This window comes from Bacillus sp. ILBB4 (assembly GCF_035064545.1).
GTDB lineage: Bacteria > Bacillota > Bacilli > Bacillales > Bacillaceae_H > Priestia.
Genome location: NZ_JAIQVD010000008.1, coordinates 57,672 through 115,342, shown reverse-complemented (window position 1 = coordinate 115,342; position 57,671 = coordinate 57,672). Strand labels below are relative to the sequence as shown.

General features: G+C 37.6%; 60 protein-coding genes, 2 pseudogenes and 3 riboswitches (2 of these 65 cut by a window edge). Of the genes and pseudogenes, 40 read left to right on the top strand and 22 right to left on the bottom strand.

Features of this window, described 5'->3' with window-relative positions; translation table 11 throughout:
• Together LAV82_RS25290 and LAV82_RS25285 are read left to right on the top strand one after the other, a co-directional pair.
• A protein-coding gene (locus LAV82_RS25290) for a LacI family DNA-binding transcriptional regulator (protein WP_499717171.1) crosses the window boundary here: on the top strand, positions 1-982 show its 3' portion. The gene continues 44 nt to the left of window position 1, outside the view; only the last 982 of its 1,026 coding nucleotides appear in the window; the start codon falls outside the window, past its left edge; its stop codon occupies positions 980-982.
• Positions 983-1,116: 134 nt separating this feature from the next.
• Positions 1,117-1,905 (top strand): 5-deoxy-glucuronate isomerase, encoded by a 789-nt coding sequence (locus tag LAV82_RS25285; RefSeq protein WP_499717170.1) that lies wholly within the window; start codon positions 1,117-1,119, stop codon positions 1,903-1,905.
• 255 nt (positions 1,906-2,160) lie between these two features.
• On the opposite strand, the gene LAV82_RS25280 is transcribed toward LAV82_RS25285, so the two are convergent.
• The 3 genes from LAV82_RS25280 to LAV82_RS25270 all read right to left on the bottom strand — a co-directional run bounded on the left by LAV82_RS25280 (position 2,161) and on the right by LAV82_RS25270 (position 4,387).
• The gene (locus LAV82_RS25280; protein WP_013055227.1) at positions 2,161-2,379 is read right to left on the bottom strand and encodes a hypothetical protein; all 219 of its coding nucleotides are present in this window, start codon (positions 2,377-2,379) and stop codon (positions 2,161-2,163) included.
• A 348-nt stretch (positions 2,380-2,727) separates the two neighbouring features.
• On the bottom strand, positions 2,728-3,594 hold the full coding sequence (locus LAV82_RS25275) for a YitT family protein (protein ID WP_013055229.1): 867 nt from the start codon (positions 3,592-3,594) through the stop codon (positions 2,728-2,730).
• 382 nt (positions 3,595-3,976) lie between these two features.
• Entirely contained in the window at positions 3,977-4,387 is a 411-nt protein-coding gene (locus LAV82_RS25270) for an Lrp/AsnC family transcriptional regulator (protein ID WP_013055230.1), read from the bottom strand.
• Positions 4,388-4,583: 196 nt separating this feature from the next.
• Positions 4,584-4,628, top strand: a riboswitch (PreQ1 riboswitch).
• A 9-nt stretch (positions 4,629-4,637) separates the two neighbouring features.
• Here LAV82_RS25270 and LAV82_RS25265 point away from each other — a divergent pair.
• On the top strand, positions 4,638-5,126 hold the full coding sequence (locus LAV82_RS25265; protein ID WP_029320702.1) for a QueT transporter family protein: 489 nt from the start codon (positions 4,638-4,640) through the stop codon (positions 5,124-5,126).
• Between the two features lie 436 nt (positions 5,127-5,562).
• Complete coding sequence (locus LAV82_RS25260; protein WP_499717169.1) at positions 5,563-5,901, top strand: hypothetical protein; 339 nt, start codon at positions 5,563-5,565, stop codon at positions 5,899-5,901.
• Positions 5,902-6,466: 565 nt separating this feature from the next.
• On the opposite strand, the gene LAV82_RS25255 is transcribed toward LAV82_RS25260, so the two are convergent.
• Positions 6,467-7,903: a DHA2 family efflux MFS transporter permease subunit gene (locus tag LAV82_RS25255; RefSeq protein WP_211078886.1), complete on the bottom strand. Its 1,437-nt coding sequence runs from the start codon at positions 7,901-7,903 to the stop codon at positions 6,467-6,469.
• Between the two features lie 21 nt (positions 7,904-7,924).
• Positions 7,925-8,500 carry a TetR/AcrR family transcriptional regulator gene (locus LAV82_RS25250; RefSeq protein WP_013055235.1) on the bottom strand — a complete coding sequence of 192 codons (576 nt, stop codon included), beginning with the start codon at positions 8,498-8,500 and terminating at the stop codon, positions 7,925-7,927.
• Positions 8,501-8,839: 339 nt separating this feature from the next.
• On the opposite strand from LAV82_RS25250, the gene rluF reads away from it, so the two are divergent.
• Entirely contained in the window at positions 8,840-9,547 is a 708-nt protein-coding gene (rluF, locus tag LAV82_RS25245) for a 23S rRNA pseudouridine(2604) synthase RluF (protein WP_211078930.1), read from the top strand.
• A 36-nt stretch (positions 9,548-9,583) separates the two neighbouring features.
• On the opposite strand, the gene LAV82_RS25240 is transcribed toward rluF, so the two are convergent.
• Complete coding sequence (locus tag LAV82_RS25240) at positions 9,584-10,537, bottom strand: TRM11 family SAM-dependent methyltransferase (RefSeq protein ID WP_211078887.1); 954 nt, start codon at positions 10,535-10,537, stop codon at positions 9,584-9,586.
• 260 nt (positions 10,538-10,797) lie between these two features.
• Between LAV82_RS25240 and LAV82_RS25235 the strand changes: the two genes are divergently transcribed.
• From LAV82_RS25235 to LAV82_RS25215, 5 genes are all read left to right on the top strand, one after another.
• Positions 10,798-10,956, top strand: coding sequence for a hypothetical protein (locus tag LAV82_RS25235; protein WP_013055238.1), 159 nt, complete (start codon positions 10,798-10,800; stop codon positions 10,954-10,956).
• Positions 10,957-11,110: 154 nt separating this feature from the next.
• Complete coding sequence (locus tag LAV82_RS25230) at positions 11,111-11,500, top strand: tautomerase family protein (RefSeq protein WP_013081615.1); 390 nt, start codon at positions 11,111-11,113, stop codon at positions 11,498-11,500.
• 359 nt (positions 11,501-11,859) lie between these two features.
• Entirely contained in the window at positions 11,860-12,864 is a 1,005-nt protein-coding gene (ftsZ, locus tag LAV82_RS25225; protein WP_013055240.1) for a cell division protein FtsZ, read from the top strand.
• Between the two features lie 2 nt (positions 12,865-12,866).
• Positions 12,867-13,059, top strand: a riboswitch (cobalamin riboswitch).
• Positions 13,060-13,202: 143 nt separating this feature from the next.
• Positions 13,203-14,744, top strand: coding sequence for a nickel ABC transporter substrate-binding protein (gene nikA, locus LAV82_RS25220; RefSeq protein WP_499717168.1), 1,542 nt, complete (start codon positions 13,203-13,205; stop codon positions 14,742-14,744).
• 69 nt (positions 14,745-14,813) lie between these two features.
• Entirely contained in the window at positions 14,814-15,326 is a 513-nt protein-coding gene (locus tag LAV82_RS25215) for a GNAT family N-acetyltransferase (RefSeq protein WP_499717167.1), read from the top strand.
• 536 nt (positions 15,327-15,862) lie between these two features.
• On the opposite strand, the gene LAV82_RS25210 is transcribed toward LAV82_RS25215, so the two are convergent.
• Positions 15,863-16,306: a YfmQ family protein gene (locus tag LAV82_RS25210; RefSeq protein WP_013055243.1), complete on the bottom strand. Its 444-nt coding sequence runs from the start codon at positions 16,304-16,306 to the stop codon at positions 15,863-15,865.
• A 193-nt stretch (positions 16,307-16,499) separates the two neighbouring features.
• Here LAV82_RS25210 and LAV82_RS25205 point away from each other — a divergent pair, with 193 nt between their 5' ends.
• Positions 16,500-16,637, top strand: a complete 138-nt coding sequence (locus LAV82_RS25205) for a lmo0937 family membrane protein (RefSeq protein ID WP_013055244.1) — start codon at positions 16,500-16,502, stop codon at positions 16,635-16,637.
• A gap of 32 nt (positions 16,638-16,669) precedes the next feature.
• On the opposite strand, the gene LAV82_RS25200 is transcribed toward LAV82_RS25205, so the two are convergent.
• Together LAV82_RS25200 and rarD are read right to left on the bottom strand one after the other, a co-directional pair.
• Positions 16,670-17,440 carry a TatD family hydrolase gene (locus LAV82_RS25200; RefSeq protein ID WP_499717166.1) on the bottom strand — a complete coding sequence of 257 codons (771 nt, stop codon included), beginning with the start codon at positions 17,438-17,440 and terminating at the stop codon, positions 16,670-16,672.
• A 62-nt stretch (positions 17,441-17,502) separates the two neighbouring features.
• Positions 17,503-18,415: pseudogene (gene rarD, locus LAV82_RS25195) on the bottom strand (EamA family transporter RarD).
• Positions 18,416-18,750: 335 nt separating this feature from the next.
• Between rarD and LAV82_RS25190 the strand changes: the two are divergent.
• The gene (locus LAV82_RS25190; RefSeq protein WP_013055247.1) at positions 18,751-19,146 is read left to right on the top strand and encodes an SET domain-containing protein; all 396 of its coding nucleotides are present in this window, start codon (positions 18,751-18,753) and stop codon (positions 19,144-19,146) included.
• 35 nt (positions 19,147-19,181) lie between these two features.
• Here the strand turns inward: LAV82_RS25190 and LAV82_RS25185 are convergent, their stop codons facing one another.
• The gene (locus LAV82_RS25185) at positions 19,182-20,324 is read right to left on the bottom strand and encodes an AI-2E family transporter (RefSeq protein WP_013055248.1); all 1,143 of its coding nucleotides are present in this window, start codon (positions 20,322-20,324) and stop codon (positions 19,182-19,184) included.
• 127 nt (positions 20,325-20,451) lie between these two features.
• On the opposite strand from LAV82_RS25185, the gene LAV82_RS25180 reads away from it, so the two are divergent.
• The gene (locus LAV82_RS25180; RefSeq protein ID WP_013055249.1) at positions 20,452-20,715 is read left to right on the top strand and encodes a hypothetical protein; all 264 of its coding nucleotides are present in this window, start codon (positions 20,452-20,454) and stop codon (positions 20,713-20,715) included.
• A 248-nt stretch (positions 20,716-20,963) separates the two neighbouring features.
• Here LAV82_RS25180 and LAV82_RS25175 read toward each other — a convergent pair whose 3' ends face one another.
• Complete coding sequence (locus LAV82_RS25175; protein ID WP_061859882.1) at positions 20,964-21,494, bottom strand: DL-endopeptidase inhibitor IseA; 531 nt, start codon at positions 21,492-21,494, stop codon at positions 20,964-20,966.
• A gap of 415 nt (positions 21,495-21,909) precedes the next feature.
• On the opposite strand from LAV82_RS25175, the gene LAV82_RS25170 reads away from it, so the two are divergent.
• Positions 21,910-22,902: a zinc-binding dehydrogenase gene (locus LAV82_RS25170; protein ID WP_192101056.1), complete on the top strand. Its 993-nt coding sequence runs from the start codon at positions 21,910-21,912 to the stop codon at positions 22,900-22,902.
• Positions 22,903-22,999: 97 nt separating this feature from the next.
• Here the strand turns inward: LAV82_RS25170 and LAV82_RS25165 are convergent, their stop codons facing one another.
• Positions 23,000-24,580 carry a lactate permease LctP family transporter gene (locus LAV82_RS25165; RefSeq protein ID WP_499717165.1) on the bottom strand — a complete coding sequence of 527 codons (1,581 nt, stop codon included), beginning with the start codon at positions 24,578-24,580 and terminating at the stop codon, positions 23,000-23,002.
• A gap of 62 nt (positions 24,581-24,642) precedes the next feature.
• Entirely contained in the window at positions 24,643-25,599 is a 957-nt protein-coding gene (locus LAV82_RS25160; protein WP_211078892.1) for an L-lactate dehydrogenase, read from the bottom strand.
• Between the two features lie 332 nt (positions 25,600-25,931).
• On the opposite strand from LAV82_RS25160, the gene LAV82_RS25155 reads away from it, so the two are divergent.
• The 3 genes and pseudogenes from LAV82_RS25155 to LAV82_RS25145 all read left to right on the top strand — a co-directional run bounded on the left by LAV82_RS25155 (position 25,932) and on the right by LAV82_RS25145 (position 28,966).
• The gene (locus tag LAV82_RS25155; protein ID WP_013055254.1) at positions 25,932-26,807 is read left to right on the top strand and encodes a cation diffusion facilitator family transporter; all 876 of its coding nucleotides are present in this window, start codon (positions 25,932-25,934) and stop codon (positions 26,805-26,807) included.
• Positions 26,808-26,947: 140 nt separating this feature from the next.
• A pseudogene (locus LAV82_RS25150) lies at positions 26,948-28,018 on the top strand (cache domain-containing protein); the annotation flags it as partial.
• The gene (locus LAV82_RS25145; protein WP_498819771.1) at positions 28,016-28,966 is read left to right on the top strand and encodes a methyl-accepting chemotaxis protein; all 951 of its coding nucleotides are present in this window, start codon (positions 28,016-28,018) and stop codon (positions 28,964-28,966) included. The pseudogene LAV82_RS25150 and the gene LAV82_RS25145, both read left to right, overlap by 3 nt.
• Positions 28,967-29,261: 295 nt before the next feature.
• Here LAV82_RS25145 and LAV82_RS25140 read toward each other — a convergent pair whose 3' ends face one another.
• Positions 29,262-30,173, bottom strand: coding sequence for an RluA family pseudouridine synthase (locus tag LAV82_RS25140; RefSeq protein WP_211078894.1), 912 nt, complete (start codon positions 30,171-30,173; stop codon positions 29,262-29,264).
• Positions 30,174-30,328: 155 nt separating this feature from the next.
• On the opposite strand from LAV82_RS25140, the gene LAV82_RS25135 reads away from it, so the two are divergent.
• From LAV82_RS25135 to LAV82_RS25095, 9 genes are all read left to right on the top strand, one after another.
• Complete coding sequence (locus LAV82_RS25135) at positions 30,329-30,721, top strand: DUF5365 family protein (RefSeq protein ID WP_211078895.1); 393 nt, start codon at positions 30,329-30,331, stop codon at positions 30,719-30,721.
• Positions 30,722-31,125: 404 nt separating this feature from the next.
• Positions 31,126-31,920 (top strand): SurA N-terminal domain-containing protein, encoded by a 795-nt coding sequence (locus LAV82_RS25130; RefSeq protein ID WP_025752999.1) that lies wholly within the window; start codon positions 31,126-31,128, stop codon positions 31,918-31,920.
• Between the two features lie 189 nt (positions 31,921-32,109).
• Entirely contained in the window at positions 32,110-32,880 is a 771-nt protein-coding gene (locus LAV82_RS25125; RefSeq protein ID WP_499717164.1) for a L,D-transpeptidase, read from the top strand.
• Between the two features lie 123 nt (positions 32,881-33,003).
• A complete protein-coding gene (locus LAV82_RS25120) occupies positions 33,004-34,542 on the top strand; it encodes a carbon-nitrogen hydrolase family protein (protein ID WP_013055260.1) in 1,539 nt (512 codons plus the stop codon).
• Positions 34,543-34,655: 113 nt separating this feature from the next.
• Entirely contained in the window at positions 34,656-35,210 is a 555-nt protein-coding gene (locus tag LAV82_RS25115) for a glycerol-3-phosphate responsive antiterminator (protein WP_013055261.1), read from the top strand.
• A 178-nt stretch (positions 35,211-35,388) separates the two neighbouring features.
• A complete protein-coding gene (locus LAV82_RS25110; RefSeq protein ID WP_499717163.1) occupies positions 35,389-36,216 on the top strand; it encodes an MIP/aquaporin family protein in 828 nt (275 codons plus the stop codon).
• A gap of 67 nt (positions 36,217-36,283) precedes the next feature.
• On the top strand, positions 36,284-37,774 hold the full coding sequence (gene glpK, locus LAV82_RS25105; RefSeq protein WP_057274975.1) for a glycerol kinase GlpK: 1,491 nt from the start codon (positions 36,284-36,286) through the stop codon (positions 37,772-37,774).
• A gap of 187 nt (positions 37,775-37,961) precedes the next feature.
• Positions 37,962-39,641 carry a glycerol-3-phosphate dehydrogenase/oxidase gene (locus LAV82_RS25100; RefSeq protein WP_013055264.1) on the top strand — a complete coding sequence of 560 codons (1,680 nt, stop codon included), beginning with the start codon at positions 37,962-37,964 and terminating at the stop codon, positions 39,639-39,641.
• A 165-nt stretch (positions 39,642-39,806) separates the two neighbouring features.
• Positions 39,807-41,561 (top strand): phospho-sugar mutase, encoded by a 1,755-nt coding sequence (locus LAV82_RS25095; protein ID WP_211078898.1) that lies wholly within the window; start codon positions 39,807-39,809, stop codon positions 41,559-41,561.
• Positions 41,562-41,595: 34 nt separating this feature from the next.
• Here the strand turns inward: LAV82_RS25095 and LAV82_RS25090 are convergent, their stop codons facing one another.
• Both LAV82_RS25090 and LAV82_RS25085 read right to left on the bottom strand, forming a co-directional pair.
• Positions 41,596-42,204 (bottom strand): biotin transporter BioY, encoded by a 609-nt coding sequence (locus LAV82_RS25090; protein ID WP_013055266.1) that lies wholly within the window; start codon positions 42,202-42,204, stop codon positions 41,596-41,598.
• 210 nt (positions 42,205-42,414) lie between these two features.
• Positions 42,415-42,666, bottom strand: coding sequence for a YhdB family protein (locus LAV82_RS25085; RefSeq protein WP_013055267.1), 252 nt, complete (start codon positions 42,664-42,666; stop codon positions 42,415-42,417).
• 321 nt (positions 42,667-42,987) lie between these two features.
• On the opposite strand from LAV82_RS25085, the gene LAV82_RS25080 reads away from it, so the two are divergent.
• The 3 genes from LAV82_RS25080 (at position 42,988) to LAV82_RS25070 (ending at position 45,348) form a co-directional block, all read left to right on the top strand.
• Positions 42,988-44,397 (top strand): SpoVR family protein, encoded by a 1,410-nt coding sequence (locus tag LAV82_RS25080; RefSeq protein ID WP_013055269.1) that lies wholly within the window; start codon positions 42,988-42,990, stop codon positions 44,395-44,397.
• 123 nt (positions 44,398-44,520) lie between these two features.
• Positions 44,521-44,850, top strand: coding sequence for an antibiotic biosynthesis monooxygenase family protein (locus LAV82_RS25075; RefSeq protein WP_211078899.1), 330 nt, complete (start codon positions 44,521-44,523; stop codon positions 44,848-44,850).
• A gap of 66 nt (positions 44,851-44,916) precedes the next feature.
• A complete protein-coding gene (locus LAV82_RS25070; protein ID WP_013055271.1) occupies positions 44,917-45,348 on the top strand; it encodes an Rrf2 family transcriptional regulator in 432 nt (143 codons plus the stop codon).
• A 52-nt stretch (positions 45,349-45,400) separates the two neighbouring features.
• On the opposite strand, the gene LAV82_RS25065 is transcribed toward LAV82_RS25070, so the two are convergent.
• The gene (locus LAV82_RS25065; RefSeq protein WP_013055272.1) at positions 45,401-46,396 is read right to left on the bottom strand and encodes an NADPH:quinone oxidoreductase family protein; all 996 of its coding nucleotides are present in this window, start codon (positions 46,394-46,396) and stop codon (positions 45,401-45,403) included.
• A gap of 183 nt (positions 46,397-46,579) precedes the next feature.
• Here LAV82_RS25065 and LAV82_RS25060 point away from each other — a divergent pair, with 183 nt between their 5' ends.
• Positions 46,580-47,524 carry a nucleoside hydrolase gene (locus tag LAV82_RS25060; protein WP_064471288.1) on the top strand — a complete coding sequence of 315 codons (945 nt, stop codon included), beginning with the start codon at positions 46,580-46,582 and terminating at the stop codon, positions 47,522-47,524.
• Between the two features lie 34 nt (positions 47,525-47,558).
• Here LAV82_RS25060 and LAV82_RS25055 read toward each other — a convergent pair whose 3' ends face one another.
• The 3 genes from LAV82_RS25055 to LAV82_RS25045 are packed head-to-tail and all read right to left on the bottom strand — an operon-like array spanning position 47,559 to position 49,833.
• On the bottom strand, positions 47,559-48,293 hold the full coding sequence (locus LAV82_RS25055; RefSeq protein ID WP_013055274.1) for an amino acid ABC transporter ATP-binding protein: 735 nt from the start codon (positions 48,291-48,293) through the stop codon (positions 47,559-47,561).
• Between the two features lie 30 nt (positions 48,294-48,323).
• Complete coding sequence (locus LAV82_RS25050; RefSeq protein ID WP_013055275.1) at positions 48,324-49,028, bottom strand: amino acid ABC transporter permease; 705 nt, start codon at positions 49,026-49,028, stop codon at positions 48,324-48,326.
• Entirely contained in the window at positions 49,012-49,833 is an 822-nt protein-coding gene (locus LAV82_RS25045) for an amino acid ABC transporter substrate-binding protein (RefSeq protein ID WP_057240592.1), read from the bottom strand. The genes LAV82_RS25050 and LAV82_RS25045 overlap by 17 nt, the downstream gene beginning before the upstream one ends.
• Positions 49,834-50,174: 341 nt before the next feature.
• On the opposite strand from LAV82_RS25045, the gene LAV82_RS25040 reads away from it, so the two are divergent.
• The 9 genes from LAV82_RS25040 (at position 50,175) to thiD (ending at position 56,169) form a co-directional block, all read left to right on the top strand.
• Positions 50,175-50,573, top strand: coding sequence for a fluoride efflux transporter FluC (locus tag LAV82_RS25040; RefSeq protein WP_211078900.1), 399 nt, complete (start codon positions 50,175-50,177; stop codon positions 50,571-50,573).
• Positions 50,574-50,963, top strand: a complete 390-nt coding sequence (gene crcB / locus LAV82_RS25035) for a fluoride efflux transporter CrcB (RefSeq protein ID WP_013055278.1) — start codon at positions 50,574-50,576, stop codon at positions 50,961-50,963.
• 47 nt (positions 50,964-51,010) lie between these two features.
• Positions 51,011-51,226, top strand: a complete 216-nt coding sequence (locus LAV82_RS25030) for a hypothetical protein (RefSeq protein WP_013055279.1) — start codon at positions 51,011-51,013, stop codon at positions 51,224-51,226.
• Between the two features lie 163 nt (positions 51,227-51,389).
• Positions 51,390-51,491: riboswitch (TPP riboswitch) on the top strand.
• Between the two features lie 122 nt (positions 51,492-51,613).
• The gene (locus LAV82_RS25025; protein ID WP_499717162.1) at positions 51,614-52,237 is read left to right on the top strand and encodes a thiamine phosphate synthase; all 624 of its coding nucleotides are present in this window, start codon (positions 51,614-51,616) and stop codon (positions 52,235-52,237) included.
• Positions 52,221-53,348: a glycine oxidase ThiO gene (thiO, locus tag LAV82_RS25020; protein ID WP_211078901.1), complete on the top strand. Its 1,128-nt coding sequence runs from the start codon at positions 52,221-52,223 to the stop codon at positions 53,346-53,348. Before LAV82_RS25025 ends, thiO begins: the two co-directional genes overlap by 17 nt.
• Positions 53,345-53,548, top strand: coding sequence for a sulfur carrier protein ThiS (gene thiS / locus LAV82_RS25015; RefSeq protein ID WP_013055282.1), 204 nt, complete (start codon positions 53,345-53,347; stop codon positions 53,546-53,548). Before thiO ends, thiS begins: the two co-directional genes overlap by 4 nt.
• Positions 53,545-54,321 (top strand): thiazole synthase, encoded by a 777-nt coding sequence (locus LAV82_RS25010; RefSeq protein WP_282189805.1) that lies wholly within the window; start codon positions 53,545-53,547, stop codon positions 54,319-54,321. Before thiS ends, LAV82_RS25010 begins: the two co-directional genes overlap by 4 nt.
• Positions 54,318-55,337: a thiazole biosynthesis adenylyltransferase ThiF gene (locus tag LAV82_RS25005; protein ID WP_013055284.1), complete on the top strand. Its 1,020-nt coding sequence runs from the start codon at positions 54,318-54,320 to the stop codon at positions 55,335-55,337. Before LAV82_RS25010 ends, LAV82_RS25005 begins: the two co-directional genes overlap by 4 nt.
• Before the next feature lie 22 nt (positions 55,338-55,359).
• On the top strand, positions 55,360-56,169 hold the full coding sequence (gene thiD, locus LAV82_RS25000) for a bifunctional hydroxymethylpyrimidine kinase/phosphomethylpyrimidine kinase (protein ID WP_013055285.1): 810 nt from the start codon (positions 55,360-55,362) through the stop codon (positions 56,167-56,169).
• A gap of 31 nt (positions 56,170-56,200) precedes the next feature.
• Here the strand turns inward: thiD and gpmA are convergent, their stop codons facing one another.
• Positions 56,201-56,926: a 2,3-diphosphoglycerate-dependent phosphoglycerate mutase gene (gene gpmA / locus LAV82_RS24995; protein WP_211078902.1), complete on the bottom strand. Its 726-nt coding sequence runs from the start codon at positions 56,924-56,926 to the stop codon at positions 56,201-56,203.
• A 181-nt stretch (positions 56,927-57,107) separates the two neighbouring features.
• On the opposite strand from gpmA, the gene LAV82_RS24990 reads away from it, so the two are divergent.
• Positions 57,108-57,305, top strand: a complete 198-nt coding sequence (locus LAV82_RS24990) for a hypothetical protein (RefSeq protein ID WP_029320754.1) — start codon at positions 57,108-57,110, stop codon at positions 57,303-57,305.
• A 38-nt stretch (positions 57,306-57,343) separates the two neighbouring features.
• On the opposite strand, the gene LAV82_RS24985 is transcribed toward LAV82_RS24990, so the two are convergent.
• Positions 57,344-57,671: the 3' portion of an NAD(P)-dependent oxidoreductase gene (locus LAV82_RS24985; RefSeq protein WP_211078903.1), read on the bottom strand. The gene runs 293 nt beyond the window's last position; 328 of the gene's 621 nt are visible here — the last part of the coding sequence; its start codon lies beyond the right edge, outside the window; it ends in the stop codon at positions 57,344-57,346.

Here is a 57,671-nt window from a genome sequence, read left to right as displayed (position 1 = left end):
AATTTCTACCGTATCAAAAGTCATCAATCAAACCGGTCATATTAGTGAAAGAACAAGACAAAAAGTAATTGAGGTTATGGCGCAGTTGAATTACCATCCAAGCGTCGTAGCATCTGCTTTAACAGGAAAACCCACTAAAACGATTGGGCTTCTCGTACCTGACATCTCCAACCCTTTTTTTGCCGATTTGGCAAGAAGCATAGAAGACCGAAGTCATGAGCGAGGTTTCCATGTTGTAATGTGCAATACCGATAACGATGCGGAAAAAGAGAAAAAATATCTATCGCTGTTAATACGTCAGAGAATCGACGGTTTAATTGTAGCTTCTGCTTTTCGCAATGCTAATCTTTTAAAAAATATGCTTAAGCAAGATATACCGATTAGCGTTATTGCTTCAGAAATTCCTCACATATCCGTTAATACAGTGACAGTGGATGACTACAAAGGGAGCTATTTAGCGACTGATTATTTGTTGTCTTTGCATCATAAAAAAATTGCGGTTATTACAGAAAATGCAAAAAGTAATCACGCCCGTTTAGATGCTTTTCGAGAAGTTATGCAAGAAAATGGAATCATCGTGCCCCCTCAGCACGTTATTACGACCGAAGCAAGTATTCAAAAAGGATATGAAAGTGCTAAGCAAATTTTTTCAATGAAGGAGAAAGTGACGGCTATTTTTGCTTGTAACGATTTACTGGCTATCGGCGTTATGCAAGCCGCAAAGGAACTCAAAATTGATGTGCCGCAAGACTTATCAGTGATTGGCTTTGATAATACGGTTCTTTCTACTACCATCACGCCCATGTTGACAACGGTAGCACAGCCGACAAAAGAAATGGCTGTAAACGTAGTGGATTTGCTGGTTAGAGAAATGAAATATCCAGCGATGCATAAAGAACATTTGCTTCTTGAGCCAAAATTGATTGTTCGGAAATCAACAGCTCCGTTACGAAGGGAAGCCACAGCATCTACAAATAATTGAACACAATCAAGAATATTGCCGTTAATAAAAAATCCTCATAGTCACATATTCAAAAGAATTTAGAGAGTCTATGAAGAAAAAATGAGTAATTAGTAAATTCTTATTGCGCTACTACATAAAGGAGGAATTTAAGCATGTTAGGTAAATTAGGTGAATTAAATAAAGGATACAACGTACTTACAGAAATGACCGGTCAGTACAAAGATATGCTGATGGATATTGGGATTTATAAAATGGCCCAAGGAAAAGAGGAAACTTTACTAGACAGTAGCAGTGAAACGGCTATTCTTTTACTAGAAGGAAAGGTAAAGCTAGAGTGGGAAGGCCATTCGAAAGAAATTCAGCGCCAGTCCCTATTTGAAGAAGAGCCGTGGTGTTTGCACGTTTCAAAAAATGTGGAGGTTAAAATTACCGGGTTTGCCGATAGTGAAGTGCTAATTCAAAAAACGGATAATGAAAAAGAGTTTTCATCAAAATTATATACGCCTGAAGATTGTCAAAACACAGTGGCTGGTGAAGGAGTATGGGAAGGTACTGCTCAGCGCGTAATTCGAACAATTTTTGACTACAATAACGCTCCTTACTCTAACCTTGTTATTGGAGAAGTTATTTCTTATCCAGGAAGATGGTCGAGTTATCCGCCTCATCATCATGACCAGCCCGAAGTGTATTACTATCGTTTTGACAAGCCCCAAGGATTTGGCTGCGCAATGGTTGGAGAAGATGCGTACCGTGTAGTTGATAATAGTTTTATTACAATTCCTGGTGAATTGGATCATCCTCAAGCAACGGCTCCTGGCTATGCGATGTACTTCTGCTGGATGATTCGCCATCTCGACAATAATCCGTGGACAGACCGTATTATGGAAGAAGAGCATAAGTGGTTATTAGAGCCGGATGCAAAAATTTGGCCTGAAAAATAAAGAAAGATCTTTATACGAAATGGGTTTCAAATGTTGAAAAACCTCGAATAAAAAATAATTATGCGTAAAATAATAGTTTATTTTTGTAAAATATGTTTTTATATGTTAAAATGTAGCTTGTATTAATATTCAGGCGATGATATCGCTCTTTGCTGCAGATTCCTTTTTAGGAATCTCTTTTTTTTGGAAACTGAAGCAAAAGATACAGACGATTCGTATATAAATTAAAAGGAAAAGGAGATAAGCGTAAGCCGCTTATCTCCTTTTCTTTTTAGCGTTATCTAACGCTAAGTTCTTTTTCACTACTTTTTCTAAAGCAACTTCCACGTGAACATTTTTTTCATCGATGTCATTCACAAGCACGACGGTTCCTTTTCGTCCTTTAATCTTTAAATCATCACCCGTAGAAGGAATGTTTTCCCTCAGCTGGCTTAATAGAAGCTTTCTGTTTTCAAAAAAGTGGACAGCCACCATTTTATCTCACCTAATTTCATATGATATGTGTGATACAAAGATGTGTATATGAAATCCTTCCTATACATTATGTCGTCAGGGGTGGTTTTAGAACACATTGAATAGACAATTGTTGCATTGATATATGAAATAAATAGGAGGGCATAGTTATAAATCTCCTATCCTTGGACATACTTATACTACTAATCTAAAAAGGATGTGGATGAAAATGAAGGTGGCTATAGGATTAAGTGTATTTACGGTCGTTACAGGAGCAATTGCGTTAGGGTCGGTTTACTTTTTAGCAGGTATCTTTTCGTTTTTCTTAACGGTTTTTTCATAAAAAAATCCACCAAGAGGTGGATTTTTTTATTTAGCAGCGGCTTTTGTTTCATGAGGCGAATTGCCGATAAATCCAAATTTTCCGCCGACAACTTCTTTTACTTCGTGGATGACAATAAAAGAATTCGGGTCAATCTGCTGGATTTTCTTTTTAATTTTTAATAACTCGTTCTTTTTAATAACAACGTAAATAATACGTTTATCTTTGTTGGCGTAGTAGCCATATCCGTAAAAGATGGTAGCTGCATTTCCAAATTCACTGGTGATGACTTGTGCTATGTCTTTGTATTGATCAGACATAATCGTCATTGCTTTTTTGTTGTGGAAACCTTCAATAACGACATCTACGATTTTGGCACAAAGATAGACGAATATAAAAGTATAGAGTGTGTTGTTGACGCCAATAGCAAAAACCGATGCTAAAATAATGACGCTGTCCATATAGAACATGCTTTTAGAAATATTATAGCCTTTTGTATAGTTTAATAAATAAGCTAAAAGAGTTGTTCCACCGGTAGATCCATCTGCGATAAAAATGAGAGCAAGTCCTGTTCCCATTAGTAAAGCCCCGAATACAATTCCTAAAATCATGTCGTGAACGTGAAAAGGAATATAGCTGACTAGACCGAGGAAAACGGACGTCATGACGGCTCCTAGAATCGTATAAAGAATCGTTTTTTTGGTTAGAAATTTATAGGCTAAGGCAATAAATATAAGGTTTACAAGAAATGTGCTGATACTTGTAGGGATATGAAATAAATAATATAAAACAAGAGCAATACCAACTGTACTGCCGTCACCTAATTTATTTGGAATGACGAAAAAATCAATGGATGCAGCAACTAAAAGTGCTCCAACAATAATTAAGATGATATCTTTATAGATTGTTTTCAATATACAAACCTCCTTGATTATTAGGATATTTTCACGTGGAATCTTGTTTTTACTAGTGTTTCACAAATAATGAAATAAAAAACGTCTTAGAAATTGTCTAGTTATAAAACTGATCAACTTCTAAGACGAAGAATTACGATACGTGTATAGGTCTTGATCCTGCTTTTCTATGCTTCGATGTCACCGATTATATAAACCTCTGACCGCTATGTCAACGCTGTGAGAGATGTTCAACTTTTCAAAAAATAGAAGGCGGTTTCCTACATAAAAAAAGAATCCTTTGCGATGGCGCAAAGGATTTTCAAATTTATTGGAATAGGGGGAATACGTTATTAGGATTACCATTTTCATAAATTAATATACCTTTATTTTTTAAAAAAATTTATTTGTTAATGACGATTGAAAGTTTGTAATTCACATGCTGATTTAGCTCTGTCAAAAAATCATTTAGTTCTTCATTTGAATGAAATTTGCATTCTAATAAGTAGCAGCCATCGCCGCTGATTTTAAAGTTGTTGATAACGTACTCCTGCTGACTTTCTAAAAATGTAAGGTAGGGGTGATGATGAATGCTCTGCGTATAGATATTTAAAAATGCATGGATGATGTAGCCGAGTTTTCGTTCATCAATGTTAATTGTATAGTCTTTGATAATGCCTTCATCTTCTAACTTTAATACTCTAGCAGAAGCGGCTTGTCCGGTTAAATGCACTTTTTCTCCTAATTCTTTCATCTTTATACGTCCATTTTTTGATAGCTCTTCTAGTATGCGCTTATCTGTATTGTCTAACATCGCTACAAATCCTTTCGTATTTCAAATCAAAAGGGCTAACTACTTGATGTCACCTATGTATACTGATACGTCTTTTATTTTATACTAAAGAAAAGTAAGAAAAAAGAGCAGTCAATATGCAAGATATAGAAACCGGCAGTAGTTTGTAAACAGCTAGATTGACGAAAGCTTAAGCTTGCTGTATGATTCTTTGAGTGTTTACGTGGTTCGTAACCATCCCACGTTAAAAAACTAAGGAGAGAATAGTAAGATGAATATAAGAACACTTTGCGTCAACGGTCTTTTAGCTGCTATGTATATTGCTGTCAGCATGTTAATTCAGCCGTTTGGCTTCACCAATATCCAATTTCGTATATCGGAAATGTTCAATCACTTAATTGTGTTTAATAAAAAGTACGTGTACGGCATTGTGCTAGGAGTATTTCTGACGAATTTGTTTTTTTCACCAATGGTCGCTTATGATCTGGTGTTTGGGGTAGGACAATCCGTGCTATCATTACTCATTACCATTTTTTCTATGCGCTACATTAAAAATATGTGGGCTCGTATGCTTGTTAATACACTTGTATTTACGTTCACGATGTTTATTATTGCGTTTGAACTGCACTTAGCATTTGATTTACCATTTTTCTTTACATGGTTAACAACGGCTGTTGGTGAGTTCATTGTTATGCTTGTAGGAGCACCAATTATGGCGGCAATTAATAAACGTGTACAATTTAACAAGCTAGTTGAATAAAAAAGATGCGGCTGTGATAAATCTCACAGCCGCATCTTTTTTTCTTTGTTATTCTATAGGTGTAGTGATAAACCCCTTATTTATTGAAGAGCTTTTCACGCATGGACAAATTACCCATATCTAGCATGTAAAAAGAGCAGATCGCGTTTGCGTTCTGCTCTTTTTGCTTAAGACAATAGGAAGTATCCGGTTAGATTATTTTGAAACAAGGAGTGACAAATCTCACAGCGCATTCTTTTTTCTTTTGTTACGATATACATATAGTTGGCAAACTCCTTATCGAAAAGTTTTTCGCACAACAACACATTACCTATGCGTAGCAATTAAAAAAGCAGACCGATGACGGTTTGCTTTTTTAATTGTATTTTTACCATTAAATAACTTTTTTGAGTTATGATTGTAAAATAACCTTTGTTACTAGAGAGGGGATTGTTTTTTGAATAGAAAGTTAGGAATTCTTGTTTTATTAGCGTTAGTCATCTTATTTGCCGGGTGTTCAAAAGAAGAAGACAACGTTCCTTTAAGAGAACTAGAAAAGATAAGTATTAACGTAATCAAAGAACAAAAAATGAAGCAAGGGATTTCATATGAAATGGAATTAGTAAACAAGAGCGATTTGACCATCAAACAAAATAATGTATTTTTATCGTATCCTTTAAAAATGAAAAACGGTTATTCTGATAATAAATTTAAGGTGTTAGCAGAAGGAAATAAATTAAATATCAAGCCAAAACGGCATTTCTTCCTTATAAAGGAACTAATAAAGCAGCGTTAGCTATTGATGAGCCTGACGTAAAGTGCATAGGGTATTGGAATAAGCTTGATGACTACCATCAATTTTCTTTTGGAGGATCCTTGAAGCAAGAATAATATATAACTATTTGTTAAATGGTGGAACTGAGCGTAAGGGATTGATAAAGGTGGTGAATGAACAGTGAGTGTAGACACCGATAGATTGATTAGCTTTTTTATTTTATGGGGAACACCCGCTGTTTTTAGTATAGTAGATTACTTTAAACTGAGTAAAACTGAAAAAAAGAAGCTATAAGAGACTTAACATCTGTAAAATCTATTGTAACAACAGGATTTATATTGACCGGAGGAGTTATGGCGAGTTTAGGCAAGCTGCAAGCTGTTATCTCTGCTGCCTCTGCACGTTATAGGTACTTTTATTTTAGTCATTGGTGGTGTCGTGGGCGCTATTGAAGCATGGAAGATAGAAAGAAAAGTATTGTTATCCTTGTTTTAATAGTATCTATGATTGCTCTTACATTTATAATATAAATTCTGCATGTAACAAAAGCTGCTCAAATTGTGAGCAGCTCTTATCAGTTTCTTACTTATTGTGTTTCAAGCTGCTGGTCTTTTTTCTTTAACGTAAGAGCGAGCAGGAACGAAACGACGGCGAAAGCGATGGCTACATAATAGACGGTATGAACCCCGCTTGTCATACTTTTTATTTGTAACAGCGTTTTATTCGTTTCATTTGATTGTTGAATAAAGTGCTGAGAAGCCATGGTCATAATACTTGTATACAAAGCGGGTCCAATCGCGCCTGAAACTTGGTTAATCGTATTTGAAATAGCTGAACCGTGAGCATGAAGCGGTTTTGGTACTTGATTTAAAGCAAGCGTCATCACGGGCCCGATGCTTAAACCTACGCCAATTGTAAAGGCTGCGTATAAGATGGCTGCAGTCGTCGTGCTTGTTCCGCTTGAAATAGTAGTGAACAAACTTAAGATAATTGTTAAAAGGACTAAGCCCGTTAAAAGCAGCGGTTTAAATCCAATTTTGTCAAACAAACGTCCTCCCACCATAGCTGTTAGAGCCAGCGTTACGCCGCCTGGAAGCATAAGAAACCCTGTTTGCAAAGGAGACAGTCCCGCAGCCGTTTGGAAATATAGCGGCAAAATTAACATCATTGAAAACTGAATCATCATAATAAGAAACATTAAGAAAATCGATCTTGAAAACACAGACGATCTAAAAGGCTTCATATTAATCATAGGAGAATTCAGCTTGCTTTGCTGTCTGACAAATAAAGCAAGAGCTATGACGCCAATTATGAGCGTAAGCCATACGATAGGATTACTCCATCCCGTCTCTTCACCAGCTGCGCTAAATCCATAAACAACTCCTCCAAACCCAATTGTAGAAAGAATCACAGATGGGATATGAATTGTTGGTTTAGATGTTTCAGAAACGTTACTGAGCTTGAAAAGAGCAAATAGGAAAATAAGCGCCGCTGCAATTAAAAGACCTAGAAATATAATTCGCCACGAATAATATTGAATAATTAATCCTGAAAGAACCGGTCCTATTGCCGGTGCAAATAAAATAGCTACGCTAAAAATCCCCATTACGGTGCCGCGTTTGCTAACAGGCACGAGTGTTAACATTGTGCTCATCACAAGAGGTAAAATAATGCCTGTCCCTAATGCTTGAATCATACGGCCCACAAAAAGCAGAGAAAACCATGGAGTGATAAATCCAATGAAGGACCCAATTAAGTAAAAGCTCATAGCCGTCACAAACAGCTGTCTTAATGTGAATCGTTGAATTAAGAAAGCAGACACCGGAACAGAGATGCCGATTACAAGCATATATCCGGTAGTTAACCACTGAGCTGAGCTCGTTCTAATGTGAAAATCTGAAATGATACTTGGCAAGGCCACGTTCATTACCGTTTCACTAATTAAGCATAAAAAATTTCCTAGAATCAAAATGAAAAGGATAAGCTTACTTTGTGTACTCATTTTTTCTTCTGTTTGTGTCATAAGTGACCTCCTTTTACTAAATTAATTTTTGTTTGCAAACAGCTTACCAATTTGGTCAGCTGCAATTTGCATAGGGACTGTACTATTTTTAGTTAATGAAAGAGTATAAGCACCTTCAATCCAAGACTGTATAGCTGAACCTAGCTGTCTTGCTTCCTCCTGTTCATAACCTGAACAAACTAACTTATCTGCATAAACTTGCTCCCACTCGTTATACACGTCTTCACAGGCCATACGAAGCGTTTCGTTTGATGACCATACTTCACTCGACATAGCAGCGAGAGAGATATCCGCTTCATTTTCCACTTGTTCAAACATTCGATCAGCCATCATTTTTATATGATATTGAATAGCTGCCGCGGCATCTTCATGAGAAGCGAGGGATTTTTCGATATAAGCTTTGACTCTTTCTCCCGTTTTTTGAATAGCTTCTTTTGCTAACTGTTGTTTTCCATCCGGAAAATAATAATAAATAGATCCTCTCGGAGCGCTGCTTTCTTTTGTAATTTGACTTAGACTGGTGGCGTGATAGCCTTTTTTGCGAAAAAGTTTAGCAGCTGCGCTTAAAATTTTTTCTTTTGAATTGGTTGGTTCCATGAAAACAGCTCCCTGATATAATTACTAATTGATCGGTCAGTATAATGGTAGCAACTCTATACTGATCAGTCAATCCAGACGTCTAGGTCTTGTATATAAGTGAAGATTGATGCAAGCTTCACAGGTGTAAGCATTGATTGAAATGTTAAGAATAAGGTTACAAAGTATTTTGGAGCTATACTTCTATTACTGTTAAAAAAATATGATTAAGTAATGAAATTAAAAGCAGACGAGAAGCGTATAGCATGTTACGATAGGGACGGTATAGAAATTGGCATATTTCTGTTTCTAATAGAAGAGACAAATTTTAAAATTTTTAAATGTAAGGTTGTGATTCACCTGAGACTGAATAAATTTATTAGCGAATCTGGAAAGGCGTCAAGACGCGGGGCAGATAAGTTAATTAGTGAAGGAAGAGTAACCGTTAATGGAAAGATTGCAAAAGTCGGAGATCAAGTTAAGCCTGGCGATGATATTCGAGTAAGCGGCCAACAGCTTCGGATTGCTCGAAATAATGTATATATTGCGCTTAATAAACCAGTCGGCATTACAAGTACGAGTGAAAAAAAAGTAAAGGGAAACATCATTGATTTAGTCAATCACCCTTTGCGTATTCACCACGTTGGACGGCTTGATAAGGATTCAGACGGCTTAATTTTACTTACAAATGACGGCGATATTATTAATGAAATTTTACGTGCAGAAAACAAGCATGAAAAAGAATATATTGTTGCAGTAGATAAGCCAATTACACCAGAGTTTATCAAAAACATGTCTGAGGGAGTAAAAATTTTAGGCACAAAAACGCTTCCTTGTGAAGTGACACAGCTGTCTAAGTATGAGTTTCAAATTATTTTAACACAGGGTTTAAATCGTCAAATTCGCCGTATGTGTGAAGTGCTCGGATATGAAGTATACCGCCTTCAGCGCACGCGTATTATGAATATCCATTTAAACAACTTACCTGTTGGGCAATGGAGAGATTTAACGAAAAAAGAGCGTACGCAGCTATTCAAAGAATTAGACTATGAACCTAAAGAGTGGTAAATAAAAAGACACCAGCCTGTTAGACTGGTGTCTTTTTTATTCGCATACAACTACTTGTCTAGAAAATACGCTTTTGCGCGCTACGCAGCGATCTGAAATAGAAAAGCCAGCTTCATGAATCATATGGTCAATCGTATCTACTGTAATCACGACTACTTTATCCGCAAAGCGGCGAGCGTGTTTTAAAATAGAAAGCTGATCTTCAGGCGTCGCGTGGGTGTAGAGATTGTAAGGCATGTCGATGATAGCTACATCATAGTGAGTTGTAACATCTGAAATCGGTCCAGTTTTGACATCACCGCTTAAGCCGAAATGCGCAATATTTTCACGAGATCCGTCGGTCACAAGTGGATTGATATCGCGTCCTACAATATCAATGCCCATTGAAAGGGCTTCTACAAGGACTGTACCGATACCGCAGCATGGATCAATCGCTTTGATTCCTTCAGGATTTGGAACGGCAATGTTAGCTACAGCTCTTGCAAGGCGGGTACTGAGTGCCGTAGAGTATTCACGCGGTTTCTTCAAATGATGCAGCCATACAGCTTCACTTTTTTGATATTTTCCAAAATACCAGCGTCCTTCAAATGGAACAATGCCAAACAAATGGTCAGGGTTATGCAAGTCTGCTTCTGCTACAAAATGCCAACCCACATCACGTTCAACAGCACGCTGACCTTTATAACTTATTTTTTGATCTTTTTCCAAGTCATTAATTTTCATAAAAATGAGTTTGAATGTTTGATCTCCAAGGTCAATATCTTCTACTTGTTTGCAAATATCCGCAAGGTCATCTGCTTCATACATAATATCTAATCGCTCTTTGATAAAAGGGCTTCTGCTTGGATCAAGTTTAACGGCACTTTTTATGATAGGTTTCTCAGTTTCAATTTCAAAAAGAGAGCGTCTCTCTAATTGACATAGTGAGAGTTCCTCTTCGCTGCATGCGTATGTGTAGATATACTGAGGCAGCTGCGTATGGTTATTCAATATCGTATCATCCTTTATCGTATCTAATTATCCTTCTTCTCAAACAATAGCGAGAAAAGAAGAGAAAAGCAACGAATTTAAATATATTTGGCCGTGAATACTAAATTGAAGCGCTACATAGTCCACTTATTTGACAAAACATGCTAAAATAACTGGTGGTAACCTGCATGTGATGCTTTTTATACAAAAGAACTGGATCAAGGTTTCTCAAAAATCATTTACACACTGCTGACATTTTGATGAATAGGAGAGGCTACGTGATGTCTAAAAGTGATCATGAAAAGCAACAGATGAGTCGGGCTGATATGAAAAAACAAGCCAAAACATCCTCGCAAAACCTTGTGATGAACGTACTCATTGCCATTGTATCTGTATGTATTTTAGCTCTTATTATAAATGTTTTTGTACTAATGAAATGAGCCGTTATGCTGCTCATTTCTTTTTATTAGATTCAGCTTTTATTGAAGCGTTTGAGGTCAGCACATTGTGAATAGCATATCTTTTTTTTACAAATGATAGTTGTGATATGATAAAGCAATAATACATTAGGCAAAAAGCTGGAGGTTACTTAGTATGCCATTACTTAGATTTGATGTAATAGAAGGAAGAGACGAAAAAGAGTTAAAAGCATTACTAGACGCTACTCACCGAGCGATGCTAGAAGCCTTTGGCGTCCCAGAACGCGATCGTTATCAAATTGTACATCAGCATCCTGCTCATGAAATGATTATTGAAGATACAGGTCTTGGCTTTGAGAGAAGCAAGGATTTGGTTATTATAAGTGTGACGAGCAAACAGCGAACAGAAGAGCAAAAACAAGCTCTTTACAAATTAATTGTAAAAGAGCTGGGAGAAAGCTGCGGTATTCAGCCAAACGACATTATGATTTCAATTGTTGAGAACGGTAATGCTGACTGGAGCTTTGGCATGGGAGAAGCTCAATTCTTAACTGGGAAATTATAAAACGGTTTATTATTTAGAGAAGCCCTTATTTCTAAGGGCTTTTTCTCATTTTGTCTATAAAAATATTATTCTCTTAGTCACATCTTACTCAAAATTAAATACAGACATCTGTCAAATGAATGATACAATAAGCTTATATGCCGTTTTGAGTGGGAAAACCAAAAAAGAGTTCGGCGTACTAACTTCAGAACAACAATAATTTTACATAAAGATGTAAAGATTTAAAGGTTAAAAGAGAAATGTATAAAATCTGTAAAACAAAAGAACAGTTACGCGTTAAATATAGTAGTAAAAGGTTCTTCACGTGTTTTTTCGGATAATAAGAGAAAGTAATTTTGATCATTGAGGAGGAACTTAGAATGTTTGGATTTGATGCAGATGTATCGCCATTAGTGCGAATTAAAGTAATTGGAGTCGGCGGTGGAGGAAATAACACCGTTAACCGTATGATTGAACATGGTGTACAAGGGGTAGAATTTATCGCCGTTAATACGGATGCTCAGGCGCTTAACTTATCTAAAGCAGATGTGAAAATGCAGATTGGTGCGGCCTTAACGCGAGGATTAGGTGCAGGAGCTAATCCGGAAGTAGGAAGAGAAGCAGCCGAAGAAAGCAGAGAACAAATTCAAGAAGTACTGCAAGGCGCAGATATGGTATTCGTAACAGCTGGCATGGGCGGAGGAACTGGTACTGGAGCAGCTCCGGTTATTGCCCAAATTGCCCGTGAACTAAATGCTTTAACAATTGGAGTAGTCACTCGCCCGTTCAAGTTTGAAGGAAATAAACGTACGAAGCAAGCAGTAGGCGGTATTACTGCGATGAATGAATCGGTAGATACCCTTATTGTGATTCCAAATGACCGCTTGCTTGAAATTGTCGATAAAAAGACGCCTATGCTTGAAGCATTCCGTGAAGCAGATAATGTTCTTCGCCAAGGTATTCAAGGTATTTCAGATTTAATCGCTGTTCCGGGGCTGATTAACCTTGACTTTGCTGATGTAAAAACCATCATGTCTAATCAAGGATTTGCGCTTATGGGTATCGGACGAGCTTCCGGATCAGACCGGGCAATCGAAGCAGCCAAAAAAGCGATTTCTAGTCCGCTGCTAGATGCATCGATTGATGGAGCAAGAGGCGTGCTGTTGAACATTACGAGCGGCAGTAGCTTGAGTCTTTACGAAGTACAGGAAGCAGCAGATATTGTCACGTCTGCTTCTGATCAGGACTTAAATATGATTTTTGGATCTGTGATTAATGAAGACTTAAAGGACGAAATGATGGTAACCGTTATTGCCACTGGATTTGATGATGAAGATGTTTCACCATCAGCTTCTACTTCTAGAGTTTCAAGAGCACGCTACTAAATTAAATAACAAGCTTTTATGGTGGCAATTGTTTTTTTTCAATTGCCTTAAAAGGGAATCCGGTGCAAATCCGGAGCGGTCCCGCCACTGTAACAAGGAGCCTTATGTCAAAAAGCCACTGTCTATTTAGAGACGGGAAGGCGGTATAAGGCAATGACTTGAAGCCAGGAGACCTGCCATAAATCTCAGCACACAATAACCTACGAGGATAGGGAGGTGTTTTGGCAGAATCAAAAATAAGATAAACAAGGGATACGTTTATCTGAATTTGTTGTGAAGACAAGCACTTCTTTTTAGAAGTGCTTTTTTGTGTATTAAAATAGAAGGTGGAAAAATCAATGATAAATAATAAAAAACTCGTGTCTATGATATTTCTTGTGTTACTTTGCCTCACTGCTTGCGCTCCTAATGAAGAGAGCATAAGTATAAAAGAAAGAAAGAAAACAGATAAAAGTGTGACGTTTTTATTTAATTTTACATCTGCAACGCTTGATCCTCATACGGATGATAATTATACAGCAGTTCGTGCGGGAGTAGGGGAGACGCTTGTTAAAATCAGCGACGATTTAAAAATAAAGCCTTGGCTTGCTGAAAAGTGGGAAACGAAAGATAACGGCCTTACATGGACATTTATGATAAGAAAGAACATCACGTTTCAAAATGGAAAAGCGCTGGATGCAAATGCCGTTAAGTCTTCTCTTCAAAGAACGATAGATCAAAGTTATGCGATGAAAAACGCTTTAAATATTAAAGAAATGAAAGCGAACGGTCACATGCTGACAATTACGTTAAAAGAACCGATCCCTAAATTCCCTTCTGAATTAATGCATCCAAATACAGCTATTATAGACGTTGATGCTTCTAATATAACTAAGAAGCCCATTGGTACGGGTCCATTTCGCGTCTTGTCTTTTGATCAAGGAAATCAAGTGAAATTAGGAAGATATGAACATTATTGGGATGGGAAAGTGAAATTAAAAAAAGCGATTTTTGCATTTAACGAAGATGCTAATGCGCGAGTTGCTGCTCTTCAGTCCGGGACAGCCGATATTATTTATCGCCCGCCTTTAGAAAGCTTGAGCACTTTACAAACAGATCCGTCTTTTAAGGTAAGTGGAGTACCTAGTGTACGTACCCATTTATTGCTTTATAATCAAACCAATGACGCATTAAAAGACGAAAATGTAAGAAAAGCTATCGATGCTTTATTGAACCGAAAAGAAATTGTCAGTAGCATAATGAACAATCAAGCGACAGCGGCTCGAGGTCCATTTTTACCCCAATTTCCTTTTGCTGATAGTACTGCTAATGAGCAAAGAGGTATGACATCTGCTAAAAAATATTTAGAGAAAGCAGGCTATCAACTCAAAAATGACAAAGCAATCAAAAATGGAAAGCCACTATCGCTCTCTCTTGTCACATACAGCTCTCTGCCAGAACTGCCTTTAATTGCTCAGCTTATACAGTCTAATGCGAAAGAGTTAGGAATTACTATTAAGATTCACCTAGTTGAAGATAGCGATGAATATATAATGGCAAAAGATGATTGGGATTTAGCATTGTACAGCCTTATCACAGCACCTAGAGGGGATGCCAGCTATTATTTAAGTACGAACTATTTGCCGGGCGGTGGTTTAAATGCCAGTCGGATTAATGACGATAAGCTAACAAAAATGATTCAGCAGTTAAATTCAACAGTAGATGACGCAAAACGAGATCAATTAGCCAAACAAGCAACCGCTTTGATTAATAGAAAAATGCTGACGTCATCGATTGTATATCCAAACATTGTTGTTGCTTACAATCAAAAAGTGAAAAACTGGACAACAAATCCAAGCGAGTATTATATGCTGACTCAGCATTTAGATGTAACCCCATAGTCAATATTGAGGCATAGAGAGGGAAAAGAGAAAGTATAAAATGACAGATAAAAGGACGTGACAATAAACGTGCAAGAAGTACAAATGTATCAAATTAAAGAAGTAACAGAAAAGGATGCTGAAGTGATTCAGTTTGTCATGAATATGCGAAATGAGCTGTTTCCTATGCTGGAAAAAAATCAGCTTCCTGTGGATTTGCTTCATTTTAATGAACATTATGTTCAAGCGAAAGGCGCTGCTTTTTTTGCAGCTGTTACAGAAAGTCAACAAGTAATTGGAACCATAGGTTTATACGCTTACGATGGAAGATTTCATGCATTAAAAAAGCGATATGAACATAAAACTGCAGCTGAGATTGTAAAATGCTATGTCGATCCAGCGTACCGGCGTCTAGGCATTGGACAGCAGCTGTTAAAAGCAGTTGAACAATTTGCCCAAAGTCATTTTTATGACACGCTGTATCTGCATACTCATCCTTTTTTACCGGGGGCTATCCCATTTTGGACTTCACAAGGTTTTATCGAAAGGCTCGCTGAACAGGAAGAGCCATGGAATACGCTGCATATGGACAGAAAAATATAACCAGTTGTAATGTAACGATATTATACAGTAATTACCATAGAATCTAGATAAGAGCTCATGCTATAATGAACGTACTTACATTTATAGCCTGTAGGGCAAGTCCTTACAGAAAAGAACCACGTTTCGAATTGGCTGAAACGTGGTTTTTTCTATGAAAAAAAATAACAAAATATTTTTAAAAATATATATGAAATCGCTTTCAAAAAAATGAAATATATTATATAATTACTAGTGTTGTGTTGTACTTTGTTAGTGTTAAATCAATATCCTACATGTGTGAGCCGATTGCCTTATGGTAGTCGGCTTCCTTTTTTATGGTAGGACTCTAAAGGGAAATAGCATTTGTTAAAATGCTGTAATTGTCATGACAATAGTTGTCCCAAAGGCCCACTTGAAAAGAAACTTTTGATGCTCGCCGAAATCTACTTCAACCAATTAATTTATATTATAGCATTAGAATTAATGTTAAAGTTTGGAATTTTTAAATAAGATAGCTTCAACCTAAAACTAAAAAAGCCGCCTTATAGGCGACTGGTTTAAGCTAGGTCAGCTGTTATGGACTGCTTTTGAAGGTGATCAGACAGCAGGCTGTAAGCAATAATTTTCTTTTTATACTGTTTTACGACATCGACATGATCATCATAACTGTATACGCATAATCGAACATCTTTTTTTCCTTTTTTCGTATCGATAACCAGTGGAGTTTCACTGTCTTCTAGGTGTTTATAATAGTCCTTATTTCCTTCATGGACATAATATTGTTTTAAAAATGTTGCTTTATTAAAATAATCAATCACTTGCATTTTGTCTTTGCCTTCTAAATGTTTCCCATCAACTGTGACAGTAACGTTTTGATCATCAAGTGTTGGGTGTAATTGAAATTTAGTCATAAGCCATTTGACCACTGGAGTTGGAAGACACGTTACTAATATTTTGAGTGCACTTACAAGAATGATGGAAAGTAATACAATCCACGTCATAGTTAATCATCTCCGCTATAGTTTAAATGAAATAAGATTACATACTTATTTTACCACAGAGAACATGAGTACTTTTTGTACATTATGTGAACCTTCCTTAGTGAAAAGATGTATATGAAATGCGTTTATTTATGCACATTTAGGGAAATATAGAATTATAACAAATACTACATATAAAAAAGGAGAAAAAATTATGTTGTGGACGATTATTGGACTTTTATTTATTTTTTGGTTATTAGGATTAGTTTTTCATATTGGCGGCGGCATCATTCACATTCTTCTTGTCATTGCAGTGATTGTGCTAATCGTAAAACTTGTGAAACGAATTTAGATATAAAAGGCCTTTCCTTAGGGAAAGGCCTTTTATGTGGAGAGATTATAAAAACAAGACGTATTTTGATATAAAAAATCATATGCTTCCGTTCCAGAAACTCCTTTGAGACGTGCTATTTCCTCAACGGACTGATGTATCATTGATGGAACCGTTGTCTGGTTTTGAAAAGGTCCTTCAAATGGCCACGGACCATCTGTTTCGACCATCAAGTAGTCAAGAGGGTATTCCATGGCAAGCGCTTGGATTTTAGGCTTATATACAATATCAGGTGTAACTGAAATATAGTAACCGTTGTTTTTCATTCGTTCAACGGTTTTTTTAGCTCCTTTGAACCAGTGGAAGTGAGCTTTAGACACGGAATGTTTTTCTAGTAAGTCACACACAATTTCAGCGTCTTCATATACAGCGTGAAGAATTAACGGTTTTCCCCACTTTTTTGAATGAATAATAAAAGCTTCAAGCAGCTCCAAATAGGGCTCTAGAGAAAGAGTATAGGTCTGATTTAAGTAATAAGGTAGACCAATCTCACCAACAGCTATCATTTCTTCATTGTTTTGATCAATCCAGGCAAACAGCTCCGCTAATTCATTTGAAGAAGGCAGTATTTGTTCAGGATGAAATCCGTAGGCGGGTTTCACACAGGAATACAATTGGCTGATTTTTTGATTAAGTTGGCAAGACTGTAATGTGGAAGATACAGAAATAAGCGCTTGTAACGAAGGATCCTTCTCTATTATGTCCTTCCAGCTTTTCGGTTCATATTGATCGAGGTGAATATGAGCGTCAATGATTTGTTTCATAAGTATCGCTCCTTTCAGCCCAATTTGTTTAGAAATAATACGTAAGAAAATGTATGGTTCTGTTAGGCTTCCATTTTATTTTTTATGTGTTTTTTATTCCCCCATTTAGTAATAGATGAAAAAGTATAAACAATAAGAGCTAACCAAATAAAACTAAAAGCAATAACATGAGCTTTTGTTAGCGATTCATGTTATAGAATTACTCCTGCTAGCAGAGATAAGGTTGGTGAAATATATTGAAGAATACCAAGCATTGATAATGATACTTTTTTAGCACTTTTTGTGAATAATAAGAGTGGTAGAGCTGTGACCATTCCACTTCCCATTAATAAAAGACTTGTTGAAAAAGAATCAAAAAACTGCAATTGTGATTGAAACGTGAGGTAGCCTATCTATGCTAATGAAATAGGGGAGATGACCATCGTTTCAAGAGTTAATCCGATTGTCGAATCAGCTTTAATCTTTTTCTTTGCCAAACCATATAATCCGAAAGTAAGAGCCAAACTAAGCGAAATCCAAGGAACAACACCATAATGAAGACTGAGTGTTAATACGCCGATCCCTGCTAGTATAAATGCAAAAATTTGAGCTCCGCTTAATTAAGACAATAACACCTAATAAAACACTTGTTAGGGGATTAATATATTGTCCAAGGCTCGCTTCTACTATTTTTCCATTAATGACAGCCCACATAAAAATGCCCCAATTTGCACTAATAAGTGCAGACGCAGTAAAAAGGGACGAGAATAAGGATGGTTTTTTCATTATTTCTTTTACAAACGTAATGTATGTACGCCATTTCTTTGTTATCAATAAAAGAATAAGCATAAAAATAAAAGACCAAAAAATGCGCTGAGCTAAAAGCTCCCCTGGTGCTACGTGGTGAACCAGCTTCCAATAAATTGGCGTAAACCCCCACATAAGATAAGAAAGGACTGCATACGTTACACCATCTTTGTCATGATTTAAGTTCATTTAAAACCTTCTTTCTAACATGAGATAAATTTGGTAGTAAGAGTGATAGATTAACATAAAAAAACAGCATAAACGATTATATCACAGAGAAAAACGATTCTTCACATGTTGAATGGCTCAAAAAAGCGCTATGCGCAAGGTCATTGCTTTTCCATGTCTAAAATAAAATCAAATTGCATGTTTCTAACAAGGTAAGTGCTTACACAAGTGTGCATGATAAGCGCTCCTTCAGCTTATATTCAAGTGGTTATGAAAAACAGTTGATTTCCCCATTAGAAACTGTCAAGCTTAAGGAAGAAAAAAATCTTAGAGGAAAGAATATATAGGTGACGAATATGATCGAAATAAAAGTGTCTGCGATAAGCGACGGAGAATTTAATAGAGGTGTATTTGCTAAGCAAGATATTAAAAAAGGAACGCTTATTCACGAAGCTCCTGTTATCGCTTATCCTAATAAAGAGCATGATTTTATTGAGAAAACAACACTAGCGGATTATGCTTTTGAATATGGAGTGAATCATACGGCTATTCTTTTGGGATACGGTATGCTGTTTAATCACTCGTATACACCCAATGCTACGTATGAAATTAATTTTGACAATCATACCTTTGATTTTTATGCATATACGGATATCCAAGCAGGAGAAGAAATTCTCATCAACTATAATGGAGATGAAGATGATCAAGAGCTCCTTTGGTTTGATCGTGAAGATGAAGAAGAACAAAAGTAAAAAGTTAAGCCCATCGAAAATCGATGGGCTTTTTATTATGCTTTTTTATCTGGATACATAGTAGAATTCAAACGGATGAATTGATAAATATGCGTAATAATAACTTTTAAAACGGCATATCCAGGGACGGCTAAAATAATACCGATGATTCCGAATAAGTTTCCGGCGGTTAGAATGACAAAAATGACTGTAATCGGGTGAATGTCTAGGCTTCTTCCCATAATTTGCGGAGATATTACTTTACCTTCAAGCAATTGAACAACTGCCCAGACAATGGCTAGTTTTACAAGCATGAAAGGAGAGGTAATAAACGCAATAATAATTGCTGGTATGATGGCGATAATAGGACCAAGGTAAGGCACAACATTGGTTACCATGGCTATAATCGCTAAAAGTAATGCATAGTCTAATCCAATAATCAGATAGCCAATGAAAAGCAGTACACCTATACAAATTGCAACGAAAATTTGCCCGCGAATATATGCGCTTAGTGCATGATTCATATCGGCTAAAATAAACTTAGCCTCAGAACGAGAACGATTTGGAAGCAGCTTCACAATGTAATTAGGAAGATTTTTTCCATCTTTCAACAAGTAAAAAAGAATAAAGGGTAAAACGGCAACCGATAATATTATTTCTGTGATGGTTCCGACAAAATTAACGATACCGCTTGAAAATCCAGAAACATATTTACTCAAGTGTTTGGAAGCATCTTTTGAAAGCTTGTCTAGGTCCGTGTTGGCCGACTGAAGACCCTGCTCGACATATCGGTTATTTGAAAGATTCGTCACCGCATGCTGAACGTCATGCGTCAGCTCTGGGATATTATCAATAAGACGGTCAACTTGATTTTTTAGAGGCGGAATAACCGATGAAATAATAATGGCTAATGCGCCGATAATCACTATGTATAAAACAAGAATGGAAATAATTCGTTTTACACCTTTTCGTTCTAAAAAGTCAACAAGCGGATTAAATAAATAAAAGCAAATTCCTGCTAAGATAATCGGCAGTGCGATTGTTTTAATAAAAATAGAGATAGGAATTAAAATAAATCCGATTTTTGATAACGAAAAAATAGTCATGCTGAGAATAAAAATAATAATTGTATATACAACAAATTTATTATTTAAGATTTTTTCTCGGAAAAAAGTTCCTTTCTGAGGTCTAGGTTCCAAGCTGTTCAACTCCTTTAAAAAATAAATGTATAGTTATCATACCCTGATTTAGACTAATTTAAGAGGGTTTTTTACAAAGAAGTGTGCATACTAGTAGAAAATCTTCTAGAAAGAAGGGGTGAAATCATTGAAAGAACACAAACCGTATGATGATTTCTCTACAGTAGAAAAAAGCCACGAGTATATAACCGCTGAAGAATTTCCAGACGGTCCTTTCGGCTCTCCTGTTAATCAAAAACTTGGGAAATCTACTTCATGGGAAGAAGGGCAGCGAACGTATAGCGCATTTAATTATGAAAACAAAAATCTTCATGAAAAAGCGCAAAGATTATTTCCAGGCGCGCATCCTGTACATGATAACCCAGAGGAACATGAACAAAATCCAAGTTAATGTCTTTATTATGCTCTGAATATATTGCCCTATCTTTTTGCTGAATTATGTTGACAATAAGCAATTTAGCCTGTAATATAAAACGTAACTTATCACTGTTTCTACAGGATTCGACAAAATTTGATTTACTTAAACTTGTGATCTCAACTTCTATTTACAGCTATTAGAGCGCTGTAAGTAGAAGTTTTATTTATGTTATCGATAAAAAAGAAAAAAGCAGGTCTGCTCAAGCAGGCCTGCTTTTTTTATTATTGAACAGCGTCAAATTTATTTACTTTCCACTGAGAATTAGATTTATAGAATGTGACAGTGCGTTTTACGCTGCCGCCATCTACAGTTGGAACTGTGAATTCATAAGAGCGAACTGTTGCTGTTTGATACACAAGCTTTGTTTTTGCTTTTGACCACTCTAACATGCTGAATCCGTCGCCGATTGGATGTGCAAGTTTGCCGTTATATGTGATATAGCTGTAATTTGTTAATCCTTTTTCTACTGCACTATTTGTAAATGTCTCAGATAAGTAGCTTGATAGCTCAGCTTTTGTATCAAATTCAGGGCAAAGATACACGTACTCAGTTCCTTTATATTCAAATGTACGTTCTGTACATGGTTTGTTTTTATAACCGTGCAGAGCACTCCAGAAATGATTGCTGGCACTAGCTGCAATTTTGACAGCATTTGCATCCGTTAGTGTTGTAGATGTTGTTTGTGCTGTAACTCCAGTGCTTAGTGTAAAGAAAATAGCGATTGATGATAAAACTAGTCCAATTTTTTTCATTTCTAACTCACTCCTAATTAATTAACCTTATTTATGTAACAATTATGTGTTTTATATTTCTTTTGTTACATTTATATTACAATAAATCTGTAACAAAAGAAAGTGTTTTGTCTTTTTTTTCTTAAATTTTTTTAGTTTTTTACTAGTTTCTAAAATAGATATAGTAAGGGAATTACCAGTTAAATGTTGATTTATCAACGTTTTCAGGCGTTTCTTTCTACTTTTTAATCTTTTTGTTACAAAAATATTATTTGTAACAAAACTGTAATAAAAGAAGCTTAATACCTTTACGATACAGAAAAATAAAGATAAAACGGTGAAAAAGTGAATGTGAAAACTGTTTTTTCCTTTTTTAGGCATATTTCTTTTGCCATTTTCAGCTTTTTAGTAGGGTAGATTAAGAGGAGGCGAAATGATGAAAGGCATTATACATAGTGAAAAAAGTGGAATAGCAGGCATGAATTACAGAGATCTTCAGGAGATGCAACCTCAAAGAGGAGAAATAAAAATAAGGTTAAAAACAGCAGGTTTAAACCGGAGAGACTTGTTCGTTATGAAAAATCGAGGTAAAGGAGATAAGCCGTTTATTCCCGGTTCAGACGGTGCAGGTATTATAGAAGAAGTGGGAGAAGGCGTAAAAGGTTTAAAAACTGGAATAGAAGTGATCATTAATCCAAGTCTGGAGTGGGATCGTGTAGAGGACATTCCGTTTACACCTAAAATTTTAGGTGGTCCATCGAATGGAACATTTGCAGAGTATGTAATCATAAAAGCGGATAATGTTGTGCAAAAGCCATCTTATCTATCTTGGAAACAGGCGGGGGTTCTTTCATTATCCGCTTTAACTGCCTATAGAGCTCTATTTACAAAAGGGCAGTTAAAAAAAGGAGAGCACCTCCTTATTCCCGGTATAGGAAGCGGAGTCGCGACCTATGGATTGTTATTCGCAAAAGCTATCGGAGCTAACGTAACAGTCACTTCTAGAAGTGATGAAAAAAGAAAGCAAGCTCTAAAGCATGGAGCGGATTATGCTTTAGATAGCGGAAGCAGTCTAAAAGAAGAAATCAACAATAGAAAAGTAGATATCATACTTGATAGTGTGGGGGCAGCTTTATTTCCGACGTATTTTGAAATATTAAAGCCAAATGGAAGAATTGTTAATTTTGGGGCGAGTTCTGGAAATGAAGTTGAATTGCCTCTAAGAACTATTTTTTATCCTCAATTCAATATACTTGGCACGTCTATGGGAAGTCAGGAAGAATTTGTGGACATGATGGATTTTATAGAGAAACATCAAATTAAACCAATCGTCGATCGATTCTATCCGCTGTCAGAGGCAGCTGCAGCTTGCGAACGATTAGATAAAGGAAAACAATTTGGCAATATAGGTTTACTTATTTCAGAATAAAAAGGTCCCCAGCGCTAACTGGGGATCTTCTTATATAATCAAACGTTTGTTTAAATGAAAGAAACAAGGTAATAACAGGATTTTTAGCAGTTTTTTATCATAACCACCAAGCTAACAAAAAGGTAACAAATCCCCCTAGTATCAAAAATCCTATGCTGTATTTGAGCGTGTATTTGAACAGTTCACTTTCTTTTCCAGCCAGTCCCACTGCTCCGGCAGCGACGGCAATTGATTGAGGAGAAAGCATTTTAGCCATCACTCCGCCGGCAGTATTGGCCGCTACAAGAATAATTGGCAAAACATTAATTTGCTGAGCTGTAGTTAGCTGCAAGTTGCCGAACAGCGCATTATTTGATACGACAGACCCCGTTAGAAATACGCCGATCCAGCCAAGAAATGGAGATAAAAATGGAAAATAAGCAGCTGATGTAGCGAGCGCTAATCCAAGTGTAGAAGACTGTCCTGAATAATTTGAAATAAAAGCAAAAGCAATGACCATCATAATAGTAATAATAGGTCTTGATAATTCTTTTACGGTTTCTAAAAGAGTGGTCCATGCCACTTTTGGCGATACGTTAAGCAAGAAAACTGAAAGGATACAAGCAATAAGAATTGCTGTACCTGTTGCTGCAAATACGTCTATTTTTAAGACAGCAGCGTAAGGCGTAGGATCTTTTACTAAAGGCGCTGCTTTAATTACGTGATTGTGTAAAAATGGGACGTTAATAAGCAGGTTCATATGTTCAAGCATCGTTTTGACAAAAGAAATGCTCCAAGCCGTAACGAGTATCGTTAATAGAATAAAAGGAGACCAAGCCTTTAAAATCTGTTTTGGTGACAGGCTGAAGCTTTTAGCTGCTGCCGGGCTTGTTCGTTTAATATAAAAAGCAAGAGCAAGCAAACTCACAATAGAAGATGTGATATTTGGAAGTTCAGGGCCGATGTATGTAACAGTTAAATACTGTGTCAGTGCATAGGAAACGGCTGTGATGCTCGTTGCTTTCCATACGTCTTTTAATCCTTTTATCCCATCCATAATAAAGACAAGTAAAAAAGGGATAAGAAAAGAAATAATCGGAAGCTGCGTGCCAAGAAAATGAGCAATTTCTTTTGGATCTATGCCAGATACTTGTCCTGCGACAATGACAGGAATCCCCATGGCGCCAAACGCTCCTGAAGCTGTATTAGCAATTAAACATAGCGCCGCTGCTTTTAACGGTTTGAACCCAAGTCCAACTAGAAGCGCTGCTGTAATGGCAATTGGAGCTCCAAATCCCGCTGCCCCTTCTAAAAAAGCATTAAAAGAAAAAGCAACAAGCAGCATTTGCAAGCGGGGGTCATCGGTTATTGAAATAATAGATTGTCTGATGGTAGTAAACTGTCCGCTTTTGACAGTTAGCTTATATAAGAACACCGCTCCGATAATAATATAGCTGATGGGCCAAAGTGCATACAGAAACCCATAGCCTGTGGCTCCTAAAACCATTGAGGCAGGCATATGATAAAAATAAATAGCAATAATCATAGAAAGAAGCACCGTAATACCGGCAGCAATGTGTCCTTTTAATTTCAAAAGAGTTAAAGCAATAAAGAAAAAGATAATGGGAATGAGTGCAATTAGTGCAGAAAGCCAAATATTATCTAAAGGATTATATACCTGAGTCCACGTCATATTCATACACCTCTACTACATATTTAAAACAAGGTAGCGGGGGAGTCCCCCGCAAAAATCTTTAGATGTTACACAAAAGCTCTGTCGCGAGTTTGCTTAAGAATGCTAGCAGAGTGCTCGAGCTGCTGCTGTTCGTGAGGAGTTAAATTCAATTCAATAATTTGACGCACGCCGTTTTTATTAATGATAGCTGGTACGCCGATATACACATCAGAAATACCGTATTGTCCTTCTAATAAAGCAGATACTGTTAAAATAGAATTTTCATCATCTAAAATAGCCTTGGTAATGCGTACAAGCCCCATTGCAATTCCGTAATAAGTCGCTCCTTTTCGATTAATAATATGGTAAGCCGCATCGCGGGTTTGTTCGAATAGATGCTGCATATCCGGTTCTTTTTCAATAGCGGCAGTATTGATAAAATGTTCGAGCTTCACACCGCCAATTTGCGCGTGGCTCCAAACAGGAAATTCTGTATCTCCATGTTCCCCCATAATATAAGCGTGGACGTTGCGAGAATCTACTTCGAAATAGTCGCTTAACAAGTAGCGGAAGCGAGCTGTGTCAAGAATCGTTCCTGAACCAATTACCCGTCCGTTTGGTAATCCTGATACTTTTTGTGTAACGTGTGCGAGAATATCAACTGGATTTGTTGCCACTAAAATGATGCCGTCAAATCCGCTGTTCATAATATCTTTTACAATGCATTCGAAAATTTTAACGTTTTTTTCAACTAGATCTAAGCGTGTTTCCCCTGGAGCTTGATTAGCGCCCGCTGTAATAACTGCTAAATCAGCGTCAGCACAGTCTTTATAATCTCCAGCCCAGATTTTCATCGGTGCGGCAAATGGCATTCCATGATTGATATCACGTGCTTCACCTTCTGCTTTTTCTTTGTTCATATCGATTAACACTAATTCATTGGCAATACCTTGATTCACCATTGAAAAAGCGTAGCTTGAGCCAACAAAACCAGTTCCGATAACGGCAACTTTTCGTGTTTTTGGTGTAAATTGTGTTTTCATTTGTATCATCCTTTGAATTTTATTTTGTGATGTTTTTCACAATGTTAGTGTAACAAGAATAAATAGCTTTAGCTGTGATAAAAATCACACCCTTTAAAAAATAGTAAACAATTTTACAGGGCGATTTAAAAAAATGTCCTTCTACATGAAGTGCCATATTTAGAAAGATCTTAAACGTTTAAAGTGTTGAGTAAAGGCAACTTGTTTTGCAGAAAGCTAAAGAGTTTAACATTCTCTATTTGTATGTTAGCAGCCAATAATGTTTCTATAGACCCACACGAAATCCATTTGTTACACTAAGTTTGCTTATTTTGAATAAAGGAGTGGAAAGGATGGAGAACTACTATGAGCAAGCCCAAAAAGGTGCTTGGGTTAGTATCTTATCATATATCTTTTTATCAGCATGTAAACTTATCATTGCGGGTGTCACCGCTTCCTCTGCATTAAAAGCCGACGGTCTTAATAATGTTACAGATATTATTGCATCAATTGCCGTCTTAGTCGGCTTAAAAATCTCTAAAAAACCTCGTGATAATGATCATCCCTATGGACATTCCAGAGCGGAACATATCTCTTCACTTATTGCTTCTTTTATCATGATGGTCATCGGACTAGAAGTATTGGTCGATGCGGGTCAGTCATTATTTATGGACAAATCTGAAGCGCCTAATTTACTGGCTGCTTGGGTAGGTCTTGGAGCGGCTGCTGTTATGGGTGGTGTCTACCGATATAATATTAAGCTTGCTAAAAAACTTGATAGTCAGTCCTTATATGCGGTTGCTAAAGATAATTTGTCCGATGCACTTGTGAGTATAGGGGCTGTTGTGGGAATTTTCGGCTCACAGTTCGGCCTGCCCTGGCTGGACGTGGTAGCTGCTTTTGCTGTGGGAATTATTATTTGTAAAACAGCCATCGAGATTTTTAAAGAAGCGGCTCATTCCTTAACAGACGGATTCGACGAAGAGAAGTTAGGGCACTACAAAGAAAGCATCGAGCTTGTAGAAGGTGTAAAAGAAGTAGAAGATGTGAAAGCGCGCAAGCTTGGTAATCAAGTCGTGATTGATGTAACTGTTAAAGTAGATCCCCATTTAAATGTTATCAAAAGCCATGAAATTGCTGATCAAATTGAACATATGATGAACGATGAGCATCAAATTAAAGATACGCTTGTTCATATTGAACCTGATGCATACGAAAAGCAAAAATAAGACCAGCACGTTCTTTCGTTATGAAAGGATGCGCTGGTTTTATTTTGCGGGAATTTGAAATAAATCACAAAACCTTCTTCAAAAATGAAAATGAAAAGCCGTTATTAGTAATATAAAGATTTTTGTAGAAGGGTGAGGGAATGAAGAGGTTAAGTGCAAAGCTCGTAGTATTTTTTAGTATTTTTATAGCTATTTTATTATTAGTTGTTTCAGGGGCTGTTTATCAATTTACCAAAACGCAAATAGAACAAGATGTAGAAGTACAGTCTCAAAGTCAAGTGAAAGAGTTAAAAGAAACGATTCATACGTACTTAGACATGTATAGTCGTTCTTTGCTGACGTATAGTGAAAACGATGTAATTGTTAATTTTGTTAAGCGGGAAGGAGATCAAACAAACCAAGAGAAAAATCCGTATTTTACATGGAACACAGTTCAAAAAGAGTTTACACAGTTTAAAGAAAAGTATCCAAACTTAGCACTTGAATACATAGGCACTAAAAATAAAGGAATGTATTCTGTTCCTAAACAAGAGTTTGGTTCAAACTATGATCCGACTTCAAGGGTATGGTACAAACAAGCAGTAGAGTCACCTGATGAGGTTATTTATACGGATCCATATGAAGATGCAGCAACAAAAAAGACGGTCGTGACAATTGCAAAGGCTATTTTAGATCCAGATACTAAAAATGTGCAGGGCGTTATAGCTACTGATTTAGACTTAGATGCATTAAAAAACATTGTAGGTAAAGCAGAAGTAAATCACGGTGGGTATGCATTTTTATTTGATCAAAATGGCACAGCGCTCGTTCATCCAACAGAAGCTGGGGAAAATTTAATGAATCAGCCATTTATGAAAAAAATGTACGAAGCAGACCGGAATAGAGATTTCATGAAGTATACCTTTCAAGGTGAAGAGAGAGTGATGGCATATGATACTCTCGAAGGGACGAATTGGAAGATAGGAAATGCCTTTATTTATAATGAAATGCTCTCAAGCGCTCATCATTTACTGACTGTTATTGTCTGGATTGCGTTAATTGGCATCTTATTATCAGTGGTGTTAACCATCTTTTTCTCAAGAATCATTACTAATCCGATTCGCCGCTTGAAAAATGAAGTAGCCAAAGTAACAGCTGGCGATTTAACGGTTCAGGTGAAGACGAAGTCAAAAGATGAAATTGGTGAGCTTACTCATTTATTTAATGATATGGTAGCCAAAATGAAAACATTGATCGGCACGGTTCAGACGTCTGTTGAGACAGTGAAAACGTCTGTTGAAGACTTGAGCGCCGTATCTGAAGAAGCAACTGCATCCAGTGAGGAAATCGGCCGGGCTATCCATGAGATTGCGAGCGGTGCCACGCAGCAAGCTTCTGATGCTGACTCTACTAATCATAAAACGATGAGTTTATCTTCGCAAATTGAAGAAGTCATTGAACAAAACGCACAGATTAATAAAATGACGATTGAAGCTGTAAGCATCAATGAAAAAGGTTTAAAACAGATGCAGCTTCTTCGCAACCAAACCACTGAATCGTCTCAAACGATTCACGCTGTTCAAGCTGTAATGGAAGAATTAACAAATAAGATGAAAAAAATTGAATCTATTATTTTCACGATTAATAGTATTTCAGATCAGACAAATTTACTTGCATTAAATGCTAGTATTGAAGCAGCTCGTGCAGGAGAACATGGCAAAGGATTTGCGGTAGTAGCTGAAGAAGTGCGAAAACTTGCTGAACAGTCCTCTCAGGCCACTGAACAAGTTCGCCATACGATTGGAGCGATTCAAGGGGAAGTCGCTGCTGCGCGTGAAGAATGCAACCGTACAGAAGAGCTTTCAAAGTCTCAAGACTTTGTGGTAGGAGATACAGAACGAGCTTTTCATGAAATTGCAACTACGATTGAACAAGTGGCAGCGGCTGTCGAACATGTGACAAGCAGCATGGACAGTATCGATGAGCATAAGGAAGACGTGGTAGCGGCAATTCAAAGCATAGCAGCTATTGCACAGCAATCAGCAGCGGGAACTGAAGAAATTACCGCTTCTACAGAAGAACAAATTAGAGCTATTTCTACTGTTTCTCAATCAGCTGAACATCTGCAAGAGATTAGTGAAGAATTAGCGAACTTGATTCGTCAGTTTAAAATTCAATAGAAAAAAAGAGGCTAGGACAAAAGTATTTTAGTTAAAGGAAAATCCGAACGGTGAATTGAGATTCTTGATAAAGAATCCAACTTGTTCGGATTTTTTTTATTGATATGGTGAACGCAGGTTTCATGTATGTTGCTGCTTCTAGCTGGTGATTGGAGGGCAAGACGAAGACTCCGGCCGCCCGCGGAAAGCGAAGTCTTGCACGGAAATCAGCAGCGGTGTCTCAAGCGATCCATATGAGCATATTTCTCCTATTTGTTTGCCTTTAGCTGGTTGTGTCTTAATCTCTCTTTTATGTTTAATAGGAAAGCAACTTGCTGTAAGGCAAAAAGACTTGCTGAGTTGGAGGTGCAACAGCTGACACGCGCTGATGTGTAAACGGATGTATAAAAGAAAGCTTAATGGCGTGTAAAGCTTGCTGCTGCTCTTTTAATCTCTTTCCTCCATAAAGCGTATCGCCAAGTAATGGATAGCCGATGTGACTCATATGAACACGAATTTGGTGAGTGCGTCCGGTTTCGAGCGAAAGTTCAATAAGCGTTTCGTTTTTTGCCGTATTGCGTTTTAACACCCGATAACGTGTTTTGGCAGCTTGTCCCGTTCTAGATACTCTTCTTCTTGTAGCATGATGACGATCGCGTCCAATGGGTTCATTGACGATTCCGTCCTCTTTTTTTATGATTCCTTGGACGAGGGCAATATAAGTCCGATTAATTTTACGTTCAGCCAGCAGCTGATCAAACACAGAGCTTGCTACAAAATGCTTCGTGAATAAGATAGCACCTGATGTATCGCTGTCCAAACGGTGAACGTGTCTAGGCTTTGTTTTGAGGCCTACTTTTTGAAAATAAGCAGCTACAGCATTTAAAAGAGTTTTTTGGTCTTGCTCTGATGAAGGATGAGTATCTAGGTTTATTGGTTTGTTTACGATTAGTACGTGCTCATCTTCAAACAAAATCTCTATATCAACATTGTAAGGTGTTATTTCATCAGGCTCTGCTTCAAAAAAAGGGAGTGACACTGTATCATCTTCCTTAAGCATATTTCTCCATGGTAAAGGTTCACCATTTATAAGCACATTTTTATTCATCCGAAACTGATGCAACGTTTTTTTAGGAATACGCCATTTCGTTTTTAAATAATCTTCAATGGTTTGACCTGCATCATTTTTTGCGATTTTATCTTCTAGCCATTGGCCGTGTATACTCATATTTAATCCCTTCCTTACATACTAGTAAATATCCTTTAATCTTTAAAAAGAACTTGTAAATAATTAGGAGGAAATAACTACCTGAAGTTCTCGTTTTATGTTTATGTTATGCTAAACAAAGAGACATAAGTTAAGAGAAAAAAGGGGGGGTAACCATGAAAATTGCCCAAGCAGCTCCGCCAGAAATGGAGAATTACATAGAAGAGTTGACTGAACAGCTTCGCTATGACTTGTTACCTCGGTATGTATCTGTAGATAAGCTTAATCCTGATGAATTATTAAATCCAGATCACTGTACAGACCATTTATATAATGGCTTACTCGATGAAGCATTGCAAGTCATAAGTAGCCTTCAGACAATAATTGCCGTGATTGAAGCGATTCAGCATCGGCCGATTGAAGAAAGCGACTGCGAGCAATTCGAAAAAAATATTGCAATTTTAAAAAAATACGGATTCTTATTTCCTGTTTCTATTGAATGTTTTGCAAAAGAAAACAATTTGATTACGTATTCGTATGAATCGTTTTATAATTCATACATAAATTGAAAAGAAAAAAGCATGATTATCCCATGCTTTTTTCTTTTTTTTTTATGAATTTCGGCTTTCAATTGGATAAAAAAAGAACTTGTGATATCGTTAAGCTCGTATAAAGTTCTTATAGAAATATGAAATCAAATACTATCGTTTTTCATATAACAAATAAATTGAAATAATACAGATGTATAACGAACTGTAAATTATGTAAATCATACTAAATAATGTTATGATTAGACAGGCCGTATAAAGAAGAGCATTTATCTTTCATAAGATTACAAAACGTTTCAATCTTATTACATATGTTTAAAATTAGCCTAAATGGTTTCTTTTTACGCCTATATCATATACAATGCCCCCTAGATGATTTTTTCGAATAGCTAATAATCGTTTGGGATTATGAAAGGAGATTAATCATGAAAAAACTGATGTATACATTGCTCATTGGGTTAATTGCTGCAGCTTTAACAGCATGCGGTTCAAACGATGATGCAAAGCAATCAAAAAGTGATGATCAGAAAACTGCACAAACTGAGAAGCAAAAAGAGGCTCAGGAAAAGCAGGAAAAGCAAGCAAAAGAAATGCAGAAGAAATTAGATAAACAAAAAGTAGATGAGAAGAAAACCGTAGCAGTTGTAAACGGTAAAAAAGTTTCTGGTGAAGAATATAATGCAGCCCTGGCTACATCACAAAATCAGTACCAACAAATGGGACAAGACCCAACATCTAAAGAAGCAGCTAAACAAGTAAAGCAGCAAACAATTGACAATTTAGTGGGTCAAACGCTGCTATTGCAAGAAGCTGAAAACAAAGGCTATAAAGCAACTGATGAAGAAGTAAATAAAAAGTTAAAAGAAACGAAAAAGCAGTTCAAAACAGATAAACAGTTTAAAGCGGCTTTAAAAGATGCAGGACTAACTCAATCACAATTAAAGTCTGAGCTGGCTGACAGCATTAAATATCAGCAGTACGTAGATAAAGACATCCAAACACCAGAAGTAACAGATAAAGAAATTCAAGATTATTACGATCAATTTGCAAAACAAAGCCAAAGTCAAGCAAGCGGCGGTAAAGAACAATCTCAAATGCCAAAGCTTGAAGACGTAAAGCCACAAATTAAGCAGCAGCTTGAACAACAAAAGAAACAAGAAGCATTGGAGAAAAAAGTTGAAGAACTTAAGAAAAATGCAAAAGTTGAAGTGAAGCTTTAAATACAAATGAAACGGCTCTTTAAAGGGCCGTTTTTTTGTTATGTACATTTATTGTTTCTTGTCAGTAAAAAGGGGTGCGTGAAAGATTTTATTGTATTTTGACTTATAAGGTAAAAAGTGTTCTGATGGTTTGCCTTTCATCCTATACTTTTCTTATATAGATATAAGAGAAATTGGGGGAGTCGATAAATGAAAAAGGTAGCTGTTTTTTTTGTTGGGCTTGTTTTTTTACTCGCGGGGATGGGTCTGACAGGCAATGCGTCTGCGGCGTCAAATCAACTTATTATTATTAACAAATCTACTAACACCCTTGTTTTTTATGATAGAGGAAAATTAGTAAGGACGTTCAAAGTTGCGACGGGGAGGCAGATGAGTTATACACCAGAGGGTACCTTTAGCATTGTGAATAAAATTAAAAACCGGCCTTATTATAAAGACAACATTCGGGGAGGGGATCCTAGGAATCCGCTAGGTGATCGCTGGCTAGGATTAAATGCGCGCGGAACATATGGAACGACGTATGCTATTCATGGAAATAATAATCCAAGTTCTATCGGGACTTACGCAAGTTCTGGGTGCATTCGTATGTATGATGAAGAGGTACGCTGGCTGTTTGACCGTGTTCAAACCGGTACAAAAGTGGTTATTGGTCAATTCCATTCTCAAAGTTTTGATTCAATCGCTGTTAAAAACAAATACAAAATAAGCAGTGCTCCAGTCGCCCAGAATCTTTGTAAAACGAAAAAGCTCTCAAAAGGCCAAATTGGTTTTGTAACGATTCAATCACCGATGGTTTTATTGAAGGAAGAAAAAGGAAAATGGGTAAAGATTCGTACGTTAAATCGCGGTGAACGCTATAATGTATATAAAATAGATGGCATTAAAGTCTCTTTAGGGCCAGGATTTATTGAAAATTATCCTAATAAAAAAACATCCATAAAATTAAATATTTGCAAATAGAAAATACCGTTCATATAGCTGACTATATGAACGGTATTTTTTGAATTTTTAATAATGTTTATTATAATAAAAAACAGGGAAACTAATTGCCTAATGAAGAGAGAGAAAGGGTTGTTTGAGCGTATGTCTACAATAGATTTATCAAAATTCGAGAAAAAAATGATTATTCGTAACATCAAACCGGACGATATAGATGAAATTTTAGCGCTTCAAAAGCTATCATTCCCGGGAATGGATCCGTGGAAAAAAGAACAGCTTGAAAGTCACCTGGCCATTTTTCCAGAAGGACAAATATGTGCAGAGTACGACGGGGAAATTATCGGATCTTGTTCAAGCTTGATTGTGAACTTTGATGAGTACGATGATCAGCATACGTGGGACGATATTACAGACGAAGGATACATTACAAATCATAACCCGGAAGGCTACAATCTGTATGGGATTGAAGTAATGGTTCATCCAAAGTATCGCGGCATGAAAATAGGACGTCGCTTATATGAAGCGCGTAAAGATTTAGCACGTGAATTGAACCTGAAAAGTATCATCATTGGAGGAAGAATTCCTAATTACCATAAGCATTCAGCTGAAATGTCGCCTAGAGAATATGTAGAGCAAGTTATTCATCATAAAATTTATGATCCAGTGCTATCTTTTCAGCTAATGAACGGATTTACGCTTATGCGTATAAACCCTGGTTATCTTCCTGATGATCTAGCTTCTAATAAGTATGCAACGTTGATGGAATGGAACAACGTAGATTACGTTCGCCGTTCAAAACGCCATTTTAAAACATCATTCCCAGTGCGTATTTGTGTTGTTCAGTATATGATGAAACAGATCAATTCATTTGAAGAGTTTGCAACACAGGTAGAATATTATACAGATGTTGCTTATGATGCAAAAGCCGACTTCTGCGTATTCCCGGAAATTTTCACAACTCAGCTAATGTCTTTCTTGAATGAAAAGATCCCAAGCAAAGCGGTTCAGCGCGTAGCAGAATATACGGAAGAGTACATTGAGCTATTTACTAACTTAGCGGTTAAATATAACGTAAATATTATTGGAGGATCCCACTTTGTCGAAGAAGATAATGGAGATATCTTTAATATTGCCTATCTATTCCGCCGAGATGGAACAATTGAAAAGCAGTACAAAGTGCATATTACACCTAATGAAAGAAAATGGTGGGGAATTAGCCCAGGAGATAAAGTTGAAGTGTTTGATACAGATTGCGGTAAAATTGCGATCCAAATTTGCTATGACATTGAATTTCCGGAGCTTGCCCGTATTGCTACCGATAAAGGTGCAAATATTATTTTTACACCATTCTGTACGGAAGACCGTCAAGGTTATCTGCGCGTAAGATACTGCTCTCAGGCGCGCGCGATCGAAAACCAAATTTATACGGTTATCGCAGGTACAGTTGGAAACTTGCCTGAAACAGAAAACATGGATATTCAGTATGCTCAGTCTGCTATTTTTGCACCGTCTGACTTTGAATTTGCACGAGACGGTATTGTAGGAGAATGTAATCCTAATATTGAAATGGTAGTTATTGGAGATGTAGATTTAGAAATTCTTCGTCGCCAGCGTCAATCGGGAACGGTTCGTCAATTAAAAGACCGACGCCATGACGTTTACAATATTAAATATAAAAAATAACGCAGTTTCTAAAAACATCATGCAAATGCATGGTGTTTTTTATTTCAACTTTTGCCATAATAAAAACTATTACAATGAATTTTGTGGACTAACCATGGAAAAGAGGGGAAAACATGAGTTTTCATGGACAATCGGTATTACCCGCTGTTCGAGATATGAAGCAATTGGAAAAATTTTTAGTAAGTAATTATGAGTACGGAGTTCTTTTAGACAATCAAGTGGGCATGCTAAAAGGAATTATGAAAGAGGTCCATAAGCATGAAAAGAAGCTAATCATTCATTTAGATTTAATTCACGGCTTAAAGCACGATGAGTATGCGGTTGATTTTTTGTGTCAGGAGTTTAAGCCTGCGGGAATTATTTCGACAAGAACAAACGTTATTTTAAAAGCTAAACAAAGAGGGATTTATGCCATTCAACGGGTCTTTTTATTGGACAGCACAGCTTTGAAGAAAAGCTATGAGTTAATGAAGAAAGTAAAACCGGATTATATTGAGCTTCTTCCTGGAATTGTGCCCACTTTAATCCAAGAAGTTAAAGCTGAAACGGGCATTCCGGTGTTAGCTGGAGGCTTGATACGAACGGCAGAAGAAGTTCATAATGCTTTAGAAGCCGGGGCTTCTGCTGTTACAACATCAAATAGAGAACTGTGGAGTATTTCAACTTAAAAAAACTGTTTGACAACGCTTTCATCATCTAGTAAACTTCTAGATAAGTTAATAGATGTGAGGGAGAATAGGAGATCCACGGTATAGCCTTTTAATGATTTTATTAGGGGGATGTATTGTGGATTTTCTTATTTTCTTGTCATTTTAATCGTTTTCATACAAAGGGGAGGTTATTTATATGCAAGCATTCTTAGGAGAAATAATTGGAACAATGATTTTAATTATCCTTGGCGCTGGTGTATGTGCGGGCGTCAATTTAAAAAAATCGTTTGCTGCTAATTCGGGATGGATCGTTATCACAATGGGATGGGGAATGGCAGTAGCGATGGCAGCATATGCGGTTGGTAATATGAGTGGGGCACACTTAAATCCAGCGTTAACCGTAGCGCTTGCTATTACAGGTGATTTTCCATGGTCACAAGTACCGATGTACATCTTAGCTCAGTTTATTGGAGCCATTCTTGGTGCAACAGTTGTTTATTTACACTATCTTCCACACTGGAAAGAAACAAAAGATGCTGGTACAAAATTAGGCGTATTCGCAACGGGGCCAGCAATTGCTAACCCATTTGCAAACGTTTTAAGTGAGGCGATTGGAACGTTTGTATTAGTAGTAGGAATCTTAGCAATTGGAGCAAATAAATTTACAGATGGATTAAATCCTTTAGTAGTAGGATTTTTAATCGTAAGTATTGGTTTATCATTAGGAGGAACAACAGGCTATGCCATCAACCCTGCTCGTGATTTAGGACCTCGTATTGCTCATGCTATCTTGCCCATACCTGGCAAAGGCAGCTCGAACTGGAAATATGCTTGGGTGCCAGTAGTGGGTCCTTTAGTAGGCGGATCAATTGGGGCAGTATTTTACCAAGCGGCATTTTTAAATAAAATGTCAAGCAGCTTATGGGTTGTTTTAAGTCTAGCGCTGATTGTTTTAGCAGTTATCTACGCTGTTTCTAAACAAAAGGCAGCACAGTTTCAATCAGCAGTAGTACCGAAAAAATGAATGAGCTTTACCATCTAACTATGTACAATAAAGAAACGACAATATACAGAGAATAGGGGATATTGATATGGAAAAATTTATTTTATCTTTAGACCAAGGAACAACAAGCTCACGAGCAATGTTATTTAATAAAAAAGGTGAAGTTGTACATGTAGCTCAAAAAGAGTTTACACAGTACTTTCCAAAACCAGGTTGGGTAGAGCATAATGCAAGTGAAATTTGGGGTTCTATCCTAGCAGTTATCGCATCTTGTTTATCTGAGTCAGGTGTTCATGCGGATCAAATCGAAGGAATTGGGATTACCAATCAGCGTGAAACAGCAGTAGTATGGGAAAAAACAACAGGGAAGCCGGTGTACAATGCAATTGTATGGCAGTCTCGACAAACGTCTGGTATTTGTGAAGAATTAAAAGCAAAAGGATTAAATGATACGTTCCGCGACAAAACGGGATTATTAATTGATGCATACTTCTCTGGAACAAAAGTGAAGTGGATTTTAGATAACGTAGAAGGTGCACGAGAAAAAGCAGAAAACGGTGAATTGTTATTTGGAACAATTGATACATGGTTAATTTGGAAGCTATCAGGCGGAAAGGCGCATGTAACGGATTACTCAAACGCATCCCGCACGCTTATGTTCAATATCTACGATTTAAAATGGGATGATGAACTGCTAGATATCTTAGGGGTACCGAAATCAATGCTTCCAGAAGTAAAGCCTTCTTCTGAAGTATACGCCCATACAGTAGATTATCATTTCTTTGGTAAAAACATTCCAATTGCTGGAGCAGCAGGGGATCAGCAAGCCGCTTTATTTGGGCAAGCGTGCTATGAAAAAGGAATGGCGAAAAACACCTATGGAACAGGCTGCTTTATGCTCATGAATACGGGTGAAAAAGCAGTTAAGTCCGATCACGGCTTATTAACTACATTAGCATGGGGGATTAACGGTAAGGTAGAATATGCGCTTGAAGGCAGTATTTTTGTAGCAGGATCTGCTATTCAGTGGCTTCGCGACGGTTTAAGAATGTTTAAAAATGCGGCTGAAACTGAAAACTATGCAACGCGAGTAGAGTCTACAGACGGTGTATATATTGTGCCAGCTTTCGTAGGACTTGGAACACCTTATTGGGATAGCGATGTACGGGGAGCGATGTTTGGGTTGACTCGTGGTACAAAAAAAGAACACTTTATCCGTGCAACGCTTGAATCACTGGCTTATCAAACAAGAGATGTATTAAGTGCGATGGAAGCAGATTCTGGAATTACATTAAAAACATTGCGTGTAGACGGGGGAGCAGTTAAGAATAATTTCTTAATGCAGTTCCAAAGTGATGTGTTAAACGTTCCGGTTGAGCGTCCTCAAGTGAATGAAACAACGGCTCTTGGGGCAGCATATTTAGCGGGTCTTGCGGTCGGCTACTGGAAAGATTGCGATGAAATTGCGCAGCAGTGGAATATGGAAAAATCTTTCGAACCAAATATGGAAGAAGAAAAGCGTGAAGAATTATATAGCGGCTGGAAAAAAGCCGTACATGCAACAATGGCTTTTAAGTAATTATTTGATGAAAACACTTTAATTAAAAGCTCATGTATGATATAATTTAATCAAGTTAATAAATTGGTTGGAGAATCGGAGAGACCACAGATCCATATATAGACATACTATATATGTGATTTGTGGTCTCTCTTTTTTGTATATTGGAAAAATTTGATATCTTTAAAAATTGAAAGGGGAATGACGTATGTTTTCAAGTCAAACACGTTCGAATAAATTGGTAGACATGACACAAAATCAATATGATTTACTAGTAATTGGTGGGGGAATTACTGGGTCAGGTATTGCGCTTGATGCGACTCATCGAGGCATGAAAACGGCATTAGTTGAAATGCAGGATTTCGCAGCAGGAACATCTAGTCGTTCAACGAAGCTTGTTCACGGCGGTCTACGCTATTTAAAACAGTTTGAAGTTAAAATGGTAGCCGAAGTTGGTAAAGAACGTGCCATCGTATATGAAAATGGGCCTCATGTAACGACTCCGGAGTGGATGCTGTTACCTTTCCATACGGGTGGAACATTCGGTAAATTCTCAACTTCAATTGGACTGCGCGTATATGATTTTTTAGCTGGTGTAAAACGCTCAGAGCGCCGCAAAATGTTTAGCGCAGAAGAAACGCTTAGCCGCGAGCCATTGGTGAAATCTAAAGATTTAAAAGGCGGCGGTTACTACGTTGAATATAAAACAGATGATGCACGTTTAACGATTGAAGTAGCTAAAGAAGCTGCCGCAAGAGGAGCAGACTTAGTCAATTACACAAAAGTGGAAAACTTCATCTACGATAAAGGAAAAGTAGTGGGGGTTGTTGTTCGTGATCAGCTTACGAATAAAGAATATAATATTTATGCAAAAAAAATCGTCAACGCTGCAGGTCCATGGGTGGACACGCTGCGTGAAAAAGATAATTCAAAAAAAGGCAAGCAGCTTCAATTAACAAAAGGAATTCACTTAGTTATTGATCAAGAGCGCTTTCCATTAAAACAAGCCATTTATTTTGATACACCTGATGGACGTATGGTGTTTGCAATTCCGCGTGATGGAAAAACATATGTGGGCACAACAGACACGGTCTATAAAGAAGACGCTAGACATCCGCGTATGACTGTAAAAGACCGTCAATATGTTATTGATGCGATTAACTATATGTTCCCAACGGTTGATATTACAGTAGACGACGTAGAATCAAGCTGGGCGGGTGTTCGTCCACTTATTCACGAACAAGGAAAAGATCCTTCTGAAATCTCGCGTAAAGATGAAATCTGGACATCAGAATCAGGTTTAATTACAATCGCTGGAGGGAAATTAACTGGGTACCGTAAAATGGCTGAAATTGTCGTAAATCGCGTAGCTGAAGATTTTAAAGCAGAAGGACGCGAATTTGAAAGCTGTCAAACTAAACATTTACCTATTTCTGGAGGTAATGTAGGCGGTTCAGGTGGGTTCCCAACGTTTGTAGAGCAAAAAGTCAAAGAAGGCATCAAACTAGGGTTATCACGTGACGCTGCTGAAAAGCTTGTAAAACGCTATGGTTCAAACGTAGATAAAGTATACCGCTACATGATTGAACGTCCCGATCAGCTAAAAAACAGCGACCTTCCAGCTAGTGTATTTCTGCAAATTCAATATGGCATAGAAGAAGAAATGGTTTCAAAACCAGTGGACTTCTTCATTAGACGTACGGGCGCTTTATTCTTTGATATCAACTGGGTAAGAAGCTGGAAAAAACAAGTGATTGCTCATATGGCCGAAGAGTTAAAGTGGACGCCTGAGCAAACAAAAGCTTATACGGATGAATTAGAACAGCACCTTCATGACGCAGTTGTACCAGTAGATGAAAAAGTTAACCGTATGACAGGTATTTCATGATAAAATAAAAAAGTACCTCAAAATTTGTCAATACAGCCATAATATAATAGCAGGAAGTCAAATTTGGACGAAGAAATATAATATGACTGTTAAAAAAAGAGAAAGACGATTACTCGTTTTTCTCTTTTCATACATATTTACATTTATATAAGGGGGCTTTTTTTTATGAGTTGGAAAGAAACGTATACATCTTGGATCAATCATCCAAATTTAGATCCTGAATTACGTCAAAATTTAGACGCAATCAAAGGTGATGAAAAACAATTAGAAGATAGTTTTTACAAAACATTGGAATTTGGAACAGGCGGAATGCGTGGGGAAATTGGAGCGGGTACAAACCGTATGAATACGTATACAATCCGAAAAGCTTCCGAAGGCTTTGCTGAGTACATTAAACAAGCTGGTGAAGAAGCTATCAAGCAAGGCGTAGTCATTGCGTATGATTCTCGCCACAAATCGCCTGAATTTGCGATGGAAGCAGCAAAAACATTAGCAAGTCAGGGAATTAAAACGTATGTATTTGAAGAGCTAAGACCAACACCTGAACTTTCATTTGCAGTGCGTGAGCTAAACGCATTTGGAGGTATTGTTATTACAGCGAGCCACAATCCTCCTGAATATAACGGATACAAAGTATATGGTCCAGACGGTGGTCAGCTGCCGCCAAAAGAAGCTGATGAACTAGTTGGCTTTGTAAATGCTGTGGAAAATGAACTTACATTAGCTGTTCAATCTGAAGCGGAGCTAAAAGAAAAAGGTCTTATTGAAATGATTGGTTCAGCGATTGACGAAGCATACAATGAGAAACTAAAAACGATTTTAATTAATCCAGAGCTAGCTTCTGAAACAGGTAAAGACTTAAAGGTAGTGTTTACACCTCTACATGGTACAGCTAATAAGCCAGTTCGCAACGCGCTTCAATCCATCGGTTACGAAAATGTCACGGTTATTGAAGAACAAGAACTTCCTGATCCAAATTTCTCGACGGTTAAATCTCCGAATCCTGAAGAGCCGGCTGCATTTGAATATGCTGTTCGTAAAGGAAAAGAAATTGATGCAGATATCTTAATCGCAACGGATCCAGATGCAGACCGTTTAGGAATTGCTGTCAAAGATCCAAGCGGCGAATATGCGTTATTAACAGGAAACCAAACGGGTGCTTTATTGCTTCACTATTTGCTTTCTCAAAAGAAAGAAAAAGGCGTGCTGCCTGCTAATGGCGTTGTGTTAAAAACGATTGTAACATCAGAAATCGGCGCACAAATTGCTCGTTCATTTGGACTGCAAGTTGTTGACACTCTAACAGGTTTTAAATTTATCGGTGAAAAAATTAAGCAATATGAGCAAACGGGCGAGTATACATTCCAATTCGGTTATGAAGAAAGCTACGGCTATTTAATTGGTGACTTTGCTCGTGACAAAGACGCTGTACAAGCAGCCATTCTAGCAGTAGAAGCTTGTGCTTATTATAAAAAGCAGGGCATGACGCTATATGAAGCGCTTCAGCAAGTGTTTACTAAATATGGCTTCTATCGTGAAGGTCTGAAATCTTTAACGCTTAAAGGAAAAGAAGGATCTGAGCAAATTCAGCATATTTTGGCTACATTTAGAAATGAACCTCCTACTGACATTGCAGGATTAAATGTTTCGGTTGTAGAGGATTATACATTAAGCGAGCGTCAGCAGATTAAAGCAGGAAAAGTAGAAGAAATTACATTACCAAAATCAAATGTATTAAAATATATCTTAGAAGACGGTTCTTGGTTCTGCCTTCGTCCGTCTGGTACAGAGCCAAAGGTGAAGTTCTATTTTGGCGTCGTGTCAGAAGATGAAGCAACGAGCATTGCCCATTTAGAAGCTGTACAAACAGCTGTAATGGGTGAAGTAGAACGGGTATTAGATAAAGTGAAAACGGTATAAAAGTAAAGCCTGCTCAAACTTGAGCAGGCTTCTTTTATGATACTTTATTTGATTGCGTATTTGACAAATACGAAGAAGATCGTAGGGCTTTATAAATTCTCGGAGCAAGCATAGCCCCAAGAACAGTAAAAATAAGATCCTTTACCGCAAACCACGACATAATCTTCCAAGCGGCTGCATATGTCATTGCAGGAGCTTCAAGCCAGTAATTAACCGCTACATACATATACGTAGTACCAATTAAATAAATAACGGCAATACCAACTAGCGATGAAATTAAAAAGATAGAAAAAGTCGGCTTGCCGCGCATTTCCATAATTTTTCCTGTGATAAATGCTGCTACAATATAAGAGAGCAAAAAGCCGCCGGTGCTTCCAAATAAAATACCAATTCCTGCTTTAAATTGAGCAAATACCGGAGCGCCTGCAATGCCAATTAATACATATACAATCATCGAAATAGAACCCATTCGGCTCCCAAGTAAAAGTCCTGCTAATATAACAAAAAAAGGCTGAAGTGAAAGAGGCACGCCGCCTACTTGTAAAAAAGGTGCCCAAGAAGTAATGTTTGCACCAATAGCCATAAGAGCCGCAAACATACCGGCTAGCGTTAAATCTAATGTGCGAAACCTTTTAGTACTCATATATGTTCCTCCCAGTATGTACTGAAATATCTTAGCGTATGTACTGAAGATTGTACGTCGAATTCGCTTTTATGTCAACGATAAAAATAAATATGTTTACATATATTATTTAATGTTTTTTGAAATAAAGTATGCATATTTTTAGTGCAACATAAAAAAATAAAGAAGGGAATTCATCCCTTCTTTGTCCAAGTGTGTGTATCAAAAATACTAGTACAATGATTCTTCCAGAAGCTCCGGGTTGTGCTCCGAATATTCCGTTGCATGATCAATGTAGCGTAGTAAAGAATAAAGCTCTTCTTGAATGATGCGGTAGTTTCGTTCAAAATTGTAGGCGTGCAAAAAATGTTCAATCTTTTTTGAAAGAAAATCGTCGTCTGTTCGAACCATTAAAATTAATAAGTTATCCCATTGTGAACGGTGTGTGTAATACAAAGCTCGATCATAATCAATTACATCCATTAATAACGTTCCTCCTTTTGAGGAGTTGAAATTAGTGTATGATATTTGCGGGAATTCTTACGCTGTAAATGTTGGGCAAAAGACCAGTGCATAATTAAAAGAGGTTGTAGTCATTATGCAAGAAGAATAAACGTACAGCACCGGATAAATGATAAGAAAGGCAAAGAATGATGCAGCATAACAGTTATATTACATCCATTATTTAAGACAACTAAATAAAAATCCCCTTTTCTTGAAAAAATAAAGCTTCTTTTTGATGAAAACACATGAATTGACATGTTTGTACATAGATTGAAGTAAGGAGTGAAAGGGGGAGCTGTCGTGAAAGAAGCAGATTATAAGCAATTATACCGTGCGATTGATGAAATTACGGAAATAGCTAGCGGTTTCGGCTTAGATTTTTATCCGATGCGCTATGAAATTTGCCCGGCAGATATTATTTATACGTTTGGTGCATATGGGATGCCAACTCGTTTTTCACATTGGAGCTTTGGAAAACAATTTTACAAAATGAAATTACACTACGATCTTGGATTGAGTAAAATTTATGAATTAGTTATCAATTCAGATCCTTGTTATGCATTTTTATTGGATTCCAATGCGCTTATTCAGAATAAATTAATTGTAGCTCACGTGTTAGCCCACTGTGACTTCTTTAAAAATAACAGTCGTTTTGCCAACACTAAACGGGATATGGTAGAAAGTATGGCAGCGACCGCTGATCGAATTAAAGAATACGAAGTAAAGCACGGTAAGCGTGAAGTAGAAAAGTTTTTGGATGCTGTCCTATCGATTCAGGAACATATTGATCCGTCTCTTATGCGTGCCAAGCTTTCTTGGAGCATAGATGATGTAGAATCATCGGAAGAAGAAATCATTTCTCCTTACGATGATTTATGGAATTTGGATTATAAAGAAAAGAAAAAACCAAAACCTCCAAAGTCTTTTAAAAAATTTCCGCCTCAGCCTGAAAAAGATATCTTATTATTTATTGAAGAATACAGTCCTTATTTAGAGGATTGGCAGCGGGATATTTTAACGATGATGCGAGAAGAAATGCTTTATTTCTGGCCGCAGCTTGAAACGAAAATTATGAATGAAGGCTGGGCTTCTTTCTGGCATCAGCGCATTATTCGAGAAATGGACTTAACGAGTGATGAAGCGATAGAATTCGCCAAGCTAAATGCAGGGGTTGTGCAGCCGTCTAAGACGGGAATCAATCCATATTATTTAGGATTAAAAATCTTTGAAGACATTGAAGAACGCTACAATAATCCAACAGAAGATATGATTCGCCGGGGCGTGGAGCCTGGATCAGGAAGAGAGAAGATGTTTGAGGTACGTGAGGTTGAATCAGATATTTCCTTTATCCGCAATTACTTAACAAAAGATTTAGTCATGCGGGAGGATATGTACTTATTCCAAAAACAAGGAAAAGACTATAAAATCGTCGACAAAGAGTGGACAGAAGTTAGAGATCAGCTTGTTAATATGCGCGTAAACGGCGGATTTCCTTACATCACAGTAACCAATGGAGACTATTTAAAAAATGGAGAGCTCTATTTAAAACACTGGTATGAAGGAATTGAATTAGATGTCAAATACTTAGAAAAAGTGGTACCGTACGTTCATCAGCTTTGGGGCCGCCCCGTTCATTTAGAAACGGTAATGGAAGGCAAGCCAATCGCCTTTACGTATGATGGAAAAACAGTGCATAGAAAACATTTGTAAAAAAGAAGACCGCTTAAACAGCGGTCTTTTTGGGCTTCTGTAATTTATCCATATAAATTGAAAAAATAAAATTACTGTGCAATAATTGAATGAGAATTACTTTCATTTAGAAAGGAAGATAAGATGTTTGTTGTAAACGCAAGTTTTGAAGCAGAAAAGAAATTTGAAGAACAGCTCAAGCAAAAAGCTAACAAAAACAAAGCAGAAATTGAGGCAGCCAAAGGAAATTTATCGTTCGAATGCTGGAAAAAATATTCCGCAGATAAAGTTGAATATGTCCTTGTATCCAAGTGGGAAGACAAGCAGTTCTTTCAAGCGTGGATCTCAAGAGAAGAACATGTGAACGAACATAAAGAAGCGAATAAAAAGAAAATGAAAGCATGTTCTGAAGCTATGGAAATCAAGAAAACGCTGCGCTTTTATGAGGCGGTAGAAGAGGACATTCTTTCCTAAAAAAGCATGCTTGACTTTCATAAATGTTGTAACTATAATGATTACAACAAAATAGGAGTGAGAGCAATGAAAATTAGCAGTCGATTCACCGTGGCCGTTCACATACTATCTTTAATTAAAGTAGATAGCAGTCACCCTAGTACTTCAGAGTGGATTGCTAGCAGTGTAAATACAAATCCTGTTGTTATAAGACGAGTAATTGGGATGTTAAAGAAAGCTGGACTCGTGGGTGTAAAAGCCGGAGCTGGCGGAGCTTATCTATTGAAAGATTTAGAAGAGATAACGTTGTTAGACGTTTATCGAGCGGTGGCAGCAGTGGAAGAAGGAGAATTGTTTCAAATGCATGAAAATCCGAATGTGGAGTGTCCTGTAGGAGCCAATATTCAAAGTGTCCTTGAATTGATTTTAAAACGTTCTCAAGATGCCATGGAACAAGTCTTAGCCGATGTGACCATGAAAGAATTAGTGACGGATTTAATAGCAAAAATAGATGTATAATAACATGCTTCTGTTCGTAAAAAAACGGAGAAACCTAGGTTTCTCCGTTTTTTTATAGCTTCACAATTGTTCGTCCTCGAGCTTGTCCTTTTAATAAAGTCGGAAGTACCTCAGGGAGCTGTTGTAGTGAAATTTCCTGCTGAATGAAAGGTTCGAAGCTTTCAGGCTTAAAGTCATTAGCGAGTCTATTCCAAATTTCTTTTCGAGTAGGCATTGGACAGTAAACAGAATCGATACCTAATAAATTAATCCCTCTTAAAATGAAGGGAAAGACGGTTGTTGGCACTTTGCCTCCAGCTGTTAGCCCGCTGACAGCTACAGAGCCTCCGTACTGAATTTGACTGAGAACAGAAGCTAGAGGCTCTCCGCCCACAGGATCCACCGCAGCGGCCCATTTTTGCTTGCCTAATGCTTTTAATTTGCCGTTATAAACGTCTTCACGCGCTACAATAGAGGAAGCGCCAAGCTCTTTCAAATAAGCTGCTTCCGAGCTTTTTCCCGTACTTGCTTCCACTGTGTAGCCTAATTTTGAAAGAATGGCAACCGCAAAGCTTCCTACACCTCCCGTAGCGCCTGTTACAAGCACAGAGCCATTAGAGGGACTAGTATGGTTTTCCTCTAAGCGATGCACAGATAAAGCAGCTGTAAAGCCAGCTGTTCCGATAATCATTGCTTCTTTTAACGTTAAATTTTCAGGAAGAGGGACAATCCATTCGCTGCGTATGCGCGCATACTCACTATAGCCTCCAAAGTGTGATACGCCAATGTCATAGCTTGTTGCAATGACACGATCACCTTCTTTAAAATCAGGGCTGTCAGAAGATACAACAACTCCTGCTAGGTCGATTCCTGGGACAAACGGATAGCTTGTCACAATATTGCCGTTTGCGATGCTGGCTAAGCTATCTTTATAATTCACCCCTGAATAATGAACGCGAATAAGTACATCGCCTTCTGGCAAATCGTTTAGCGTCAGTTCTTGGACAGACGCCTCCACTTGGTCTTCCCTTTTTTTATCTACCACTAATGCTGAAAATGATTGCTCCATTTTATTTCTCCTTTCTATACTGAGATGTATATGTCTATACATAGATTACCTTATTTCTATACCCATTATAGAAAATAGTAAAAGAAATTCATAATACTTTGATTACGAAACGAGTCATTTCATTATAAAATAGCGGTATAGCTAAACATTAGTTAGCAATACATAGGAAAGAGGAGAAGAGAAATGAGTACAAACATATATTTTAACCATGATGCAGGTATTGATGATTTAGTATCCCTTTTTTTGCTGCTGCAAATGGATGATGTAAAGGTAACAGGGGTATCTGTTATTCCCGCTGACGGATACCTAGAGCCAGGTATCAGCGCAAGCCAAAAAATTATTGATCGTTTTGGAAGTTATGATATTGAGGTAGCCAAATCTACTTCACGCGGTATGAACCCATTTCCAAAAGAATGGCGCATGCATACATTTTATGTAGATGCACTGCCGATTTTAAATGAAAAAGGGGAAGTGCAAACAAAAATAAGTCAGCTGCCTGCTCACGATCATTTAATTGAAACATTACAACATACAGCCGGAAAAACGACTTTATTATTTACAGGACCATTAACTGATTTGGCAAGAGCACTTGAAAAAGCGCCGGAAATAGAAGAGAAAATTGACAAGTTAGTGTGGATGGGCGGTACATTTCAAGAAGTAGGAAATGTACAGGAGCCTGAACATGATGGAACGGCGGAATGGAATGCTTTTTGGGATCCAGAAGCAGTAGCAAAAGTATGGGAAAGCAGAATTAAAATTGAGATGGTTGCTTTAGAAAGCACGAATCAAGTTCCATTAACACCGGCTATTCGTCAAATGTGGGCTTCACTTCGCAGGTATGAAGGAGTAGACTTTGTAGGGCAGTGCTACGCGGCCTGTCCGCCGCTTGTGCATGTTGAAACCAATTCAACATATTATTTGTGGGATGTACTCACAACAGCATTTACAGGGAATTCAACACTTGTGAAGGTAAAAACCGTTTCGAGTATTGTGCATACAGAAACACCGAGCCAAGGAAGAACAGAAATTTCCCAAGAGGGACGACCTGTAGATGTCGTATATGATGTCACAGCTGAAGCGTTCTTTACGTACATTACAGATTTAATGAAAAAAGCAGTAGCCAAATAAAGAAAAAGGTTGCACATGAAAGTGTGCAACCTTTTTAATGAATCATATTCAAGAATTGACGTGTCCGCTCTTGTTGAGGATTTGAAAATATTTGATCCGGTGTACCTCTTTCCATGATGACACCTTGATCCATAAAAATAACTTCATCCGCTACTTCACGGGCAAAGCGCATTTCGTGAGTTACCACCACCATCGTCATTCCTTCTTTTGCCAAGTCTTTCATCGCTTGAAGAACGTCTCCTACAAGCTCAGGATCAAGAGCTGAAGTAGGCTCATCAAACAGCATAACTTTTGGGTCCATCGCCATTGCTCTGGCGATGCCAACACGCTGTTGTTGTCCGCCTGATAGTTGGAAAGGATAAAAGTCAAGCTTGTCTCCTAAGCCAACTCGTGTTAATAATTCTTTCCCTCTTTTCTCTGCTTCTTGAGTAGAAACGCCTTTTACAATTACAGGACCTTCCATAACATTTTCAAGCGCACTTTTATGAGGAAACAAGTTATAGTTTTGAAAGACCATACCTGTTAGGCTTCGAAATGAAGTAATGTCTTTTTTACGAACAGGTTTGGTGAAATTCATGCTTTTTTTATCAAGTTCAATCGTGCCGTCTGTTGGGATTTCTAAAAGATTTAAGCAACGTAAAAAAGTAGTTTTACCCGATCCAGAAGGACCAATCAATACAATTACCTTGCCCTGTTCAACTTTTAAATCAATTCCTTTTAATACTTGCAAATCACCGAATGATTTATGCAAATTTTTGATATTAATCATATGAAAAACTCCTTTAGCTACTCGAAACGGTTATTTAGATACGTAACGATCTAGTCTTATTTCAATGCGTCCTTGGATAATGGATAAGATTGTGCACATAATCCAGTACAAGAGCGCTGCCTCACTATAAAGAAGTAAAAATTCATAGTTAGTCGAAGCAATTTCTTGAGCTTTACGGAACATCTCAGAAACAAGAATGAGCGATGCAAGTGACGTATCTTTAATAAGGCTAATAAAAGAGTTAGATAATGGCGGAATCGATACACGTGCTGCTTGCGGTAAAATAATCCGTCTTAACGCTTGGGAATAGGTCATACCAAGTGAGTAACCAGCTTCCCACTGTCCTTTAGGAATAGATTGAATCGCTGCTCGGATAATTTCAGATGCATACGCACCTACACTTAATGAAAATCCAATAATAGCAGAGATAAATGGATCAATTGTTATATCTAAATTGGGTAAGCCGTAGAAAATAATAAATAATTGCACAAGCAGCGGTGTACCTCGAATAATCGATACATAGATGCGCGCAATTATATTTAAAACTTTTATAGATGATAAACGAGCCAGGGCTGTTAAGACAGCTAAAATGATACCGAGTACAAACGTGATTAATGTTAGTGGAATAGAATATTGAATAGCTCCCTTTAGCATTGGTAGGAGAGATGATTGAGCGATTGAAATCAATTGATTCAATCGCTCTCCATCAGGAAAAATATTATTTAGGAGAAACATCTTCGCCAAACCATTTCTTAGAAATTTTTGCGTATGTTCCGTCTTTTTTCATATCTTTCAATGCTTTGTTTACTTCATCCACTAACTTACCGCTGTCTTTTCTAAACATAAAGCCGCTTGCAGCACCATCGGATTTTTCATCCGCGATTTTGATAGGTGCGTTAGGGTGCTTTTTCTTATAGTCAAGGAACGATAATTTATCGTTGATTGTAGCATCAACACGCTTTGCGCTCATTAGTTCTACTGCTTGAGCAAAACCTTCAGCACTCGTAATGTTTGCACCATAAGATTGAGCCATGTCTTTATAGTTACTTGTTAATGACTGCGCTGATTTTTTTCCTTTTAAATCTTTAAATGATTTGATATCTTTTTCGTCTTTACGAACAATTAATACAGCGCCTGACTGGATGTATGGGTCAGAGAAATCGTATTTCTTTTGACGATCTTCACGAATACCCACTTCATTAGCAATCATGTCAAAGCGTTTAGCATCTAATCCGGCAAACATGCCATCCCACTGTGTTTCTTTGAACTCAGCTTTTACGCCAAGACGTTTAGCTACTTCTTGAGCCAACTCTACATCAAACCCAGTTAGCTTTTGTTTGTCATCATGAAAAGTGAACGGAGGGTATGTACCTTCAGTTCCAATTGTTAATACACCATCTTTTTTCACTTTATTATATAAATCCCCTTGTGAAGATTTATTGTCTCCATTGTTTGCTTCATTTTTTGAGCTAGAACCGCATGCGGCAAGCACAACTGTGAAAGCTAATAGTAGCGACAAAAGTGCAGCAAATTTCTTCATTTTCTAAACCCCCTAGTATTCTGATAGGAAATGATACTCTGTGATACTAAACAAGAACACAGCAAAAGTCAACAAAAAAAACTTATACGATTAATGTAACTTAAAATAAGGGAAATATACCTTCTATACACGGTTTGTCATAAGGATACAGAAAGATTTTAAAATTTGGATTAAGTGGATTTTTAAGGGATATTTGAGGAGCAAAAAGGAAGTTTCATGCGACGATTTTCTCTTTCATTTTTTCATGACTTTTGGTGCAATAAACATATAGTTAAATGTTAAGGTAGAAATAAATTCCTTATGGTACACTTAAAGAAGAATTTATGAAACGGAGCGATATGATGAAAGCCATAAACTTAACCTCAATTGCCTTTGGTGCTATCGCTGGTACATATGTACGTTATTTGCTGAATCTTTCCTTATTATACACGGGCTATCCAATAGGAACGGTAATTGAAAACCTATTAGGAAGCTTCATACTAGGCCTATTAACAGGATTTTTTGTGTGGAAAAAGCCAAAAGAATGGATAAAGCTTGGACTAGGAGTTGGCGTGTGCGGCGGTTTTACAACGTATTCAACGTTTGCAGGAGACGTCATTTCTCTCACTCAGCACCATTTATTTTTGGGAGCCATTTATGTAATTGTCTCTTTAGTAGGTGGAATCCTTCTTGCTTTAGCAGGCTATCTATGCGGTGAAGCGGCAGGGGGAAATTTAGTGAAAGTACATGAGGTGAAGTAAATGAGCATAGTGAGCTTGGCACTTGGCGGGGCAGCTGGAGGGATATGCCGTTATCTTTTGGGTTTAAAAGTTACAAAAATAGTTTCAAACCCTCCTTTTCCAGTATCGATGCTGTTTGTAAACTTGCTCGGTGCGTTTGGCCTTGGTCTTTTTTACGGTAGTTATTATGGAAAGGTTCCGAGTCATGCTTATGATGATTCAATATTTTTAATGATTGGCATTGGGTTTTTTGGTGCCTTTACCACTTTTTCAACGTTCAGTGTGGAAACCGTACAGTTAATTCGAGAAAAATCTTATCGGAAAATGTTGGCGTATGTGGGGATTTCAGCATTTGGAACAGTTGGTTTATTTACAGTCGGTTTACTGGCAGGAACGTTTTTATTTAAGTAAAGAGAACGTTTCTAGTAGGGAAAAACAAAAAGACGGAGAAGTAGAGAATGGATAGAAAAGCAGAAGTTTGGAAATACATTTTGTTGATTGTAGCTGTTGCAGGTCAGATCATCGGTTTTTTATTTTTATTTATAAATGTTGTCGCGGCATTTATTTTTTACGGTTTTTATATTCTAACTTTTATTATGTTACTCCTGCTGTTTATATGGGATCGGAAAAAGGAAAAAGACAAAGAAGAATTTGACGACTATACCGATTACTAACCATATAAAAAGCAGAATGATGCGGGTGCGCCGGGCCTCTTACTTACTAAAGAAGCTTAAAAGATACATCTATAAAAGGAAGAGAGCCGTAAGAGCATAAAGAGATATTGTATTTACATCTAGTTGTGTTATAATTTTAAGTGCGAAAACAAAATCAATAAATAGCAATCACTAGGGGAGCTTTTTGAAGCTGAGACGAATGTATTTCGGACCCTTTGAACCTGATCTGGTTTGGACCAGCGTAGGGAAGTGGTGATCATGTTTACATAACGATGCATGCTAACCACTCTACGTTGTAGAGTGGTTTTTTTGTATGTAATAAAACCCTCTATACAAGATGAGGTGATTGAAATTTCTCTTTATTCTGAATAGAAAGGTTTCGATCATGTGGATATTCCTAAATTTCATGTCATTACAACAGATAAGCAGCCAATAGAAGAGCTTCAAAAAATTTTAACGGCTATCGCGCCTTTTGCGGGCGCCGTTCATATTAGAGAAAAAGAGAAAACGGCAAAGCAGATTCAATGTTTACTAGAAAGCCTGCCATTTTGTCGCTCTAAAATTATTTTGAATGACCGAGTTGATGTAGCGCATGCTTTAAAAGCAAAAGGCGTACAGCTTGCCTATCATAGTTTAGACGTTTCGGTTGTTATAGACGCATTTCCTTCTCTTATTGTCGGAAAATCAGTTCACTCTGTGGAAGAGGCTTTAGAAGCTGAAAAAGAGGGTGCTCACTACATTCTATACGGACATATTTATTCAACACATTCAAAAAAAGGATTAAAAAGTCGAGGGATAGCAGCACTAAAAGAAGTAGTAGACGCTGTGCAGATACCGGTTATTGCCATTGGAGGAATTACACCTGTAAATGCCAAAGAGGTGCTTCAAACAGGAGCACACGGTATAGCTGTGATGTCTGGTGTCATGCTTGCGCAAGATCCCCTCAAAGCGATTAAACAATATTCTCATATATGGACATCTGGAGGTGGAGAAAATGAAGCAGCATTATGATGTACTGTTAATCGGAGGAGGTATAATCAGCTCTTCTATCGCTTATCATTTGTCAAAACAAGGAGCGTCAGTAGCTATTCTTGAACGCAATCAAATTGGTTGTGAAGCTTCAAGTGCAGCCGCTGGTATTTTAGGTGCTCAAGCTGAAATTGATGAAGAAGGTCCTCTTTTAGACCTTGCTATTAAGAGCAGAAGCATGTTTCCTGAACTGGTGAAGGAACTAAAAGAAAAAACGGCCATCGATGTAGAGCTCATTCAAAAAGGCTTATTAAAAGTCGCTGTAACAGAAGAAGATGCACACGTATTAAAGAAAAAAGCCGCTCAGCACCACCGGTGGGATGAACATGTAAGATGGATCGATGTAAAAGAAGCGCGTTTGTTAGAACCCGGGCTCTCTCCAGACATATACGGAGCCATTACAATACCGGGAGACGGCCAGCTAGCTCCGGCTAAGTTAACGCAAGCTCTTGCTCATGGAGCCTTGTATCACGGAGCTGATGTATTCGAATACTGTGACGTTCATTCTCTTATTATGGAAAATGAAACAGTAAAAGGTGTACAGACGTCCAAAGGCTCTTTTTATGGAGAAAAAGTAGTTATTGCAGCAGGCTCATGGGCTAAACGCTTTATTTCTTCTGAACATGTAGGTCAGGTGTTTCCCGTAAAAGGGGAGTGTATTGCTCTTCAAAGTCATAAGCCGCTGCTTTCTAAAACGATTTTTTTAGATGAAGGTTTTTACTTAGTGCCTAAGACTGGTGGAAGAATCGTAATCGGGGCAACTAAGCTACAGCATGATTTTACCAAGACGGTTTCTGCACAAGGTATTCAATTTTTGCTGAATAAAGCTTCTGCGCTTCTGCCGGCTATTAAAGAAGCCACATTTGAAAAAGCATGGGCTGGTCTTCGTCCGCAAACAAATGATGGCTGGCCTTATTTAGGAGAGCATCCTGAAATAGCGAATCTACACATGGCGTTTGGCCACTACCGAAACGGTATTTTATTAAGTGCTGCAACTGGAAAAATTATGGCTGATGCTTTGTTAGGGAAAAAGCCGAATCATTCATTTTTTACATCATTTCACCTAACAAGAGTAATGGAGGGAGTTCATTGAATCTAATCATTAATGGTAAGACTGTTACTTTTGGAGATGAAATTGAAACGGTCGAGCACTTGTTGCAGGCTCAGAACCTGCATGAACGAGTGGTAATTGTTGAGCTAAACAAGAACATTTTGCAAAAAGAAGAACATAGCGATGCATGCTTAAAAGATGGCGATATATTAGAAGTTGTTTCATTTGTCGGAGGAGGATGAAGAGTATGTTAAAAATTGGACAATATACATTTAATTCACGTTTACTATTAGGAACAGGGAAATTTCCGGACTTTACGACTCAGCGTCAAGCGGTAGAAGAGTCAGAAACAGAAATTTTAACATTTGCTGTGAGACGAATGGATATTTTTGATCAAAATCAGCCTAATTTATTAGAAGCGCTTGATGTGAAGCGTTTCACTCTTTTGCCTAACACTGCTGGAGCAAAAAATGCAGAAGAGGCCGTACGTATTGCTAAATTAGCAAAGGCTTCTGGACTTTGTGACATGGTGAAAGTAGAAGTAATTGGATGTGATAAAACGCTGCTTCCTGATCCAGTTGAAACATTAAAAGCCAGTGAAGAACTGTTAAAAGAGGGCTTTACCGTTTTACCTTACACATCAGATGATGTTTTACTTGCGCGTCGTTTAGAGGAGTTAGGCGTACATGCCATTATGCCAGGAGCTTCGCCTATCGGTTCAGGTCAAGGTATTATTAATCCGTTGAACATGCGTTTTATCATTGAACAATCAACTGTTCCAGTAATTGTAGATGCAGGTATTGGAACGGCTTCAGACGCAGCTCAAGCTATGGAGCTAGGAGCAGATGGTGTGTTATTAAATACAGCTGTTTCAGGAGCAAAAGATCCTGTGAAAATGGCTCGTGCTATGAAGCTAGCGATTGAAGCAGGACGAGCAGCATTTGAAGCAGGACGTATTGAAAAGAAACAATATGCAACGGCAAGCAGTCCAACAGAAGGGATGAGTATCGGTTGATTAATCGTTATTCCCGCCAAGAATTGTTTCAACCTATTGGAAAAGGCGGACAGCAGCAAATTCAAGAAAAGCATGTTCTGATTGTAGGAGCAGGCGCTCTTGGAACAGGGAACGCCGAGGCCCTTGCGCGAGCGGGGGTAAAGAAAATAACGCTCATTGACCGGGACTATGTAGAGTGGAGCAACCTTCAGCGGCAGCAATTGTATAGTGAAAAAGATGCTGATAAAAGAATTCCAAAGGCAATTGCCGCTAAAAAACGGCTTCACGATATTAATCATGATGTAAAAGTAGAAGCGCACGTAGCAGACGGTACCCCTCAAGTTTTAGAACAGCTTGTTGAGGGGGTAGATGTTATGATTGATGCAACCGATAATTTTGACACACGCCTTGTAATGAATGATTTATCACAAAAATATGATATTCCTTGGATTTACGGAGCATGTGTAGGAAGTTATGGAATTAGTTATACTATCATACCAAGTGAAACACCGTGTTTATCCTGTTTACTTGAATCTGTACCGCTTGGAGGGTTAACATGTGATACAGTGGGGATTATTAGTCCTGCTGTCCAAATGGTAGTCGCTCATCAAGTAACAGAAGTGTTAAAAATATTAGTCGGAGACTGGAATGCACTCAGGAGGGAACTTGTTTCGTTTGACGTATGGAAAAATGAGTATACGAGCATCAATGTGAACGTGTTTCGCAAATCTGCTTGCCGCTCATGCGGCAGTGAACAAACGTATCCCTTTTTACAATATGAAAATCAAACGAAAACAGCTGTGCTATGCGGAAGAAACACGGTACAAATCCGTCCGGGCAAATCAGCCAAGCAGCCGCTGCAGTCTTTAGGTGAACGATTAAAAGAAAAAGGATATAAAATTGAACAAAATCCGTATCTGCTTTCTTTTTATGTAGATGATTACCGTTTAGTGATGTTTCAAGATGGGCGCGTCTTTGTCCATGGAACAAACGATATAGTAGAGGCAAAGTCACTTTATCATCGGTATATTGGGTAAGAAAGAGATGGAGGTTTCAAGCATGACAGTACCAAAAGCATTAACCATTGCTGGATCAGACAGCGGTGGAGGAGCAGGCATTCAAGCAGATTTAAAAACATTTCAAGAGCGTGACGTTTTTGGCATGTCTGTTATTACAGCTGTGACTGCACAAAATACAGTTGGCGTTCAAGGAGTTTATCCTTTAGCAGTAGAAGCAGTTGAAACGCAGTTAGATTCAATTGCCACTGACTTATTTCCTAATGCAGTGAAGACAGGTATGTTGTTCAGTGCTGATATTATTTACGCAGTGGCTCGTAAAATCAAACAGTACGGACTGCAAAATGTTGTAGTTGATCCCGTTATGATTGCAAAAGGCGGTCAGTCTCTTCTTCAAAGAGAAGCTGTACAGGCTCTAAAAGAATTATTGCCTCTTTGTGAAGTCATTACGCCGAACATACCGGAGGCGGAAGTCATCACGGGTAAAGAAATTCACACGATTGAAGACCGAAAAGAAGCGGCAAAACAGATGCATGAGCTAGGTGTAAAGCACGTGGTAATTAAAGGCGGACATGATCAATCTCATCAAGATATGATTGATATAGTGTATGATGGTCATAAGTACGTTGAAATCACGCATGAAAAGATGAATACAAAGCATACACACGGAACGGGATGCACGTTTGCTGCTTGCGTCACGGCTGAATTAGCGAAAGGTAAAAGCGTGGTTGAAGCAGTTCAAACCGCTTCGGATTTTGTTCACTATGCGATTAAGCATACGCTTGAAATTGGTTCCGGACACGGTCCTACTAATCACTGGGCGTATAGAAAATACTTTCGTTCAAACATATAAAAAAAACGTGCCTACAATCTAGGCACGTTTTTTATGAAGAAGGAATATGTGTAGGAATCTCTCCATCGATGCCTAAATAATAATGTCTAAGGGGCTTTAAATTATCATCAAGCTCATAAACAAGCGGCACGCTTGTGGGAATATTCAAGTTCGCAATGCCATCAGGCGAAATGTTATCCAAATACTGCATCAGAGCTCTAATCGTATTACCGTGAGCGGAAATAATAACCTTTTTGCCAGCTTTAATAGAAGGAGCAATAGTTTCGTTCCAATATTCTAGAACCCGCTTTTCTGTATCGGCTAAGTTTTCCGTTACAGGAAATTGTCCCTTAGCTAATTCCTTATACTTAGGGTTGGAAGCTTCATAGCGAATATCTGTTGTCTTTAAAGCAGGAGGGCGTTCGTTCATCGACCTTCTCCACGAATGTACTTGCTCTTCTCCAAATTTTTTTGCGGTTTCTTCTTTGTTTAAACCTTGAAGAGCTCCGTAGTGCCGTTCATTCAACCTCCAAGATTTGTATATAGGAATCCACATGAAGTCCATTTGATGTAAGACAATCCATAGAGTGCGAATGGATCGTTTTAAAACAGAAGTATAGGCAATATCAAAAGTATATTCGTTTTTCTTTAGCACTTTTCCAGCTTCTCGCGCTTCTTGCAATCCATTTTTAGAAAGATCTACATCCGTCCAGCCTGTAAATTTATTTTCCAGATTCCACACGCTTTGTCCGTGCCGAATCAATACAAGTTTTATCATCGTGTTCTCCTTTCAACAGTGACTAAGGACCCTATTCTTTTTTATTATGAGAAGGAAAGAGTTTTTTATCCTAAAGCCGGGGAAAGGAGTTTTTATCATTTAGAAAAAGTGATGCTGAAAAGTAAAGCTTTAACTTTTTTACGCATATGATAAAAATAAAAAAGGGAAGGGAAGATAGTGGATGAGTGACCAAGAACGTCAGATTCAAGCGTTGCACAGCCAGATTGAAGATTTAAAAGAAGAAATGTATCAGATGAAGCTTGATATTAGCACATTAGAGAAAGAAAAAGGAAAGCCTGTTTTGACACCGGCTCTCGTTGGTCAAATAGGAGGTTTTGTTCTAGGTGGATTAGCTATAATTGGAATTTTTTGGATGTAGAACTTCTCGTTTTGAAAACGAAAAGTTCTCCTGATTTTTCAATAAGCAATTCCAACGCGGCATTTTGGAAATTTTTGAGCCCATATCTCATGGTAGGTAAAGTGAGCGGTATCTCCCGTTGAAATTTTAACGGCATCAGCTGGTAAAATATCTTTTTCCACTCGATACGTGCCTGTTATTTCACCCTCAGGCAAGTATGTTGGGCATATAACCGTCCAGTTTAGATCACTTTCCTTCAAGTGTAAGTATCCTTTTAAATGATCTTCTGCTGCTCTGGTCGTTTTACGCTTTGATTCATTTGATTGAAAACGATATTTTTCTGGTTCTGTTCGTGATTGTAAGATGCCTGCAGTTCCAATAGTAAGA

Coding starts and splice junctions, on each gene's coding strand:
- LAV82_RS25255 (WP_211078886.1), bottom strand. CDS start 7,903: ATGACACAAACAGAAGAAAAAATGAGTACACAAAGTAAGCTTATCCTT.
- LAV82_RS25065 (WP_013055272.1), bottom strand. CDS start 46,396: ATGGAGCAATCATTTTCAGCATTAGTGGTAGATAAAAAAAGGGAAGAC.
- LAV82_RS25100 (WP_013055264.1), top strand. CDS start 37,962: ATGTTTTCAAGTCAAACACGTTCGAATAAATTGGTAGACATGACACAA.
- LAV82_RS25010 (WP_282189805.1), top strand. CDS start 53,545: ATGAAGAGTATGTTAAAAATTGGACAATATACATTTAATTCACGTTTA.
- LAV82_RS25115 (WP_013055261.1), top strand. CDS start 34,656: ATGAGTTTTCATGGACAATCGGTATTACCCGCTGTTCGAGATATGAAG.
- LAV82_RS25190 (WP_013055247.1), top strand. CDS start 18,751: ATGATCGAAATAAAAGTGTCTGCGATAAGCGACGGAGAATTTAATAGA.
- LAV82_RS25030 (WP_013055279.1), top strand. CDS start 51,011: ATGGATAGAAAAGCAGAAGTTTGGAAATACATTTTGTTGATTGTAGCT.
- LAV82_RS25075 (WP_211078899.1), top strand. CDS start 44,521: ATGTTTGTTGTAAACGCAAGTTTTGAAGCAGAAAAGAAATTTGAAGAA.
- LAV82_RS25235 (WP_013055238.1), top strand. CDS start 10,798: ATGTCTAAAAGTGATCATGAAAAGCAACAGATGAGTCGGGCTGATATG.
- LAV82_RS24990 (WP_029320754.1), top strand. CDS start 57,108: ATGAGTGACCAAGAACGTCAGATTCAAGCGTTGCACAGCCAGATTGAA.
- LAV82_RS25050 (WP_013055275.1), bottom strand. CDS start 49,028: ATGTTTCTCCTAAATAATATTTTTCCTGATGGAGAGCGATTGAATCAA.
- LAV82_RS25090 (WP_013055266.1), bottom strand. CDS start 42,204: ATGAGTACTAAAAGGTTTCGCACATTAGATTTAACGCTAGCCGGTATG.
- LAV82_RS25280 (WP_013055227.1), bottom strand. CDS start 2,379: ATGGTGGCTGTCCACTTTTTTGAAAACAGAAAGCTTCTATTAAGCCAG.
- LAV82_RS25120 (WP_013055260.1), top strand. CDS start 33,004: ATGTCTACAATAGATTTATCAAAATTCGAGAAAAAAATGATTATTCGT.
- LAV82_RS25055 (WP_013055274.1), bottom strand. CDS start 48,293: ATGATTAATATCAAAAATTTGCATAAATCATTCGGTGATTTGCAAGTA.
- LAV82_RS25250 (WP_013055235.1), bottom strand. CDS start 8,500: ATGGAACCAACCAATTCAAAAGAAAAAATTTTAAGCGCAGCTGCTAAA.
- LAV82_RS25155 (WP_013055254.1), top strand. CDS start 25,932: ATGGAGAACTACTATGAGCAAGCCCAAAAAGGTGCTTGGGTTAGTATC.
- LAV82_RS25070 (WP_013055271.1), top strand. CDS start 44,917: ATGAAAATTAGCAGTCGATTCACCGTGGCCGTTCACATACTATCTTTA.
- LAV82_RS25130 (WP_025752999.1), top strand. CDS start 31,126: ATGAAAAAACTGATGTATACATTGCTCATTGGGTTAATTGCTGCAGCT.
- LAV82_RS25040 (WP_211078900.1), top strand. CDS start 50,175: ATGAAAGCCATAAACTTAACCTCAATTGCCTTTGGTGCTATCGCTGGT.
- gpmA (WP_211078902.1), bottom strand. CDS start 56,926: ATGATAAAACTTGTATTGATTCGGCACGGACAAAGCGTGTGGAATCTG.
- nikA (WP_499717168.1), top strand. CDS start 13,203: ATGATAAATAATAAAAAACTCGTGTCTATGATATTTCTTGTGTTACTT.
- LAV82_RS25060 (WP_064471288.1), top strand. CDS start 46,580: ATGAGTACAAACATATATTTTAACCATGATGCAGGTATTGATGATTTA.
- LAV82_RS25135 (WP_211078895.1), top strand. CDS start 30,329: ATGAAAATTGCCCAAGCAGCTCCGCCAGAAATGGAGAATTACATAGAA.
- LAV82_RS25265 (WP_029320702.1), top strand. CDS start 4,638: ATGAATATAAGAACACTTTGCGTCAACGGTCTTTTAGCTGCTATGTAT.
- thiO (WP_211078901.1), top strand. CDS start 52,221: ATGAAGCAGCATTATGATGTACTGTTAATCGGAGGAGGTATAATCAGC.
- ftsZ (WP_013055240.1), top strand. CDS start 11,860: ATGTTTGGATTTGATGCAGATGTATCGCCATTAGTGCGAATTAAAGTA.
- LAV82_RS25145 (WP_498819771.1), top strand. CDS start 28,016: ATGGTAGCCAAAATGAAAACATTGATCGGCACGGTTCAGACGTCTGTT.
- LAV82_RS25165 (WP_499717165.1), bottom strand. CDS start 24,580: ATGAATATGACGTGGACTCAGGTATATAATCCTTTAGATAATATTTGG.
- LAV82_RS25200 (WP_499717166.1), bottom strand. CDS start 17,440: ATGAAACAAATCATTGACGCTCATATTCACCTCGATCAATATGAACCG.
- LAV82_RS25210 (WP_013055243.1), bottom strand. CDS start 16,306: ATGACGTGGATTGTATTACTTTCCATCATTCTTGTAAGTGCACTCAAA.
- LAV82_RS25140 (WP_211078894.1), bottom strand. CDS start 30,173: ATGAGTATACACGGCCAATGGCTAGAAGATAAAATCGCAAAAAATGAT.
- LAV82_RS25045 (WP_057240592.1), bottom strand. CDS start 49,833: ATGAAGAAATTTGCTGCACTTTTGTCGCTACTATTAGCTTTCACAGTT.
- LAV82_RS25285 (WP_499717170.1), top strand. CDS start 1,117: ATGTTAGGTAAATTAGGTGAATTAAATAAAGGATACAACGTACTTACA.
- LAV82_RS25270 (WP_013055230.1), bottom strand. CDS start 4,387: ATGTTAGACAATACAGATAAGCGCATACTAGAAGAGCTATCAAAAAAT.
- LAV82_RS25085 (WP_013055267.1), bottom strand. CDS start 42,666: ATGGATGTAATTGATTATGATCGAGCTTTGTATTACACACACCGTTCA.
- crcB (WP_013055278.1), top strand. CDS start 50,574: ATGAGCATAGTGAGCTTGGCACTTGGCGGGGCAGCTGGAGGGATATGC.
- glpK (WP_057274975.1), top strand. CDS start 36,284: ATGGAAAAATTTATTTTATCTTTAGACCAAGGAACAACAAGCTCACGA.
- LAV82_RS25170 (WP_192101056.1), top strand. CDS start 21,910: ATGAAAGGCATTATACATAGTGAAAAAAGTGGAATAGCAGGCATGAAT.
- LAV82_RS25205 (WP_013055244.1), top strand. CDS start 16,500: ATGTTGTGGACGATTATTGGACTTTTATTTATTTTTTGGTTATTAGGA.
- LAV82_RS25125 (WP_499717164.1), top strand. CDS start 32,110: ATGAAAAAGGTAGCTGTTTTTTTTGTTGGGCTTGTTTTTTTACTCGCG.
- LAV82_RS25175 (WP_061859882.1), bottom strand. CDS start 21,494: ATGAAAAAAATTGGACTAGTTTTATCATCAATCGCTATTTTCTTTACA.
- LAV82_RS25160 (WP_211078892.1), bottom strand. CDS start 25,599: ATGAAAACACAATTTACACCAAAAACACGAAAAGTTGCCGTTATCGGA.
- LAV82_RS25110 (WP_499717163.1), top strand. CDS start 35,389: ATGCAAGCATTCTTAGGAGAAATAATTGGAACAATGATTTTAATTATC.
- LAV82_RS25230 (WP_013081615.1), top strand. CDS start 11,111: ATGCCATTACTTAGATTTGATGTAATAGAAGGAAGAGACGAAAAAGAG.
- thiD (WP_013055285.1), top strand. CDS start 55,360: ATGACAGTACCAAAAGCATTAACCATTGCTGGATCAGACAGCGGTGGA.
- LAV82_RS25095 (WP_211078898.1), top strand. CDS start 39,807: ATGAGTTGGAAAGAAACGTATACATCTTGGATCAATCATCCAAATTTA.